The sequence below is a fragment of the Methylobacterium sp. 77 genome (assembly GCF_000372825.1).
In the GTDB taxonomy this organism is placed as follows: Bacteria; Pseudomonadota; Alphaproteobacteria; order Rhizobiales; family Beijerinckiaceae; genus Methylobacterium.
The window spans coordinates 2654111-2711070 of record NZ_KB910516.1 but is presented as its reverse complement, the minus strand read 5'-3'; the positions used below and the strand labels follow the sequence as shown (position 1 = coordinate 2711070).

Annotated in this window: 51 protein-coding genes and 2 pseudogenes (2 of these 53 running past the window's edge); 22 read left to right on the top strand and 31 right to left on the bottom strand. The window is 64.7% G+C overall.

The annotated features are described in order from the left end of the window. A protein-coding gene (locus A3OK_RS0112815; RefSeq protein ID WP_026597220.1) for a lysylphosphatidylglycerol synthase domain-containing protein crosses the window boundary here: on the top strand, positions 1 to 716 show its 3' portion. Its footprint begins 343 nt before the window's first position; the window shows 716 of its 1059 coding nt (coding positions 344-1059); the start codon falls outside the window, past its left edge; its stop codon occupies positions 714 to 716. 87 nt (positions 717 to 803) lie between these two features. Then, positions 804 to 2021 (top strand): ATP-binding protein, encoded by a 1218-nt coding sequence (locus A3OK_RS0112810; protein ID WP_245259429.1) that lies wholly within the window; start codon positions 804 to 806, stop codon positions 2019 to 2021. A gap of 10 nt (positions 2022 to 2031) precedes the next feature. On the opposite strand, the gene A3OK_RS0112805 is transcribed toward A3OK_RS0112810, so the two are convergent. Next, positions 2032 to 2286 (bottom strand): hypothetical protein, encoded by a 255-nt coding sequence (locus A3OK_RS0112805; RefSeq protein ID WP_155912016.1) that lies wholly within the window; start codon positions 2284 to 2286, stop codon positions 2032 to 2034. 108 nt (positions 2287 to 2394) lie between these two features. On the opposite strand from A3OK_RS0112805, the gene A3OK_RS0112800 reads away from it, so the two are divergent. The 3 genes from A3OK_RS0112800 to A3OK_RS0112790 all read left to right on the top strand — a co-directional run bounded on the left by A3OK_RS0112800 (position 2395) and on the right by A3OK_RS0112790 (position 6631). Next, on the top strand, positions 2395 to 4875 hold the full coding sequence (locus tag A3OK_RS0112800; protein WP_019905275.1) for a heavy metal translocating P-type ATPase: 2481 nt from the start codon (positions 2395 to 2397) through the stop codon (positions 4873 to 4875). Further along, on the top strand, positions 4872 to 5318 hold the full coding sequence (gene cueR, locus A3OK_RS0112795; protein WP_019905274.1) for a Cu(I)-responsive transcriptional regulator: 447 nt from the start codon (positions 4872 to 4874) through the stop codon (positions 5316 to 5318). The genes A3OK_RS0112800 and cueR overlap by 4 nt, the downstream gene beginning before the upstream one ends. A 143-nt stretch (positions 5319 to 5461) precedes the next feature. Beyond that, positions 5462 to 6631, top strand: coding sequence for a M20 aminoacylase family protein (locus A3OK_RS0112790; RefSeq protein WP_019905273.1), 1170 nt, complete (start codon positions 5462 to 5464; stop codon positions 6629 to 6631). Positions 6632 to 6714: 83 nt separating this feature from the next. Here A3OK_RS0112790 and A3OK_RS0112785 read toward each other — a convergent pair whose 3' ends face one another. The 14 genes and pseudogenes from A3OK_RS0112785 to A3OK_RS0112725 all read right to left on the bottom strand — a co-directional run bounded on the left by A3OK_RS0112785 (position 6715) and on the right by A3OK_RS0112725 (position 22611). After that, positions 6715 to 7308 carry a TadE/TadG family type IV pilus assembly protein gene (locus tag A3OK_RS0112785; protein ID WP_245259352.1) on the bottom strand — a complete coding sequence of 198 codons (594 nt, stop codon included), beginning with the start codon at positions 7306 to 7308 and terminating at the stop codon, positions 6715 to 6717. Beyond that, the gene (locus A3OK_RS0112780) at positions 7293 to 7877 is read right to left on the bottom strand and encodes a TadE/TadG family type IV pilus assembly protein (RefSeq protein WP_019905271.1); all 585 of its coding nucleotides are present in this window, start codon (positions 7875 to 7877) and stop codon (positions 7293 to 7295) included. The genes A3OK_RS0112785 and A3OK_RS0112780 overlap by 16 nt, the downstream gene beginning before the upstream one ends. Beyond that, on the bottom strand, positions 7874 to 9424 hold the full coding sequence (locus A3OK_RS0112775) for a TadE/TadG family type IV pilus assembly protein (protein WP_019905270.1): 1551 nt from the start codon (positions 9422 to 9424) through the stop codon (positions 7874 to 7876). The genes A3OK_RS0112780 and A3OK_RS0112775 overlap by 4 nt, the downstream gene beginning before the upstream one ends. A 97-nt stretch (positions 9425 to 9521) precedes the next feature. Then, positions 9522 to 10550 carry a tRNA pseudouridine(55) synthase TruB gene (truB, locus tag A3OK_RS0112770; RefSeq protein ID WP_019905269.1) on the bottom strand — a complete coding sequence of 343 codons (1029 nt, stop codon included), beginning with the start codon at positions 10548 to 10550 and terminating at the stop codon, positions 9522 to 9524. Positions 10551 to 10682: 132 nt separating this feature from the next. Further along, positions 10683 to 11114, bottom strand: coding sequence for a 30S ribosome-binding factor RbfA (gene rbfA, locus A3OK_RS0112765; protein WP_019905268.1), 432 nt, complete (start codon positions 11112 to 11114; stop codon positions 10683 to 10685). Between the two features lie 142 nt (positions 11115 to 11256). Further along, positions 11257 to 14160 carry a translation initiation factor IF-2 gene (gene infB, locus A3OK_RS0112760; RefSeq protein ID WP_019905267.1) on the bottom strand — a complete coding sequence of 968 codons (2904 nt, stop codon included), beginning with the start codon at positions 14158 to 14160 and terminating at the stop codon, positions 11257 to 11259. Next, complete coding sequence (locus A3OK_RS0112755; RefSeq protein WP_019905266.1) at positions 14161 to 14979, bottom strand: RNA-binding protein; 819 nt, start codon at positions 14977 to 14979, stop codon at positions 14161 to 14163. Between the two features lie 200 nt (positions 14980 to 15179). After that, positions 15180 to 16781: a transcription termination factor NusA gene (nusA, locus tag A3OK_RS0112750; RefSeq protein ID WP_019905265.1), complete on the bottom strand. Its 1602-nt coding sequence runs from the start codon at positions 16779 to 16781 to the stop codon at positions 15180 to 15182. A gap of 336 nt (positions 16782 to 17117) precedes the next feature. After that, positions 17118 to 17696, bottom strand: a pseudogene (gene rimP, locus A3OK_RS0112745) (ribosome maturation factor RimP); the annotation flags it as partial. Positions 17697 to 17946: 250 nt separating this feature from the next. Beyond that, entirely contained in the window at positions 17947 to 18120 is a 174-nt protein-coding gene (locus A3OK_RS24030) for a hypothetical protein (RefSeq protein ID WP_019905263.1), read from the bottom strand. Positions 18121 to 18264: 144 nt separating this feature from the next. Next, positions 18265 to 19398, bottom strand: coding sequence for a GSCFA domain-containing protein (locus A3OK_RS0112735; protein ID WP_019905262.1), 1134 nt, complete (start codon positions 19396 to 19398; stop codon positions 18265 to 18267). A 199-nt stretch (positions 19399 to 19597) separates the two neighbouring features. Further along, complete coding sequence (locus tag A3OK_RS0112730; RefSeq protein ID WP_155912015.1) at positions 19598 to 20131, bottom strand: hypothetical protein; 534 nt, start codon at positions 20129 to 20131, stop codon at positions 19598 to 19600. Between the two features lie 155 nt (positions 20132 to 20286). Next, positions 20287 to 21324 (bottom strand): hypothetical protein, encoded by a 1038-nt coding sequence (locus A3OK_RS24025; RefSeq protein ID WP_155912014.1) that lies wholly within the window; start codon positions 21322 to 21324, stop codon positions 20287 to 20289. 252 nt (positions 21325 to 21576) lie between these two features. Further along, on the bottom strand, positions 21577 to 22611 hold the full coding sequence (locus A3OK_RS0112725; protein WP_019905260.1) for an aspartate-semialdehyde dehydrogenase: 1035 nt from the start codon (positions 22609 to 22611) through the stop codon (positions 21577 to 21579). Between the two features lie 578 nt (positions 22612 to 23189). Here A3OK_RS0112725 and A3OK_RS0112720 point away from each other — a divergent pair. Both A3OK_RS0112720 and A3OK_RS0112715 read left to right on the top strand, forming a co-directional pair. Then, positions 23190 to 23933, top strand: coding sequence for a hypothetical protein (locus tag A3OK_RS0112720; RefSeq protein ID WP_019905259.1), 744 nt, complete (start codon positions 23190 to 23192; stop codon positions 23931 to 23933). 101 nt (positions 23934 to 24034) lie between these two features. Continuing rightward, on the top strand, positions 24035 to 24439 hold the full coding sequence (locus tag A3OK_RS0112715) for a hypothetical protein (RefSeq protein WP_019905258.1): 405 nt from the start codon (positions 24035 to 24037) through the stop codon (positions 24437 to 24439). 88 nt (positions 24440 to 24527) lie between these two features. On the opposite strand, the gene leuB is transcribed toward A3OK_RS0112715, so the two are convergent. The 3 genes and pseudogenes from leuB to A3OK_RS0112700 all read right to left on the bottom strand — a co-directional run bounded on the left by leuB (position 24528) and on the right by A3OK_RS0112700 (position 26433). Further along, positions 24528 to 25637, bottom strand: coding sequence for a 3-isopropylmalate dehydrogenase (gene leuB, locus A3OK_RS0112710; protein WP_019905257.1), 1110 nt, complete (start codon positions 25635 to 25637; stop codon positions 24528 to 24530). Positions 25638 to 25758: 121 nt separating this feature from the next. Next, positions 25759 to 26069 (bottom strand): annotated as a pseudogene (locus A3OK_RS23605) (ArsC/Spx/MgsR family protein); the annotation flags it as partial. Positions 26070 to 26073: 4 nt separating this feature from the next. After that, positions 26074 to 26433, bottom strand: coding sequence for a metalloregulator ArsR/SmtB family transcription factor (locus A3OK_RS0112700; RefSeq protein ID WP_019905255.1), 360 nt, complete (start codon positions 26431 to 26433; stop codon positions 26074 to 26076). A 50-nt stretch (positions 26434 to 26483) separates the two neighbouring features. Here A3OK_RS0112700 and arsH point away from each other — a divergent pair, with 50 nt between their 5' ends. Further along, positions 26484 to 27230, top strand: coding sequence for an arsenical resistance protein ArsH (gene arsH, locus A3OK_RS0112695; RefSeq protein WP_026597218.1), 747 nt, complete (start codon positions 26484 to 26486; stop codon positions 27228 to 27230). Between the two features lie 105 nt (positions 27231 to 27335). Here arsH and A3OK_RS0112690 read toward each other — a convergent pair whose 3' ends face one another. Both A3OK_RS0112690 and A3OK_RS0112685 read right to left on the bottom strand, forming a co-directional pair. After that, complete coding sequence (locus tag A3OK_RS0112690) at positions 27336 to 28820, bottom strand: SulP family inorganic anion transporter (RefSeq protein ID WP_019905253.1); 1485 nt, start codon at positions 28818 to 28820, stop codon at positions 27336 to 27338. Between the two features lie 228 nt (positions 28821 to 29048). Further along, entirely contained in the window at positions 29049 to 30008 is a 960-nt protein-coding gene (locus A3OK_RS0112685) for a polyprenyl synthetase family protein (RefSeq protein ID WP_026597217.1), read from the bottom strand. Between the two features lie 176 nt (positions 30009 to 30184). Between A3OK_RS0112685 and mtgA the strand changes: the two genes are divergently transcribed. Further along, positions 30185 to 30820 carry a monofunctional biosynthetic peptidoglycan transglycosylase gene (gene mtgA, locus A3OK_RS0112680; protein ID WP_019905251.1) on the top strand — a complete coding sequence of 212 codons (636 nt, stop codon included), beginning with the start codon at positions 30185 to 30187 and terminating at the stop codon, positions 30818 to 30820. Between the two features lie 129 nt (positions 30821 to 30949). Then, positions 30950 to 31519, top strand: coding sequence for a hypothetical protein (locus A3OK_RS0112675; protein WP_019905250.1), 570 nt, complete (start codon positions 30950 to 30952; stop codon positions 31517 to 31519). Between the two features lie 51 nt (positions 31520 to 31570). Here A3OK_RS0112675 and A3OK_RS0112670 read toward each other — a convergent pair whose 3' ends face one another. Beyond that, complete coding sequence (locus A3OK_RS0112670) at positions 31571 to 32812, bottom strand: argininosuccinate synthase (protein WP_019905249.1); 1242 nt, start codon at positions 32810 to 32812, stop codon at positions 31571 to 31573. Between the two features lie 205 nt (positions 32813 to 33017). On the opposite strand from A3OK_RS0112670, the gene A3OK_RS0112665 reads away from it, so the two are divergent. After that, on the top strand, positions 33018 to 33644 hold the full coding sequence (locus A3OK_RS0112665) for a 2-hydroxychromene-2-carboxylate isomerase (protein ID WP_019905248.1): 627 nt from the start codon (positions 33018 to 33020) through the stop codon (positions 33642 to 33644). A 148-nt stretch (positions 33645 to 33792) separates the two neighbouring features. On the opposite strand, the gene A3OK_RS0112660 is transcribed toward A3OK_RS0112665, so the two are convergent. Continuing rightward, positions 33793 to 35268: a PAS domain-containing methyl-accepting chemotaxis protein gene (locus A3OK_RS0112660; RefSeq protein ID WP_019905247.1), complete on the bottom strand. Its 1476-nt coding sequence runs from the start codon at positions 35266 to 35268 to the stop codon at positions 33793 to 33795. Positions 35269 to 35756: 488 nt separating this feature from the next. On the opposite strand from A3OK_RS0112660, the gene A3OK_RS0112655 reads away from it, so the two are divergent. From A3OK_RS0112655 to atpC, 7 genes are all read left to right on the top strand, one after another. Continuing rightward, on the top strand, positions 35757 to 36452 hold the full coding sequence (locus tag A3OK_RS0112655) for a DsbA family protein (RefSeq protein ID WP_019905246.1): 696 nt from the start codon (positions 35757 to 35759) through the stop codon (positions 36450 to 36452). Positions 36453 to 36710: 258 nt separating this feature from the next. Further along, positions 36711 to 37280 (top strand): F0F1 ATP synthase subunit delta, encoded by a 570-nt coding sequence (locus tag A3OK_RS0112650; RefSeq protein ID WP_019905245.1) that lies wholly within the window; start codon positions 36711 to 36713, stop codon positions 37278 to 37280. Positions 37281 to 37351: 71 nt separating this feature from the next. Continuing rightward, on the top strand, positions 37352 to 38881 hold the full coding sequence (gene atpA, locus A3OK_RS0112645; protein ID WP_019905244.1) for a F0F1 ATP synthase subunit alpha: 1530 nt from the start codon (positions 37352 to 37354) through the stop codon (positions 38879 to 38881). 161 nt (positions 38882 to 39042) lie between these two features. Further along, positions 39043 to 39918: a F0F1 ATP synthase subunit gamma gene (locus A3OK_RS0112640; protein WP_019905243.1), complete on the top strand. Its 876-nt coding sequence runs from the start codon at positions 39043 to 39045 to the stop codon at positions 39916 to 39918. Positions 39919 to 39938: 20 nt separating this feature from the next. Beyond that, positions 39939 to 41399, top strand: a complete 1461-nt coding sequence (gene atpD, locus A3OK_RS0112635; protein WP_019905242.1) for a F0F1 ATP synthase subunit beta — start codon at positions 39939 to 39941, stop codon at positions 41397 to 41399. A gap of 4 nt (positions 41400 to 41403) precedes the next feature. Beyond that, positions 41404 to 41652: a hypothetical protein gene (locus tag A3OK_RS0112630; protein ID WP_019905241.1), complete on the top strand. Its 249-nt coding sequence runs from the start codon at positions 41404 to 41406 to the stop codon at positions 41650 to 41652. Between the two features lie 78 nt (positions 41653 to 41730). Next, positions 41731 to 42132, top strand: a complete 402-nt coding sequence (atpC, locus tag A3OK_RS0112625; protein ID WP_019905240.1) for an ATP synthase F1 subunit epsilon — start codon at positions 41731 to 41733, stop codon at positions 42130 to 42132. A gap of 16 nt (positions 42133 to 42148) precedes the next feature. On the opposite strand, the gene A3OK_RS0112620 is transcribed toward atpC, so the two are convergent. From A3OK_RS0112620 to A3OK_RS0112605, 4 genes are read right to left on the bottom strand one after another with little or no spacing between them, the layout of a single operon-like run. Further along, positions 42149 to 43417, bottom strand: a complete 1269-nt coding sequence (locus tag A3OK_RS0112620) for a CCA tRNA nucleotidyltransferase (protein ID WP_019905239.1) — start codon at positions 43415 to 43417, stop codon at positions 42149 to 42151. Further along, positions 43414 to 43671, bottom strand: a complete 258-nt coding sequence (locus tag A3OK_RS0112615) for a DUF6111 family protein (protein ID WP_019905238.1) — start codon at positions 43669 to 43671, stop codon at positions 43414 to 43416. Before A3OK_RS0112615 ends, A3OK_RS0112620 begins: the two co-directional genes overlap by 4 nt. A gap of 33 nt (positions 43672 to 43704) precedes the next feature. Continuing rightward, complete coding sequence (locus A3OK_RS0112610; protein WP_019905237.1) at positions 43705 to 44343, bottom strand: CoA pyrophosphatase; 639 nt, start codon at positions 44341 to 44343, stop codon at positions 43705 to 43707. Continuing rightward, positions 44340 to 44930: a DUF1285 domain-containing protein gene (locus A3OK_RS0112605; protein ID WP_026597216.1), complete on the bottom strand. Its 591-nt coding sequence runs from the start codon at positions 44928 to 44930 to the stop codon at positions 44340 to 44342. The genes A3OK_RS0112610 and A3OK_RS0112605 overlap by 4 nt, the downstream gene beginning before the upstream one ends. Positions 44931 to 45273: 343 nt before the next feature. Here A3OK_RS0112605 and A3OK_RS0112600 point away from each other — a divergent pair, with 343 nt between their 5' ends. Then, on the top strand, positions 45274 to 47421 hold the full coding sequence (locus A3OK_RS0112600; RefSeq protein ID WP_019905235.1) for a sodium-translocating pyrophosphatase: 2148 nt from the start codon (positions 45274 to 45276) through the stop codon (positions 47419 to 47421). Between the two features lie 410 nt (positions 47422 to 47831). Here A3OK_RS0112600 and A3OK_RS0112595 read toward each other — a convergent pair whose 3' ends face one another. The 5 genes from A3OK_RS0112595 to A3OK_RS0112575 form a co-directional block, all read right to left on the bottom strand. After that, the gene (locus tag A3OK_RS0112595) at positions 47832 to 48113 is read right to left on the bottom strand and encodes a hypothetical protein (RefSeq protein WP_019905234.1); all 282 of its coding nucleotides are present in this window, start codon (positions 48111 to 48113) and stop codon (positions 47832 to 47834) included. A 485-nt stretch (positions 48114 to 48598) separates the two neighbouring features. Then, positions 48599 to 49906, bottom strand: coding sequence for a glycosyltransferase (locus A3OK_RS24020; protein WP_155912013.1), 1308 nt, complete (start codon positions 49904 to 49906; stop codon positions 48599 to 48601). 611 nt (positions 49907 to 50517) lie between these two features. Beyond that, positions 50518 to 51489, bottom strand: a complete 972-nt coding sequence (locus A3OK_RS0112585) for a TIM44-like domain-containing protein (protein ID WP_019905232.1) — start codon at positions 51487 to 51489, stop codon at positions 50518 to 50520. A 138-nt stretch (positions 51490 to 51627) separates the two neighbouring features. Beyond that, complete coding sequence (locus tag A3OK_RS0112580; protein WP_019905231.1) at positions 51628 to 52740, bottom strand: ATP-binding protein; 1113 nt, start codon at positions 52738 to 52740, stop codon at positions 51628 to 51630. Positions 52741 to 52836: 96 nt separating this feature from the next. Further along, positions 52837 to 53469: a helix-turn-helix transcriptional regulator gene (locus tag A3OK_RS0112575; RefSeq protein WP_019905230.1), complete on the bottom strand. Its 633-nt coding sequence runs from the start codon at positions 53467 to 53469 to the stop codon at positions 52837 to 52839. 203 nt (positions 53470 to 53672) lie between these two features. Here A3OK_RS0112575 and A3OK_RS0112570 point away from each other — a divergent pair, with 203 nt between their 5' ends. The 3 genes from A3OK_RS0112570 to A3OK_RS0112555 all read left to right on the top strand — a co-directional run. Further along, a complete protein-coding gene (locus tag A3OK_RS0112570) occupies positions 53673 to 54035 on the top strand; it encodes a DUF952 domain-containing protein (protein WP_019905229.1) in 363 nt (120 codons plus the stop codon). After that, on the top strand, positions 54032 to 55120 hold the full coding sequence (locus A3OK_RS0112565) for a quinone-dependent dihydroorotate dehydrogenase (RefSeq protein ID WP_019905228.1): 1089 nt from the start codon (positions 54032 to 54034) through the stop codon (positions 55118 to 55120). The genes A3OK_RS0112570 and A3OK_RS0112565 overlap by 4 nt, the downstream gene beginning before the upstream one ends. 342 nt (positions 55121 to 55462) lie before the next feature. Continuing rightward, on the top strand, positions 55463 to 56960 hold the 5' portion of the coding sequence (locus A3OK_RS0112555) for an FdhF/YdeP family oxidoreductase (RefSeq protein WP_019905226.1). The gene runs 803 nt beyond the window's last position; only the first 1498 of its 2301 coding nucleotides appear in the window; it begins with the start codon at positions 55463 to 55465; the stop codon falls past the right edge of the window.

Sequence of the window (56960 nt, the reverse complement as noted above, 5' to 3'; positions counted from 1 at the left end):
GGACGACGGCGCTCGCCTCTTTCACCAGCTACGCCGTCAGTTTCACCCTGGGCTTCCCGCTCCTGACGGCGGGGACGATCCGCTATTGGATCTACTCGAAGAAGGGCCTCAGCGCGGCCAAGATCGCGGCTCTGACGGTCATTGCCGGCTTCACCTTCTGGCTCGGCATGGGCGTGGTCCTCGGCCTCAGTCTCGTGGTCGAGGCCGGGCAATTGGCTGCACTCACCTTCACCAGTATCCGCCTGAACCAGGGCGTGGGGTTCGCCGCCCTGCTCATGGTGTTCGGCTATCTCGGCTGGGTCTCGCTCAAGCGCCGCCATGTCAGGGTCAAGGGCTGGTCGCTGGAACTGCCCGGCGCCACGGTGTCCATGAGCCAGATGGTAGTCGGCATCGGCGACGTCTGCGCGGCCGCGGCCACGCTCTATGTCCTGCTGCCGGCCGGCACGACCATCGGTTTCACCACCTTCGTCGGCGTCTACGTGCTGGCGGCGATGCTCGGTATCGCCTCCAACGCGCCGGGAGGTCTCGGGGTGTTCGAGGCCACCATCCTCCTCGCTCTGTCGAGCCTGCCGCGGGACCAGGTTCTCGGCTCGCTGCTGCTGTTCCGGGTCTGCTACTACCTCGTGCCCTTCATCGTCGCCCTGGCGATGCTCGGGGTCTATGAAATCGTCCGGCGCCTGCGCCGGCCCTCGCCATCCGCGTCCAGCGGTTCCTGACGGATGGTTCAGGCCACGGAGCGTTAGGCGATGGCCCGCGGTGCGCGCAGATCGGCCTGGACCGGCGCCGGTTTCGCCGCTGCTTCCATGATCTCGGTCGCCGGCGTGAGAGGCGATCTCGACGTCCTGACCATCGCGGCGGGCGCGGGGGCGATGATTGCCGGCGGTCTCGTCGGCAGCCTGAGCCGGCCGCGCATGGTCGCATTGCCCGAGGCGACCACCCGCGAGCGCCATTCCATCGCCGAGGCGCTCCTCGCCAACATTCCCGATCCGGTGATCCTGGTGGACCGGCGCAGCGTGGTGATCGAGGTCAATCCCGCCGCTCGCACGCTGCTGCCCGCACTGAAACTCAAGCACCCGCTCTCCTTCGCTCTCAGGACGCCGGACGTGCTCGACGGGATCGAGGAGGTGCTGCGTACCGGCGCGGCGCTGAAGACGCTCTACACCACGCGGGTTCCCACCGAGCGGGCGTTCGAGGTCCAGATCGGCGCGCTGCCGATGCCGGACGGACCGGGGGGCGGGCAGCCCAACGTCGTCCTGTTCCTGCGCGATCTCACGGCAGCCCGCCGCCTCGAAGCAATGCGGGTCGATTTCGTCGCCAATGCCAGCCACGAGCTGCGCACGCCGCTGGCCTCTCTGCTCGGTTTCATCGAGACCCTGCAGGGGCCGGCCAGGGGCGATGCGCCGGCCCGGGAAAAGTTCCTGGGCATCATGAAGGCGCAGGCGCAGCGCATGACGCGCCTCATCGACGACCTGCTCTCTCTCTCCCGGATAGAACTACGCGAGCATGTGCCGCCGACGCAGATCGTCGATCTCGGACAGATCGCGCGGCAAATGGTGGACATGCAGGGGCCGCTGGCTCGCGAGCGCGGCGTCAACATCACCCTCGACGCGCCGGATGCATCCTATCCGGTTCTCGGCGAGCGCGACGAACTCGTCCGCGTGGTCGAGAATCTCGTGGAGAATGCGGTGAAATACGGTGGCAGCGGCGGCATCGTCGTCGTCGGCCTGGAGCGCAGCATCCGGTCGGCATCCGGAAAGCCGCAGATCGCCCTCAGCGTGCGGGACGAGGGGCCGGGCATCGCTCCGGAGCATATTCCCCGGCTGACCGAGCGGTTCTACCGGGTCGACGTGGCATCGAGCCGCCAGCAGGGCGGAACCGGCCTCGGGCTCGCCATCGTCAAGCACATCGTCAACCGTCACCGCGGCAAGCTCGTCATCGAGAGCGAGCCCGACCGGGGCACCATCGTCCGCGCGTTGTTGCCGGAACATCGGCCGAACAACGACGTGGCCCCAAGCGCCTGACGCGGTCCGGTTAGTTCCGGCTGGTGCCGAGGCGCTTGTACTGAGCTTCGATGATCCCCTTGAGCACGGGCAGGAACGGCGAAGGGCTCAGGCGCTGGTCGACGGCGTGATCGAGCATGCTCAAAGCCGCGACCTGCTTCGGCAGACCCGGAAACGTCGCGAGATAGGTCTCGATACAGGCGTTCGCCGCAGCCTCCCCCGCCGGGATGTCGGAGGTGATCAGCGCGCTCAAGGTTCGCATGCAGGTGTCGAGGGGCTGTATCATCGCCTCCATATGACGCGGAAACGCGTCGGACGCCATGCGCGCGTGACGCGATGAGCCATGCGTCGCAGCCTTGACCTTCCCACCATGGGAAGCCCCACATAGCGGTGTATGAACATCGCTCTCTCCTCTCCCAACCGGCGTCCCGGCATGGGGCGTCGTCTCAGCATCCCGGTCGTCGGCATGAGCTGCGCCTCCTGCGTCGGCCGCGTCGAGCGCGCCCTCGCCGCGCTGCCCGGTGCGTCCGACGTCGCGGTCAACCTCGCAACAGGGCGTGCCGACCTGATTCTGGACGGCGATCCCGCGAACGTCGTCGCGGCGATCGCCGGGGCCGGCTATGACGTGCCCGAGGCCGTGACGGAATTGTCCGTCACCGGATTGTCCTGTGCCTCCTGCGTCGGCCGAGTCGAGCGCGCGCTCGGTGCCGTCCAGGGTATCACGTCGGCGAACGTCAACCTCGCGACCGGGCGAGCGACCGTGCGGCATGCGGAGGGCACGGTCGATCCGGCAGGCCTCGTCGAGGCCGTCCGTGCCGCCGGCTATGAGGCATCTCCCATCGAGAATGGAGTGAGCGAGGCGCAGGCCGACCGCCAGGAGCGCGAAGCGTCCGGTCTTCGGAGCGACGTCATCGTCGCTGCCTCTCTGTCGGCGCCGATCGTGATCCTCGACATGGGGGCTCACCTCATCCCCGGCTTCGGCGATCTCGTCCATGCCCAACTCGGCATGGCACAGGCCGCCCTGGTCCAGGCCGTCCTGGCGACCCTCGTCCTGGCCTGGCCCGGACGACGTTTCTTCCGCCAGGGAATCCCGGCCCTGTTCAGGGGCCATCCCGACATGAACGCTCTCGTCGCCCTCGGGGCGGGGGCCGCCTATTCCTATTCCCTGGTCTCGATCCTCGCCCCGTGGGCGTTGCCGCCTGGAACGGCGCATCTCTACTTCGAGGCCTCCGTTCTCATCATCACCCTGATCCTGCTCGGCCGAACCCTGGAGGCGCGCGCCAAGGGGCGCACCGGAGCGGCCATCGCCCGGCTCGTCGGGCTCGCGCCGACGACGGCGCGGGTCGTCCGCGACGGAGCGGAGGACAACGTCGCCCTGGCTTCCCTGCGGATCGGCGACATCGTCCGTGTCCGCCCCGGCGAGCGCATCGCTGCCGACGGAATAGTCGTGGCGGGCAGGAGCTTCGTCGATGAAAGCATGGTCACCGGTGAGGCGGTGCCGGTGGAGAAAGGCGAAGGCGACCGCACGGTCGGCGGCACGCTGAACACAAACGGCAGCCTCGATCTGCGCGTCGACACGATTGGCGCGCGGACGGTGCTGGCGCAGATCGTGGCGATGGTCCAGGCGGCGCAGGGCGCCAAACTGCCGATCCAGGCGCTCGTCGACCGGGTGACCGGCTGGTTCGTCCCGGCCGTCATCGCCGCGTCGGTCGTGACCTTCGTCGGATGGCTCGCGCTCGGTCCGAGCCCGGCCCTCGGCTTCGCCCTCGTCAACGCCATCGCCGTCCTCATCATCGCCTGCCCCTGCGCCATGGGGCTGGCGACGCCGACATCGATCATGGTGGGCACCGGGCGGGCGGCGAGACTCGGCGTGCTGTTCCGCAATGGGACCGCCCTGCAGGCCCTGCGTGACGCGAAGGTCGTCGCTTTCGACAAGACCGGGACCCTGACCGAGGGCAGGCCCGCCCTGACCGATCTCGTTGCTGCACAGGGCTTCGAGGCGGATGCTGTGCTGCGGCTTGCCGCGTCTCTCGAATCGCGGTCGGAGCATCCGATCGCGCGCAGCATCGTCGAGGCGGCGCGGGAGCGCGGCCTCACCCTCCTTTCGCCCGACCGCTTCGAGGCGGTGCCGGGCTACGGTATCGAGGGAGAGATCGGAGGACAGTCGATCGGTGTCGGCGCACGGCGGCACATGCAGAAGCTGGGAATCGCCGTCACCGATCTCGCCGAGGCGGCGGACCGCATGGAGGCAGAAGGCAAGAGCCCGCTCCACATCGCCATCGACGGCCGGCTTGCAGGCCTCGTCGCCGTATCGGACCCGATCAAGCCGGGCGCGGCCGAAGCCGTGTCCGCATTGAGGGAGCAGGGTCTCGTCGTCGCCATGGTGACGGGCGATGCCCAGGGCGTGGCCTCCGCCGTGGCGGCCCGGCTCGGCATCGCCGAGATCGCCGCCGAGGTTCTTCCCGGTGGCAAGGTCGAGGCGGTGAAGGCATTGCGCGCACGCTTTGGTCCTGTCGCCTTCGTCGGGGACGGCATCAACGATGCGCCGGCCCTCGCCGAGGCGGAGATCGGCCTCGCCATCGGGACCGGCACGGATATCGCCGTCGAGAGCGCCGACGTCGTGCTGATGTCCGGCGCCTTGTCCGGCATCGTCTCCGCCATCGGCCTGTCGCGCGCGGTGATGCGCAACATCGCGCAGAACCTGTTCTGGGCCTTCGCCTATAACGTCGCTCTCATCCCCGTGGCGGCGGGCCTGCTCCACGTCGTCGGCGGGCCGTCGCTGTCGCCGATCCTGGCGGCCGGCGCGATGGCGCTCTCGAGTGTGTTCGTGCTCGCCAACGCCCTCCGCCTCCGCCGGGCAGGGGCGGATGCATGAACGGCTCCGTCACCATCGGCGAGGCGGCCAGGGCCACCGGGGTCTCGGCCAAGATGATCCGTTACTACGAAGAGACCGGCCTGCTGCCACCGGCGCGCAGGACGGAAGCGGGCTATCGCGTCTATGGCGAAGAGGATCTGCACACCCTGCGCTTCGTGCGCCGCGCGCGCGATCTCGGCTTCTCCGTGGAGGACATCGCCGGCCTCCTCGCGCTCTGGCAGGATCGCGGACGTGCCAGCGCTCAGGTAAAGGCGATGGCCCTGCAGCATGTCGGGGATCTGCGCCTCCGCATCGCCGAACTGGAGGCCATGGCCCGCACCCTGACGACCCTCGCGGACCATTGCAGCGGCGATTCCAGGCCGGATTGTCCGATTCTCGACGACCTCGCCGCCGACCGCGTGCCGATTGCACGACGCTCAAAGCGGGCGACGCCGCTGTCTTGATCGCGACCCTCCGACACGTTCTGCACATGATCCGCCGGCCGTGCCGTTTGAAATCGATCTAAATGGCCTCGCCTTTGCTGAGATGGGCTATGATCGAGCGGCTCGAACCACGATGAGCCAAGGCCCGCGAAAGACTCGAAACCATGCCCATCGTCGACCGGATCGCAGCCCTGGCGGACGAGATCACCGCTTGGCGGCACGACCTCCACGCCCATCCGGAACTCCAATACGACGTCCATCGCACCGCCGGTTTCGTCGCGGACAAGCTGCGGGAATTCGGCTGCGACGAGGTCGCCACCGGGATCGGCCGGACGGGGGTCGTCGGACTCATTCGCGGGCGCTCGCACGGTTCCAACCGCGCCGTCGGCCTGCGCGCCGACATGGACGCGCTGCCGATCCAGGAAGTGCGCGACCTCGCCTACCGCTCCACCGTGCCGGGAAAGATGCATGCCTGCGGCCATGACGGCCATACCGCCATGCTACTCGGTGCCGCCAAGTACCTGGCCGAGACCCGCGATTTCGATGGGACGGCGGTGATGATCTTCCAGCCGGCAGAGGAGGGCGGCGGCGGCGGAGAGGCGATGGTGCGCGACGGGATGATGGAGCGCTTCGGCGTCGAGGCGGTCTACGGCCTGCACAACGTTCCCGGGCTGGAGCTCGGTCGCTTCGCGATCCGTCCCGGCCCGATCATGGCCTCCACCGATCGCTTCACCATCACCATCGAGGGGCGCGGTGGTCACGCGGCGCAACCGCATCTCGCCATCGACAGCGTGCTCGTGGCGAGCCACATCGTCATTGCGCTCCAGTCGGTGGTGGCGCGCGGTATCGATCCCCTCGAGAGCGCGGTGGTGTCGGTCTGTGCCCTGGAGGCCGGCGACGCCTTCAACGTGCTACCCCAGCAGGTGACGATGCGCGGCACCATGCGCGCCCTCTCGAAGCAGGTCCGCGCCACCATGCAGGAGCGCATCGGCGCCATCGTGACGAACACCGCTGCGGCCTTCGGTGCCATTGCCCGCGTCGATTACAGCGGCGGATACCCGGTGACGGAGAACCACCCGGCCGAAGCGGATTTCATCGCCGATGTCGCGGCCGGGATCGTCGGCGACGAACGGGTCGCGCGCGACGTGGCGCCGATGATGGCGGCGGAGGATTTCTCCTACATGCTGGCCCACCGGCCTGGCGCCTACATCTTCCTCGGCAATGGCCCGAGTGCCGGACTTCACCACCCGCATTACGATTTCAACGATGCCGCGATCCCCTACGGCGCTTCGCTCTGGGCACGGGTGATCGAGACGGCATTGCCGGTTCGCTGAGCGGCCGCACGCTCGCTGACGACCGGCTTCCTCCCGTTCTCCATTGGAACATGGGGGCATCGCATCATCATACGCCGCGCCCCTCAGGTCGCCGGGCAGCCGACGCCGCCGGGAAGGATGATCTCCTTGCCGTTCGTCGCCCGGATGGGCCAGGTCACTTCCCTCTCGAACGAGAACGCGTTCAGCGCGGGAAGGATGTTGAAGATGGGTTTGTACTCGATCGTCAGTTTGGCGATGACGTAGCGGGCCTTGTCGACCGCCTCCGACGGGGGCGGCGCCCCGAGGTCGGTCGACGCCACGTATTTCACGGCGTTGACCGCGTTGCTGGAACAGACCTTGGCCTTGAACGAGCCGTCCCTCTGCAGATAGACACCGGCGGAGGTCAGAATGATCTTGGCATCGGTGGCATCGTAGGGAGCCACGATGCTCCGCCCGGTCTTGTAGACGCCGTCGACTTCCTGAGTGGTCAAGGTCCGTCGAGAGATCAGGTCCGCCATCGAACGGGCGGCGCGATGCGCATGCTGCCCCGTCGTGTAGGCGCGCGGCAGTTCGACCGTCCCCATGAAGAGCAGGATCATCACCGGCGCGACGAGCGCGAATTCGACCGCCGACACACCGGAACGCTCGGCGATGAGGCGTCGAAGGTGGGCCGCGACCTGCATCAGTTGGACTGACATTTGCCCTGCGCGTACGGTTCGGCGCGAAAGACGACCATCGAGCGGATCATCTGCTCGTTGTTCGGCAATGGCGGCAGGGTCAGTTTCGACGTCGGAAAGTACCGCGGTATGGCCGCCGTGGCGCAGATGCTGACGATGTCGTCGCCATTTGGACATTGGAACTTCTTGCCGAAACTGCTGGAGATCGTCTGGCTGGTGGCGTCGTAGGGCGAGCAGGCGACGGGTTCGTCATCCATGCCTGCGGCGGTGACCTCGATCTTGATCTTGTCGGCACTGCAATTGAAGTAGGTCGCGTCCTTGCACATTTCCTTGATGAGCCGGGCCGCCGGGTCCGTGCTGTCTGCGCCCTGCTGAAACGTCCCCGTGAACACCGCCCGACCGGCGCGATCGAGGGCGTTGTCGAAGGAGGTCTGGGCGATGGTGAACATGAAGGCTTCCAGCATCGCTCCGACGAGCAGGACGAAGGGAAGGCCCACCAGCCCGAACTCGACGGCCGTCGCGCCGCGACGGTCCGCCGAGAGTTTGCGTAGGCGAGCCGTCAACAGGCCTGCGCCCGATCTGATGGTCATCGGGAGATCCGCAATTCGCTGATCTGCGCTCCGATGGCCTTGAAGGCGTCGGTCAACGTCGCCGAATTCTGGACGTCGTAGAATTTGTCGGTGCTGGTGGCGCAGTTGCGAAGGATGTCGCTGGTGCCGTCGGTCACCTCGACGCGGACGGTGAAGATCGTGATGCCGGCATTCTTCATGTTGGAGCACAGCGTGGAAAGCCGCGTATCGATGGCGTTGGTCCGTGTCGCAGCATCGAACGAGGTGGTCCCGATCCGGTTCTGCCAAATGTAGCCGATGCCGGAATAGAAGGATTGGTTTGACGAGTAGGTCTGCGCCGAGGTGTTCTGCCCGTCGGTCATGAGGACGACGAACTTGCGCGTGTCCTTGTTATTGTAGGCGACACCCTCGGCGAAGGGTCCATTCGGCGACAGGAGGTGCCAACCCCAGACGAGCCCCATGGCGATGTTGGTATCGCCGATGACGGTCATCGCGTTGATGGCGCTGGTCAGGGTCGATTGAGACGTGGTGAGATGGGTGATCGGCTGCAGATCGCAGCCGGAATTGGGGCCGTACAGATAACTAAGCGAGCCGTTGGGGCGGTTCGTCTTCGAGACCTTGAAAGAGTTGGTCGAGTACTTGTTGATCTGCCCCTGTCTTGTACGATTGGCGCTCGATCCAGAGTTCTGGCTCGCATAATCGTTCATGTAGTCGTTGACGGCATAATCGTCACCGTCCGACTCGTCGGGCGCGAAATACGGCACGAACAGCGTATCCGGCGTGGCGATGGACGGAGCGGTATCCTGAACGTCGTAGGGATAAGGACGACTCTCGACACATCCGCCCCAGGCGATGCCCATCTTCCCGAACAGGGTCAGGCGGTTGGCGGCCGAGACGAAGATCTGCGAATGGTACGAGGCCTTTGCGTCCTTATCGAGCCAGTCCTGCTTGGAGTTGCCCGGGCCGACATTGACCGTCATCGAGAACGGGACGATTCCGATTTTGAGAGCATTCGGCTTGGCCGGATCGACCTCCTTGAACAGCGCCGTGACGAGATCGTTGGCAGCCGATTTCAGGTTGGTGATCTTCGCTCCGCTCATCGAGCCGGTATTGTCGAGGACGAGAGCGATTTCGAGGTTCCCCGATCCACGGGTGCCGACGCTGGTCACGGAAAGCGGAAAGGCATTGTAGCCGACGATCTTGGAGAGACTCGTCGGAGTCTTGCCGGTGACGGCCACCGTGATCGTGTTCTCGACGCGCGTGACGGTGATCTTGGTGTCCGCGTCAATGAGTTTCGGAACCGCCGCCCTGATCTGCCTGTCGGCCTTTGTCTGCAGGTCGGCATCCGTCGTGGACGTCGCGAGCTTGAGCAGGGACAGGACGGTGGAGTCGGAGGCGTCCTGGAAGCCCTGCTGGGCCATTGAATTCACACCGTAATCGATCGCCAGCCCCGCGAGGACGAGGAGGGGAATCGACAACAGGCCGAACAAGAGGGCGACCGCGCCGCCGGAATCCTTGCGGAAGCGCTTCAGAAGATTCGAGGGTGGAGGTTCGACATCGCTCGACATGTCTAGAGGCGTATGACGAACTGTCTAACGGATACCTAAACCCGACAGGGCACGGGTGCCCTGAGCCCTGGTTTGGTAAAACATCGCTGACGACATCTTACGCAGATCGAGCGGTTCCGCCGAGGTGGAATACCCGGTGAGGAACGAGTTCGCCGCGTTCGACATCGCCAACCGCCACGAGAATCCCGCCGCAGGTGGCGAAGGCCTTGCCTTCCATCGGCGCGTCTTGCCCCCGCAACAGAACGGACTGGCCGCGCATGAGGCGCAGGGCCATATCGCGGGACACCGGCACCGAGGGGACCGCATCGAGGGCCGTCTCGACCGGCTGGAGATGAGCGCCGTTGCCGTCGGGGCCGCCTTCCTCGAGGACGGCGACGACGCAGGAATCGGCCTCGGCGAAGGGGCCGACGCGTGTGCGGCGCAGGGCCGAGACGTGGCCGAAGCAGCCGAGCACCCGTCCGAGATCGCGGGCAATGGCGCGGACATAGGTGCCCTTGCCGCACTCGGCCGAGATGACGGTCCGATCGGGCGTATGCTCGACGACCGCCAGGTGGTCGATCTGGACCGGACGCGCCACGAGTTCCACCACTTCGCCGTCCCGAGCGAGGTCGTAGGCCCGCTCACCGGCGATCTTGATCGCCGAGTAGCGCGGCGGAACTTGTTCGATTGCGCCGATGAAGGCGGGGAGAGCGGCCTCGACGAGGGCGCGATCCGGCCGGGATTCACTCGTCGCGACCGGGCGGCCTTCCGCATCGTCGGTGTCGGTCTCGATGCCCCAGGTCACGGTGAAGATGTAGGCCTTGCGCCCGTCCATGACGAAGGGAACGGTCTTGGTCGCCTCGCCGAGAGCGATCGGCAGGATGCCGGAAGCCAACGGATCGAGCGTTCCGGCATGGCCCGCCTTCTTGGCGTTGAAAGCACGCTTCACCACCGCGACCGCATGGGTCGAGGTCATGCCGACGCCCTTGTCGAGGATGACCCAGCCGTTGACGTCCCGACGCTTCGGCCGATCGGATGCCTGGCCACCACGCTGCTGGCGACGCCCCTGCGAAGGCCTGTCCTCGCCGGTGCGCTGGGGCGGCGGAGCGGCGACGTCGGAACGCTCGATCGTCGGATCGTTGATCATGGTGTCCTCGTTGGCGGCGAGACGAAGGGGACGGCCGTGCGGCCGGACGATCCTGGTAACGCCGGGGTCGGTTCGTGATGGGGGTAACGCAGGGATCGGGCCCGTCGGGTCCGAAGAATGTCGAAGCGAGGGCTAGCTCTCCCGGCCGCCGTCTTGATCGTTCGTATCCTGAGGCTGCGATTCGAGATCGCGCCGGACCTTGTCGGTCCTGAGAAGAGCATCGATCCGATCCGCCTCGTCGAACGTCTCGTCACGAAGGAAGCGAAGATCGGGGGCGAATTTCAGATTCACGCGCCGAGCCACTTCCTGTCGCAGCGCCTTCTTGTTGCGTTCGAGAGCCGCGATGACCGGTTTCTCGTCAAGCCCGCCGAGCGGCATGATGTAGGCCGTGGCGATCTTGAGATCGGGGGACATCCGCACTTCCGGAACGGTGATCACGTGCGAATTCAGGACGGGGTCCTGGATATCGCCACGTTGAAGCACTTCCGCGATGGCGTGGCGGATGAGTTCGGCCACGCGCTGCTGACGCTGCGTAGGGCCGCTGGAATTGGGTTTCTGAGCCATGATCGCTTGGTCTCGGATCCGGGATCGCCTGGAGGAGGAGCACCCGCCTCGTGGGGGCGCACCGACGTGCCGGCCGTCTTCAAAACAAAACGGCGGCTGCAGCGCGCGCTGCAGCCGCCGGGTTCGTCAGGCCGCGTCGCTTTTACAGCGTGCGGCGGATCTCTTCGACCCGGTAGCACTCGATCGTGTCGCCGGCGCGCATGTCCTGGAAGTTCTCGAAGGACATACCGCACTCGTAGCCCGAGCCGACTTCCTTGGCGTCGTCCTTGAGGCGTTTCAGCTGGGACAGCTTCCCCTCGTGGATCACGACGCTGTCGCGGATCAGGCGGACATGGGCGCCACGCTGCACGACACCGTCGGTGACGCGGCAACCGGCGATCTTGCCGACCTTCGACACGTCGAAGATCTGAAGGATCTGCGCCTCGCCCAGACGCTCTTCGCGCAAGGTCGGCGGGAGCATGCCCGAAAGGGTCGCTTTGATGTCATCCACGAGGTCGTAGATGATGTTGTAGTAGCGGATCTCGACGCCCTTGTTCTCGGCCGACTCGCGCGCTTCCTTATGGGCACGCACGTTGAAGCCTATGACGACGGCCTTCGAGGCCTCCGCCAGCGTGACGTCCGACTCGGTGATGCCGCCGACGCCTGAGAGCAGGATGCGGGCCGACACTTCGTCGTTGCCGAGCTTGTCCAGCGCGCCGGTGATGGCTTCGACCGAACCCTGCACGTCGCCCTTGATGACGATGGCCAGTTCCTTGCGGCCCAGGCCTTCCTTGAGATCGCGCATCATGTCGACGAGCGAGCGATTGGCGCCACCGGTACGGGCAGCGATGCGCTCGCGCTTCTGGCGGGCACGATACTCGGTGACCTCGCGGGCACGGGCCTCGTTCGGCACCACGGCGACGCGGTCGCCCGCATCCGGGGTCCCGTTGAAGCCGAGCACCTCCACCGGCACCGACGGGCCGGCATAGGGGATGCTCTCGCCCTTGTCGTCGATGAGGGCGCGGACGCGGCCCCATTCGGCGCCGGCGACGACGATGTCGCCGGTGAAGAGCGTGCCGCGCTGCACGAGAACGGTGGCGACAGGGCCGCGACCGCGATCGAGCTTGGCCTCGATGACCGTGCCTTCACCATCGCGCGCTTCGTTGGCACGCAGGTTCAGGATTTCGGCCTGGAGCTGCAGACCTTCGAGGAGGTCCGGCAGACCGTCGCCGGTCTTGGCCGAGACTTCGAATTCCAGGGTTTCGCCGCCCATGGACTCGACCTGGATGTCATGCTGCAGCAGCTCGGTGCGCACCCGCTGGGGGTTCGCGTCGGGCTTGTCGATCTTGTTGATCGCCACGATGAGCGGCACGCCGGCCGCCTTCGCATGGCTGATCGCCTCCACCGTCTGGGGCATGACGCCATCGTCGGCCGCCACCACGAGCACGACGATATCCGTCACCTTGGCGCCGCGAGCGCGCATGGAGGTGAAGGCCGCGTGGCCGGGAGTGTCGATGAAGGTGACCATGTCGCCGGACGGCGACGCGACCTGATAGGCGCCGATATGCTGCGTGATGCCGCCGGCCTCGCCGGAGACCACGGCCGTCTTGCGGATGGCATCGAGCAGCGAGGTCTTGCCGTGATCGACGTGGCCCATGATGGTCACGACGGGCGGACGCGGATCGAGATCCTCTTCGAGATCCGGCTCGTCGTTGAACAGGCCTTCCTCGACGTCGGATTCGGCGACGCGGCGCACGGTGTGACCGAGCTCCTCGGCGATGAGCTGCGCAGAATCCGAGTCGATCACGTCGGTGATCTTGTGGATCTCGCCCTGCTTCATAAGCAGACGAATCACGTCCACGGCTCGCTCCGACATGCGGTTCGCGAGTTCCTGGATGGTGATCGTCTCGGGGATCGTCACCTCGCGGGAGAGCTTCTCCTTCTGCTCCACCTGCCGGTTGCCGCTCATGCGCTGCTGGCGGCGGCGGAACGAAGCGACGGAGCGTGTCCGCTCGTCCTCGCCCGACGTGGCGGTGGCGATGGTGAGACGGCCACGATTGCGGTCGCCGCCCGGCTGCTTCGGGGTCTTGGGCGGCGTGATGATCTTGAGCGGCATGCCCGGACGGCGGATCACGCGCTTCTGCTCGCTCTCCTCCTCGGCAGCCTGGGGCCGGCCAGGGGCACGGGCAGCCGGCGTCGCACCGGCCGGACGAGCGGCAGTGGCAGTCGTCGGCGCTGCTTCAGGCTCGGGCGCCGGAGCCGGGCGGGCCATGAAGTTCAGGTCGCGCGGCTTGCGCACGTCCGCAGTGATGGTCTTGCGCGGCTCGGCCGGGGTCGGACGTGCCGTGAGCGGCTGGCGAACGGCCGGAGCCGCAGGACGCGCGGGCGCCGCAGCCTGGGGAGCGGGAGCGGGAGCGGGCGCGGCGGGAGCCGGCTTCGGAGCAGCCGCGATGGGAGCGGAGACCGGTGCCATCGGTACGGTCTTCGAAACGGGCTTCGGCGGAGCAGCCGGGGCCGGAGCCTCAGCAGCGGCTTCCTTGGCGGCCGCCGCCGCAGCAGCGCGTGCTGCCTCTTCCTCGGCACGCAGGCGAGCCTGCTCCTCGGCGCGAAGACGCTCTTCTTCCTGGCGGCGACGCTCTTCAGCCTCGCGCTTGCGGGCTTCTTCAGCCTCGCGGGCGCGCTCTGCAGCCGCTTCTTCCTCGACCTTGCGGCGGGCTTCCTGCTCGCGACGCTGAGCATCGGCGAGAGCCGCGGTGCGCGCATCGCGCTCCTGCTCGCTCAACGTCCGCAGCACGACGCCGGAGGCGGCACGCTGGGCGGGACGCGGAGCCGCGGGTGCGGGAGGCGCCACGCGGGACGCGGGAGCGACCGGTTGCGTTTCGCGCACGGGAGCGGCCGGTGCCGCCCCGATGACGCGCCGCTTCACGGTCTCGACCACGACCTGCTTGGAGCGGCCATGGGAGAAGCTCTGACGCACAGTTCCCTGCTCGATCGGGCGCTTCAAGGACAGCGGCTTCGAGGGGGGTCGTGCCTGCGTCTTGTCGCCCGGATTGTTCGTATCGCTCATTCAGTCCAAACCCTGAGGGTTTCCATCGTCCCGTGAACCGGCAAACTGCTGTGCGCCGGGTAAATCCGTCTCGTCGTCGTCCTGCAGAGTCGAAGCGGTCCGCCCTGTGCGGGCATAACCGGCCTCCTCGGCCGTCGTAGGCCTGCCCTCGAAGGAGCGTAGCCGACGCCAACGCGCAAGGCAGCCGGAAGACCCGACTCCTGCGACAAGCGCCGCATGTATCACATGATCCCGACCCAAGGCCATGTCCAATTCTTCATTGGACAAATCATCGATGATCGGGACACGGGATATGGCATCGCCATGCCTCCGGTGCAATGCCGCAGCAATCTTCCGTCTGCCATCGGCACTACCGTCGGAGGCCTGAATTACGGCGGCGACGCCGGCCTTTTCGCCGATCGCGGCCTCGACCTTGGCAAAGCCCGCCACGAGGCAGCCCGCCTTGTTGGCGAGCGAGAGGGATTGGCGAAGATCGTCTCGCAGAACCATCGCGACCCGGTCGGCGAGGTCGGCAGGTGAGGCGGCGTCCTTGGTCTTGAACGCGCGCTGGAACAGCCGTTTCTTGAGCGCCGTCTCGACGGAGATGCGATCGGCGCTCAGCCATGCCCCACGGCCCGGCAGTTTCGCCTTGAGATCCGTCACGACCTCGCCATCCGGCGACAGGACGAACCGAATCATTCCATCGGGATTCTGCGAAACTCGGGTGACGAGGCATGTGCGCATTGCATTGCGACGGCCGCGCCCAAGGCCGGGATCGAGCAGCGTGCTCGGCTCCGGCTCGGCGGCATCGTCGGATGCGTCTACGTACTCGCCCGTCATGCGGCGGAGGTGTCCTTGTTACGGTGCTGAGACAGCTGCGATGGGCCGAGCGAAGCTCGTCCCCGATCGCATTGATGCCGTCGTTCTGATGCGCGGAAGCGGAAGCCTGGAAGGATATCTCCAGCCGGCTCCGTGGTCGTCGGACCGTGCCCCGAGGCGGGTGCCTCGGGGTCCAGTCGAATCGCCGGAGGCTCCGTTGCTCAGACCGCTTCGGCTTCTTCGCCGGTCGGCTCGGCCGCGTCCGTCTCGGGCGGCGCTTCGATCCAGCCGGCTTTGACGCGGGCTGCCATGATCATGGCCTCCGCCTCGGCGCGAGAGATCTCGAACCCGTCGAGATAGCCCGCATGTTTCGTGGCCTCGGGGCCGCGTCCCTCGGTGTAGCCGACGAGGTCGTCGGTGGCACAGCCGGCGAGATCCTCGATCGACTTCACGTCGTTCTCGCCGAGAGCCACCAGCATCGGGGTGGTCACTCCGTCGATCTCACGCAGTTCATCGGCGACGCCGAGTTCCTGGCGCTTGGCGTCGAATTCCGATTCGACGCGAGCGAGATGGTCCTGGGCGCGGGCCTGGATCTCGGTGCCGCTCTCCTCGTCGAGGCCTTGGATGTTGGCGAGTTCGCCGGGCTCGACATAGGCGATCTCCTCGACGTTCCGGAAACCTTCGGCGGCCAGCAACTGTCCGACGGTCTCGTCGACGTCGAGCGCTTCCATGAAGATGGCGGTGCGCTCGGCGAATTCCTTCTGGCGACGCTCCGATTCCTCGGCCTCGGTCAAGATGTCGATATCCCAGCCGGTGAGCTGCGAGGCGAGACGCACGTTCTGGCCGCGACGGCCGATGGCCAACGAGAGCTGGTCGTCGGGCACCACCACCTCGATGCGGTCGGCTTCCTCGTCGAGCACGACCTTCACCACCTCGGCGGGCTGTAGCGCATTGACGATGAAGGTCGCCTGGTCTTCCGACCACGGGATGATGTCGACCTTCTCACCCTGCAACTCGCCGACCACAGCCTGGACGCGGGAGCCGCGCATGCCGACGCAGGCGCCGACGGGATCGATCGAGCCGTCGCGGGAGATGACCGCGATCTTGGCGCGCGAGCCCGGATCGCGGGCGACGGCCTTCACCTCGACGATGCCGTCGTAGATCTCGGGCACTTCCTGGCCGAAGAGCTTGGCCATGAATTGCGGATGCGAGCGGGAGAGGAAGATCTGCGGGCCGCGCACTTCCCGGCGCACGTCGAACAGATAGGAGCGGATGCGGTCGCCGGGGCGGAAGGTCTCGCGCGGGATCATCTCGTCGCGGCGCACGATGCCCTCGCCACGGCCGAGATCGACGATGACGTTGCCGTATTCCACGCGCTTGACGAGGCCGTTGACGATCTCGCCGATGCGGTCCTTGTACTCGTCGAACTGACGGTCGCGCTCGGCGTCGCGAACCTTCTGGACGATGACCTGCTTGGCCGATTGGGCGGCGACGCGGCCGAAATCGAAGGGCGGCAGCGTGTCGGAGATGACGTCGCCGACCAGCGCGCCGGGATTGTAGCGCCGGGCCTGATCGAGGGTGACCTCCCGGGCATCGTTCTCGACCTGATCGACCACCACGAGATGGCGGGACAGGCGGAGCGCTCCGGTCTTCGGGTCGATCTCGGCATGGACGTCGGTCTCGGCGCCGTAGCGCGAGCGGGCGGCCTTGGCGATGGCCTCCTCCATGGCGTCGATGACGATGGAACGGTCGATCACTTTCTCACGGGCGACCGCCTCGGCGATCTGGAGGAGTTCGAGCCTGTTGGCGCTGACGACGGCCATCGGATTTCGTCCTTCTTGTTCGTCTGACGAGGGTGCTGGCTCCGGTCGCCATCGCGGGCAGCCGGGGCTCGAAACTCAGTGGAGGCTGCCGGATTCCTTGACCCGGACCGCCTTGGTCCGAACGGGCTTGGCCTTGTTCGCCTTGCTCTCGGCGGTCTCCGGCTTCTCGATCTTCGGCTTGGCTGTCTTGCCCTTGCCTGCCTTTTCCTTGGTCGCCGTGGGCTTGTCGCCCTTGGATTTGGCGTCCTTGGATTTGGCGTCCTTGGCCTTGTCACCCTTGGACTTGGGAGCCTTGGATTTCGGTGCCTTCGGGCGCTCGTCGGAGGGCTCGTCCTCCTCCTCGTCCAGCAGCTCATCCTCATCCTGAGGCGGGCCGCCGCGGCGCAGGGATTCCCGGACGAGTTCGTCGGTGAGAACCAGGTAGGCGTCGCCGAGGTCCCGCATGGGCAGGTCGATCCGGCTCGGCAGGCCTTCCTTCACGTCGGGCAGGTCGATCGGCACCGTCACGCCATCGGTATTGGGAGCGCCGATAATCCCACGAAACCGCTTGCGGCCGTCCAGGGGAACCGCCAGCTCGATCTTGGCCTCGTAACCGGCCCAGCGCTCGAAATCGCAGGCGCGGACGAGAGGCCGGTCGATGCCGGGGGACGAGATTTCGAGGTAATAAGCCTGACCCACCGGGTCGTCGAGATCGAGGAGCGGCGAGATCGCCCGGCTCACGATCTCGCAATCGCCCACCGTCATGGTGCCATCCGGCCGTTCGGCCATGATCTGCACCGTGCAGCCATTGGCATTCGACACCCGCACGCGAACCACGCGGTAGCCGAGCCCTTCGATCGATGCCTCGATCACCTGGACCACGCGTGCGGCGACGCCGGTCTCGGTGATCAGACGTTTCTCGGGAGTATCCACCATGCTGCGCTTGACGTTCCGGCCGTGCGGGAGGCGTCCTGGCGCAAAGGCGTTGCGGCAATAAAAAAGAGCGGACCCGGTGGGGCCCACTCCCGAACCGCAGCCTCAAGACTGCAACCAGAACTGATGAGTGATAGGTAGCTTCGTCTCACGGATATTTCAAGCGGTTTTCCAAGTGCCGATCCGCTCGCCGATCCGCTCGCCGATCCGCTCGCCGAGCCGAGCGATGGCGGGCCACGCGATCCCGAACGCGTCAGCGCGAAGCGAGGCGGAGTGTGGCGGGTGCTCGCTGCACGACGGAGGCCAGATCCGCCGCGAGACCGATCGCCAGGACCATGAGGTAGCCCGATACGATCGCCAGGAACACGGTCTCGCCAAGGGCCAGGAGCCTGCGCGACCGGGTCTGCGAGAGGTGGGAGGCCGGCATGGCGTCGATCCTTGAGCCGAGAACGGGCGCATGATTCGCACCGGATTGTTGCGCCAAGATGTGAGGATTGTTTCTCCCCGATATCTCACCCGGATCGCCGGCGCTCCGGCAGCCCTCGGCGCGTCACGCTCATCGAGGATTCGATCAGAATTTGAACCGACGTCTGAACCTGTTCATCAGCAGGGCCGCGATGTATCGCGGCGATCGCCGACGGCGTGCGACGAGACGGCGGCGCTCGGCCAATTGCGCGGCGAGGACCTCGGGATCGGCCTTGGCAACCGCCGCGTGACCATTGCGCCCGATCGACAGGTCGAGCAGCCGCGCCTTGCGGTAGGACGCGTGGAGGCGCGCTTTCGACAGCCCCGGTATGCAGTAATAATGCTCGAAGACCTTCATGTTGAAGTCGAGCACATGGCCATAGACATGGCGCCGATCGGCAGTCCATTGGTTGTCGAACCCGTACATCACCATGTCGTAGCTCGGAAAATAGAACAGCGTGCTGCCCTTGCCCTCCGCGTCCTCGTAGAACTCGTCCACGGCGCCGCGCAGGATCGCTTTCGACACGGCATTCGCCGAGATGCAGCCGACGTCGCGGAAGGTCGCGGTGAGCGGAATCGGCGAGATCGTCAGGACGACCTTGGCATTGGGCCGAAACCTCCGAATGAGAGCCCAGATCTCCGCCAGATTGCGCTTGGTCTCGTCGGAGCGCGAGAGCCGGAACTTGTGGCGCGAGGGATCGAAGACTTCTCGCGGAGGCGCGCGCCAGAACACCTCTCCCGTCACCTCGTCGTACCAGACCTCGCTGAGGCCGAGGGTGATGATGAACAGGTCCGCCCGGTCGAACAGAGCCTTAGTCGCTAGGCGCGCCTCCTCGTCGTAGCCGAAGCGCTCGGCCTTGTAGCCGTGCCAGAGGGCGACCTCGGGCTGCTCGTTGGTCCAGGCCCAGCGGAACTGCTGAAGGATGGCATGGGTATGGACCATGCCATCGCCCATTTTTGTCACGTAGGCCGCGCTTTCGCCATGGGAAATGACGGAATAACCGCGTTTGGAAAGGTAGTTGCTGACATTCGATGCGAAACACGACCCGAACGCGACGATCGGCGTGTCTTTGGTCACGAATCCGGTTTTCGGCATCCAGCCCCTGGCGAGATAGTCTCCGACCACGTCGGGCGTCTGCAGGGATTCGTCGGTCGGGTACCATTGCGGCGCCGTCCCGCGAAAATAGGACCCGCAGGTGGTGATGACCGCACCGTCCCGCACACCCTCGATGGTCGCCATTCGTTCGGTCGTCCCGGATTGCACGCTCGCAAACGGACGGTCACCCCTGTCCGGTGTTGCTCGCTCTATGGCTAGCAGGTCTTCGCTTAATGGAGTGTCCGTCAAGGCGTTGTAGACGATGAGGGAGAAGTTCGACCGAGAATGTCTTTATCGCGTGCCGGCCTTCTCGTGAAACGGGCAACGGTCACGCCGCCGCCGATCACGTCTCTTCCAGAGGAAATGGGCTCGGCGCCCAGTAGGGTTCGAGGGGACTGCCCACGAGGTACTCCGCTTCCCAGCGATGCAGGATCGCGGCAAGACCGGCCCGATCGTCGGCCATGAGCGGCTCGCCAATCAGGCAATACCGGTCATAGACAGGCTGAAGGTATGGGTCCTCGATATCGAAGCCCTTCCGGTAGGAACGGCCGATTTTGCTCCAGATCGTCCGGGCCTCATCGAGTTCACCCAGCGCAATGGCGGTGATGAGGTGCCATTGCGGGCCGAGGTATCCTTCCGTTTCCGGGCGAGTCCTCGCGAATTCGAGGCATTTGCGGGTGGAATCCAGCGGCCTCAGCATCGCGAGCGCGTCGGCTTCGACGCGTGTCACGATATCCTGGTAGATTGTCGGGTCCGACCAGAGCCAGCCCCATCCGCCTTTAAAACCCTTCGATCGACCGATCCGGTCGTTGCAGCGGCCAAGAAAAGGCCAGCGCAGTGCCTCCGGCATAAAGAACTCTGTCAGGTGCCAACTCACGACGCAGCAATCGGAGCCGCCCGTGCGATCGACCAAAATTAACCGCCCAACATGACCGATCGGCAGAAGCCAGAATAGATTTCTTCCGGCAGGTGCAAGATCGGTATTTCTCGCGATAAGAGGACTGACTAAAGCCCTAACCTGTCGTGCAGTCGTCATAGTTGCGGTTTCACTTGTATGATGACAATGCCGATCGATTGTGGATAGTACATTTTTGCAACCCTAGCTAGAGCCAGTGCTCTCGTCGGGCTAAGTCCCTTGTTGCCGGTTTTATAATCGTAAACGCAAACCATTCGGTCAGGTGTAAGCTCGAAAAGGTCGAGGCGGGACGAATTTTGTGTTCCATATTTTGCTGGAATTCCAGAGATATCCAAAGAAAACTCGACTTGAAGATCGGGATATCCCAATGCTTTGATGGTCGTCGCTATGTCATAATGAATGAGATTTCCGAGCTGTTGTTTTGACAATTGGGGATTCAAAGCGGTCAGCCGCTTCGTAGCCTCATCGGTAATGGCTTGGACTTCATTGTTGCGTGGACACGCTTGGTTGAGTTGGCTCTGATGAATTTGCCCAACCCAAATTAGGGGAAATTTCTTATTTGGATCTGGATCAAAGTCATAGCGAAATGCCGTCCTCCCAGGAGCTTTGCCGTAACCCGTGTCCCGAGCGGCAAGGTAGGTGAAGAGGAGCGCAGCCGCCTCGATCGTGGCAGCAGTCGCTGCAGAGGCGGCGGCCGATAAGACCGGCAAGAATGCCGACTGGATGGTGGCATCTGATTGCGATTCTGACGTTGAGAACGTGCTGCTCGATAGGACTTCGCCGGAATGCCCATCTCGGATGGTCTGCGTTTCACCCGAGTTTTCGAAAATGCGGCTCTCGCCATCAGACGTGATGACGGTGTGTTGGTCCTCCCATTCGCCACGGCGTGAGCGGATCCGCAGGGAGAGAACACGGGCCCCCTCGTCGCCGACAATTGTTTCCTGAACAGCTGCCCCCGGAGCGCTCTCACCGTTAAGAGAGGACCAGCGTCCAGCATTCTGAGCGAATCGGTTGATTGCGTTGTCCGCAGCGCCTCCGCCACCCGAGATCCACTGCCCTCCGTCACTTTGGCCTGACGGCGCGCGAGGCTGGCCCGGGTCGTACTTTCGGTTCAGGCTCTGGCGGAGACGGATCAGTTTCGTCTCGGCGTCCATCACGGCGAGCAGGCAACGGAGAGTTTCGGTCTCTCGTCTGCGTTCTGAAGCGTCCCGCATCACGGCCACCTGAGTTCATGATTTGTTCCATGCCTGACTATCTCAGAATAAGTTTATTTTCAACATAAATAGGTTTTATATCCTTAAATTAGAGTAGCGCGGTCATGAAAAAACGCCGCCCCGCGAATGGGACGGCGTCGATGGCTTGCGACGAGTTCGAGTTCCGATCCTGAGGATCGGTAAGGCGCCCGATCAGGCTGCGGCGGCGCGGCCCTTCAGCAGCTTCCGGTTGATCAGCATCTCGGCAATCTGAACCGTGTTGAGAGCCGCGCCCTTGCGCAGGTTATCGGCGACGCACCAGAACGACAGGCCGTTATCGACCGTCGAATCTGCGCGGATACGCGAGATGTAGGTCGCGTCCTCGCCGGCCGCCTCGTGCGGGGTCATGTAGCCGCCGGGCTCGCGCTTATCGACCACGAGGATGCCCGGTGCCGAGCGCAGGATGGCCGTGGCCTCCTCCGGCGAGATCGGGTTCTCGAATTCGACATTGACCGCCTCGGCATGGCCGATGAACACCGGCACGCGCACGCAAGTCGCCGTCAGCTTGATCTTGGGATCCAGCATCTTCTTGGTCTCGGCGACCATCTTCCACTCTTCCTTGGTGGAGCCGTCGTCGAGGAACACGTCGATCTGCGGGATGACGTTGAAGGCGATGCGCTTGGGGAACTTCTCCATCGTCATCTGACCGGCGGTGAAGACGGAACGGGTCTGCTGGAACAGCTCGTCCATGGCCTCCTTGCCGGCGCCCGAGACCGACTGGTAGGTCGCCACGACCACGCGGGTGATCTTGGCGACGTCGTGCAGGGGCTTCAGCGCGACGACGAGCTGCGCCGTGGAGCAGTTCGGGTTGGCGATGATGTTCATCTTCGAGAAGCCATCGATCGCCTCCGGATTCACTTCCGGCACGATCAGCGGCACGTCGGCGTGGTAGCGGAAGGCCGACGAGTTATCGATGACGACGCAGCCGGACTGGCCGATGCGCGGCGACCATTCCTTCGAGATCTCTCCGCCGGCGGACATCAGGCAGATGTCCGTATCGGAGAAATCGTAGGTGTCGAGCGCCTTCACCTTCAGGATCTTGTCGCCGAAGGAGACTTCCTGTCCGGCGCTGCGGCGCGACGCGATAGCCACGACCTCGTCGGCGGGAAAAGCCCGCTCCGACAGGATGTCCAGCATCTCGCGTCCGACATTGCCCGTCGCACCGACGACGGCGACCTTGTAACCCATCTCTCCAACTCCGCTTCGTGGTGCCCTGGCTCCCGGCCGTGGCCGGGCGTCTCGCCCCGGCGCTGCCGGCAGGATCTCCGGGCAGGTCTCAGTGCACCGATGCCAGTGGGATCCGCAGCGGTTTCCGGTCTGGTCCAGACTCTCGAGGAGTAGCCGAACCCGTCTCAAGCGGCGGAGCAAGACGCCTCGTCTTCGCGACTGTCAAGGGTTGCGCTGCACCCGGGACCTTCGCGGCAGCACAAACCGACCGGTCGGAACGCGAGGGCGGAACGACGGGGAAGGATTGATTCACCGCGAATTCCGAAACGCCCGCTCCGGGCCTCGGCGGGAAACCCAATCTGCGCATCCCGGACGCCATGGTCGCCGCCGGAGCGGCGCGAGCCGCGAGCAGGGGCGCGGGTCGGGGTTTGGTTCAGGGTTTCATGCATCGCATCACTTATCAGGACGAGATCGGCGATCCGCCAGGCAGGGTTAAGAGCGGACCGCTGTTTCGAATGGTCCTGCCATGCCTCGTCGCGATGGTCTGTTTCGGCGCTATCGGGCGTTTCTCCTGGGGGGAGACGACCTCACGCGGGACAATGCCCGGAGGTGCAGCCAGCGGCCTGGCGGACGCGAACTCTCCGCCCTTCGTCCCATCCGCTGCCGTCGCCGTTCGCCCGGCGCTCCCGGTGGCGGCGTCGGCACCACGTTACCGTCTCGATGATCCGGACGCGCTCGACGAGGCGAGGATCGAGCCTGCGCGCATCAATCCGAGCAGCGGTCAACGCGAGGACGGCCTCTCCCAGGGTCGCTTCGATGCGAGCGAGGCCCCTTATCTGCGGATCACCATCGGCGAGGGGCCGAACCCGCCCGCGAGCCTCTTCGTCACCATCGCACGCCGTGCCGCCGACGGGCAGGGCCTCGCTGTGTTGAGGACCGGCGAGCGGGGTCTGATCCAGACCAAGTTCGGTCCGGTGGAAATCCTGGAAGCCACGTTGAGCGGTCCCGTGACCCGGGTCTGCACCGGCTTCTCCAATGCCGGACAGAGCGGGCTCTCGCCCCTGGCCCCGCGTTTCGACGGTTGGCTCTGCGCGCCGTTGAGCCAACCACCGGAGCCGCGCGCCATCGCTTGCACCTTGAACAAGCTCGTGCTCAATGGCCAAGCTTCCGCCAACCTCGAAGCGGCGTATCGCGTTTTCGAGAACAGACGGATGGAAGGGTGTGCGCCGGCGGTCGCCGATGCCCCCCGACGCGAGGCGGCCGGCGAAACCGGCTCGATCTCGAAGCGCCAAATTCGACATAATGAGGCAAAACTGCGGCGAACCGTCCAAGCGCGGCCATAAGCCGGGAACAACGGCGCCGCTGGCACGTCTTCTCACCATGAATGGCCGAGTTTCTTAAGGAAGCCAGGCCTACCCTCACACAGGTTCAACGAAGGTCCGTCATGCGCACTGCCACGATTGCCCTGATGGGCGCGCTCACCCTCACCGCCGTCGGCGCGAACACCGCCGCCGAGGCGCAGGGTCGCTACGCTCCCGGTATCCGCGTCAGCCAGCCGCTGCCGATCCGCATCCGCCCGCGCAGCTGGCTCGATGCCGGCAACGTTGTCGAGGCGAATAACGGCTCGATCAGCAACCCAGCGACCAACCCGCACTTCATCACCGCGAGCTACCTGAATTCGCCGCCCTACGGCCGCAACGAGCGCTTCGGTGGCGGCATCCTGCCCGATCCGATCACCAACGGGCCGTTCATCGGCGCCCGTTCCAGCGCGATCCACAACGTCGACTTCTCGGCAGTCGATGCGATCGACCCGACATCGTACGTGTCGCGCAACGGCAACCCCTACTGATTTCCGTCCCCAGCGGAGAAAGAGAAAGGCGTCGACCCTGCCGGGTCGGCGCCTTTTTCATGTCTCGACCCCTATGGCGAGCGGCGCCCTACCGAACCCGCGACTTGAGGGCGGCAACCACGGCCTCGCCCATCCCGACCGTTCCAAGCAGGCTTGCACCCTCTCCGGCGATATCCCTGGTGCGGGCGCCGGCCGCCAGGGCATCGGTGATGGCGCCGTCGAGGAGGTCCGCCGCCTCGCCGAGGCCGAACGAGTAGCGCAGGGCCATGGCGAGCGAGCCGATCATCGCGAGCGGGTTGGCGAGATCCTGGCCGGCGATGTCGGGTGCCGAGCCGTGAACGGGCTCGTACAGCGCCTTTCGGCTGCCCTTCGCGTCCACCGCGCCGAGTGAGGCCGAGGGCAACATGCCGAGCGACCCGGTCAGCATCGCCGCGACGTCAGACAGCACGTCGCCGAACAGGTTGTCGGTGACGAGCACGTCGAATTGCTTCGGGCGGCGCACCAGCTGCATGGCGCAATTGTCGGCGAGCACGTGCTCGAGCTCGACATCGGTGTAATGCTCGGCATGGACCTTGGTCACGACCTCCTTCCACAGGACACCGGACTTCATCACGTTGTGCTTCTCGGCCGAGGCGACGCGGCCCGAGCGCTTGCGCGCCAGGTCGAAGGCGACATGGGCGATGCGCTCGATCTCGCCCGTGGTGTAGACCTGCGTGTCCACCGCGCGCTTCGTCCCGTCGGGTAGGGTGGTGATCTCCTTCGGCTCACCGAAATAGACGCCGCCGGTGAGTTCGCGCACGATCATGATGTCGAGCCCCTCCACCAGCTCGCGCTTGAGCGCGGAGGCGTCGGCCAGCGCCGGGTAGCAGATCGCCGGGCGCAGGTTGGCGAACAGGCCGAGATCCTTGCGAAGACGAAGCAGCCCCGCCTCCGGCCGGATCTCGTAGGCGACATCGGACCATTTCGGGCCGCCGACCGCGCCCAGCAGGATCGCGTCCGCGGCATCCGCCCGCGCCAGAGCCGCGTCGGTAAGCGGCACGCCATGGGCGTCGATGGACGACCCGCCGACGAGGTCGGTCTCGGTCTCGAAAGTGGCGATACCGGTCTCGGCGAGCACGCCGATCACGGTCTTCACCTGGGCCATCACCTCCGGGCCGATGCCGTCGCCGGGAAGGAGGAGGAGCTTGTAGGCATTCATGGGAGCACTCGCGGCCAAGGGTGATGCGTCGGGCGGCTGTAGCGACGGGTTCGGGCGCTTGGCAAGTCTCGGTGGAGTCGAGTCTCGGTTTAGCTCAGGCTCGGTGCCGGTAAGCCTCGGCGAGACGCACGCCCGTCGGCGCGACGACGACCGGACGGTTCAACAGGATTGGGTGGGACGCGACCGCATCCGGAAGCCGCGCGTCGTCCAGGGCGGCGTCGACGAGGCTCGGTTCCGCGCAGCGCGTGCCCTTCTCGCGCAGGAGACCGCGATCGTGATGCCGGCCTGCCGGGCGAGTTCACGCAACATGGCACGGCTCGGCGGTGTCTTCAGCTCCTCCACCGGATGCCGCCCGATCCCGGCATTCCGCATCAGTGCCAAGGTCTTCCTGGACGTGCCGCAGGCGGTGTTGTGATCGATGACGACGTCGATGGAATCAGGCACGGGCGGGCTCCTCGGGAGGCGTGCAGCAGGCGAACAATGCGGCTACCGCCGGGTCACAGACTTCCGGGCGGCCCTGGCAGCAATCGCGCATCAGGAATTCGATCAGACCGGAAAGCGCCGGATAAACCGCGCTGTAGATGATCGAGCGACCCTCCCGTTTGGACTGGATCAACCCGGCATGTTCGAGTTCCTTCAGATGGAAGGAGAGGTTCGAAGTCGAGACCCCAACATCCTTCGCGAGTGAGCCCGCGGCGAGGCCGTCAGGACCCGCAATCACCAGATGACGCACGATCCGCAGCCGGTTCTCCTGGGCCATGGCCGCGAAGGCCAAGAGGGCTTGCCGTTCGTCCATCTTCTATCCAATATATCCATGAATATTGAAACGTAGGGGAACGACGACGCGTGGACAAGCCCCGACCGCCCTTCGACGATGGAATGCCGAACCTCGGCGAAGCCCATTTCGTGGTGCCGTCCGATGACCATCTCGACCGACGGAAACGCATCACGCACGCCCCGCGGTTTCTGATCCTGTACGGCTCGCTTCGCGAGCGCTCGTTCAGCCGGTTCCTCGCTTACGAGGCGGCGCGGTTGCTGGAGCGCATGGGCGGTAAAGTCAGGATCTACGACGCGCATGGGTTGCCGTTGCCCGACGACACCACCGTCGACCACCCGAAGGTTCAGGAACTTCGCGACCTATCGATCTGGTCGGAGGGACACGTCTGGGTCAGCCCGGAACGTCACGGCACCATGACCGGGGTCATGAAGAGCCAGATCGATTGGCTGCCCCTGTCCGAGGGTTCGGTGCGACCGACGCAGGGACGAACCCTGGCCGTCATGCAGGTCTCGGGAGGGTCGCAGTCGTTCAATGCCGTGAACGCCCTGCGCATTCTCGGGCGTTGGATGCGGATGATCACCATCCCGAACCAGTCCTCGGTGCCGATGGCCTACAAGGAGTTCGACGAGGCCGGCCGAATGAAGCCGGGGCCGCTCTACGACCGGGTGGTCGACGTCTGCGAGGAGCTGATGAAGTTCACGCTTTTGACCCGTGAACGAGCCGATTATCTGGTGGATCGCTACAGCGAGCGGAAGGAGCGCGAGTCGGAGGTGTTCAAAGCCGTCGCAGCCGATATCGGCATCGTGAAACGGTAGCGCCGCCGATCTGCCGATGGACGTGCATCCAAGGCCGGCGCCGTGATGGAGCGCGTCATTTCGAGCCCCATCCGAGCGGTTGGAAACGGACAGGCGGCCACCTGATCAGTGATCCGACCCGGCCAGCACCGCGCCCGGCTTCTGGTGGGTGCCGACGCGGTCGACGAGCGTCGCCGTCGCGGCGTTCATGCCGATGATCTCCACCGGGATGCCGTGGTGCCGGAACTTCAGCACCACGCGGTCGAGGGCGTTGATGCTGGTGATGTCCCAGAAATGCGAGGCGGAGCAATCGATCGCCACGCCCTTCAGGTCGTCCTCGCGGAAGTCGAAGGCGGAATGGAACGCCTCCGCCGTGGCGAAGAAGATCTGGCCTGTCACCCGATAGGTGCGGATACGGCGCGCTTCGTCGCGCACCGACGAGATGCCGAAGAACCGCGTCACCTTGTGGGCGAAGAACAGCCCCGAGAGGATCACGCCGAACAGCACGCCCTTGGCGAGGTCGTGCGTGGTCACGACGACGGCCACCGTCCCGAGCATCACCGCGCTCGAACTCTTCGGATGCGTCAGCAGGGTGCGGACGGAGTTCCACTGGAAGGTGTTGATCGAGACCATGATCATCACCGCCACCAGGGCCGCCATCGGGATCCGCGCCACATAGGGGCCGAGGACGACGATGAGGAACAGCAGAAACGCGCCGGCCCAGAGCGTCGAGAGCCGGCCTCGCCCACCGGACGAGACGTTGATCACCGATTGCCCGATCATGGCGCAGCCGGCCATGCCGCCGAACAATCCGGCGGTGACGTTGGCGAGGCCTTGGCCGGCGCATTCGCGATTCTTGTCCGAGGTCGTGTCGGTCATCTCGTCGAGGATGGCCGCCGTCATCATGCTTTCCAGCAGCCCGACCATCGCTAGCGTGAGCGCGTAGGGCAGGATGATCCGCAGGGTCTCCAGGGTGAACGGCACCTGGGGCAGCGCGAAGACCGGCAGTTCGCCGGGCAGGGCGCCCATGTCGCCGACATTCCTGATGTCGAACCCGAACCACATCGCGGCTCCGGTGAGGACGAGGATGGTGACGAGCGGGGAGGGGACGGCCTTCGTCAGGTAGGGCAAGCCGTAGATCATCGCGAGGCCGATGGCGGTCATGGCGTAGACGATCGGCCCGCGGCCGATCAGTTCGGGCATCTGCGCGAGGAAGATCAGGATCGCCAATGCGTTGACGAAGCCGGTGACCACCGAGCGCGAGACGAAGCGCATGAGGTTGCCGAGGCGCACCGCGCTCGCGACGATCTGGAACAGGCCGGTGAGGATGGTCGCCGCGAACAGGTAGCCGAGCCCGTGCTCCTTCACCAGCGTTACCATGACGAGGGACATCGCGCCGGTGGCCGCCGAGATCATGGCAGGCCGCCCGCCGGCGAAGGCGGATATGACGGCGATGCAGAACGAGGCGTAGAGCCCGACCTTCGGGTCGACGCCCGCGATGATCGAGAAGGCGATGGCTTCCGGGATCAGCGCCAGGGCGACGACCGTTCCGGCCAGGAGTTCACGCGTGATGTCCGGAGCCCACTCGCTCCGAAAGGACTGACGGTTCATGGGACATGGCTCTCAATCGTCCCCGCGCGCGAAGCGTCGACAGGGACAGGCATCGACAGCCCCGTGCGCAACACGCGCCATCGGGGCCGGTTCAAACGAATCATCTCGGAGCGCCGGCTACGGCGGCGTCAGCCCGAGGAAATCGATGAACCGCTTGAGATGCATGGAAGCCTGATAGCACGCCCCTGCCGCAACGCAACATGCGGCAGGAGCTCTCGAACGGTCGCGTCAGACCTTGCGGGCCACCGTGAACCGCGCGGCCTCACGCAGGGTGCGGGCCTTGTCACCCCAGGCGGACACGGCCTCTTCGCAAAGTCCGACGAGGCGATCGCATTCGGCGCGGGCACCGTCGATGCCGAGGCGGTCGACGAGGGTCGCCTTGCCGGCATCCTTGTCCTTGCCGGTGGCCTTGCCCATCGCTTCCGGCGAGGCTTCGCGATCGAGGATGTCGTCGGCGATCTGGAAGGCCTGGCCCAATGCGAGGCCGTAGCGCCACAAAGCGGCGCGCTGGTCCGGCGTCGCGCCACCCACGAGGGCACCCGCATCCACCGAGAAGGCGAGGATGGCGCCGGTCTTCATCGCCTGGAGCTGGAGCGTGTCCTCGACATCGAGGGACACGGCGCCGAAGCGGCCTTCCGCGCCGAGGTCGAGAATCTGGCCGCCGACCATGCCGCCGAGGCCCGACGCCTTGGCGAGGCCGAGGACGAGGTCGGCGCGGATCGACGGGTTCGGCTGCCAGGTCGCATCGGCCAGGATTTCGAAGGCCAGAGTCTGCAGCGCGTCGCCGACCAGGATGGCGGTCGCCTCGTCATAAGCCTTGTGGACCGTGGGCTTGCCCCGGCGCATGTCGTCGTCGTCCATGGCCGGCATGTCGTCATGGACCAGCGAATAGCAGTGGACGAGCTCAATGGCCGATCCGGCGGCCAGTGCTCCGGCCTCGGCGCCGCCGAGCATCCGCGCGGTTTCCACCGCCAGGAACGGGCGCAGACGCTTGCCGCCGCCGAGAACCGAATGGCGCATCGCCTCCATCAGCCGTACCGGTCGGGTGATCTCACCCGTCTGGGTCTCGGGGCCGAGGCGCTCGGCGAGAAACGTCTCGACGGCGTCGGCCACGCTAGAAAGCTTGTGGGAAAACGCGTCCGATTCGTCCGCCGTGACCGAAGCGTGGGATGATGGCGTTGAGGTCATCGTAAGAAGGGCCTTGGTCGAGGGGTGGGCGCGTCGTGGTGCGGGTGGGGCGAAGTCAGGATCGAGGCGACGATGCGGCGGAGGTCAGCGAACCGCAATCCCGCCATGAACGGCACCTCAATCCGGTTCGAAGGAGACGGCAATCGTCCCTGGCGAGGCGGATCGTCGGCCTCGCCATGCTGCTCCCCGTCGTGGTGCTGGCCCTGATTCTTGTTCTCGGGCTCGTCTATAGTGCGTTGACCCCGCCCTCAACCCTGATGCTGGCGCGATGGTTGACGCTCAAGCCCGTCAGCCGCGAGGTCGTCGCCCTCGAAGCGATCTCGCCGCTCCTGGTCCAGGCGATCATCGCCTCGGAGGACCAGCGTTTCTGCCTGCATAACGGCGTCGATTGGGGCGCGCTTCGCGACGTAGTCGACGATGACGAGGGGCCGAGCCGCGGCGCCTCGACGATTTCCATGCAGACCGTGAAGAACGTGTTCCTCTGGCCTGGCCGCTCCTTCATCCGCAAAGGGCTGGAGATCCCCCTCGCGGTCATCGCCGACACGCTGTGGGGCAAGCGGCGGATGATGGAAATCTATCTGAACGTGGCCGAATGGGGGGAGGGCGTCTACGGCGCCGAGGCGGCGTCGCAGCGCTGGTTCGGCAAGAGCGCACGCACTCTCAACCGCAGCGAGGCGAGCCTGCTCGCCGCCGTCCTGCCGAACCCGATCCAGCGCAACCCCGCACTGCCGTCGCGTGGCGTGCGCGCCGTCGCCGCCCGGATCCAGGGGCGGATGAATGCAGTCGGCGGGCTGATGGGGTGCCTTCGCTGAGGCCGGAGGCGTGGAGGCTTGCCGCGACTCATGCCATAGAGCCGTCCATCCTCCGACAGACGGTCGGGGCCGACCCGTGATGGGGCGGATACGAGACACGACGAGCACCACATCGGTGGCGGAAACGACATGGCCGACAGCACAACCTTCGACCTCACCCTGGAGCGGATCGCCCTGCTCCGCCGGATGGTGGTGGCCTGGAATCCGGCCGGGCAGGGCGCGCCCATCGTCCATCCCGACGCGCCCTACGGCAGCACCGACCGCGACGGCGACATCTTCAACGTGACCGGGGACGATGACGGGGCCGACGAGGAGCACCGGGCGCTGGGGGATGCACTCGCGGTGTTTCTCCACAATGCCGTTCTGAAGCCGGGCCGCTATGCCTATCACAACACCCTGGCCAAGCTCTCCTCGGACGATGTCGGAGACGTCTTTCGTGACGAGGCGACGGGTGAGACGCCCGAGCACGTCACCTTTGACGTCACGGCCGAGCATCTGGCTCTGATTCCGAAACTCAACCTGCTCTGGGACGAGGGCCGCGACGTTCCCGCCTTCGATACGGCCGAGCCGTACGGAACGGGGACCGAGCGTCCGGCTTTGCATCACGAAATGCAGCCGGCCCTGCAGATTTTCCTGCGCTACGGCGATCTCGGGCCGGGACCGTTCGGCAAGACGGGCGACCGCTGGGTCGCCGTCTGAGTTTGACGTTCTGCCCTCTCCCGTGATGGGGAGAGGGCCAAGACGCGCGGATTACGCCCCGAGCTTCTTCTTGCGTTGGGCAAGCGTCCGCAGGCGCAGGGCATTGAGCTTGATGAAGCCCGCCGCGTCGCGGTGGTCGTAGGCGACGGCCCCCTCTTCGAAGGTCACGAGGTCCTGATCGTAGAGCGAGTTCGGGCTGGTGCGGCCGATGACGTGGATGCCGCCCTTGTAGAGCTTCAGACGGACTTCGCCGGTGACCATCTCCTGGCTCTTGTCGATGAGGGCCTGGAGCATCTCGCGCTCCGGCGAGAACCAGAAGCCGTTATAGATCAGCTCCGCATATTGCGGCATGATCTGGTCCTTGAGATGGGCCGCCCCGCGATCCAGCGTGATCGACTCGATGGCGCGGTGGGCCGGCAGCAGGATCGTGCCGCCCGGCGTCTCGTACATGCCCCGGCTCTTCATGCCGACGAAGCGGTTCTCGACGAGATCGAGCCGGCCGATGCCGTTGTCGTGGCCGAATTGGTTGAGCTTGGCGAGCAGGGAGGCCGGCGACAGCATCTCGCCGTCGATGGAGACCGCATCGCCCTTCTCGAAGCCGATGGTGACGATGGTGGGGGTATCGGGCGCTTCTTCCGGCGAGAGGGTCCGCGAGTAGACGTAATCCGGCACCTCGTCGGCCGGATCCTCGAGGACCTTGCCCTCCGAGGAGGCGTGCAGGAGGTTGGCGTCGACGGAAAACGGGCTCTCGCCGCGCTTGTCCTTCGAGATCGGAATCTGATGCTGCTCGGCGAAGGCGATGAGCTGCTCGCGGCTCTTGAGGTCCCATTCGCGCCAGGGGGCGATGACGGTCACGTCGGGCTTCAGGGCGTAGTAGCCGAGCTCGAAACGAACCTGATCGTTGCCCTTGCCGGTGGCGCCGTGACACACCGCGTCGGCACCGAGCCGCTCGGCGATCTCGATCTGCTTCTTGGCGATCAGCGGGCGGGCGATCGAGGTGCCGAGCAGATAGACGCCCTCGTAGACCGCGTTGGCGCGGAACATCGGGAACACGTAATCGCGTACGAATTCCTCGCGCAGGTCCTCGATGAAGATGTTCTCGGGCTTGATGCCGAGCAACTCGGCTTTTCTGCGTGCCGGCTCGAGCTCTTCGCCCTGGCCCAGATCGGCCGTGAAGGTGATGACCTCGCAGCCATAGGTGGTCTGTAGCCATTTCAGGATGATCGAGGTGTCGAGGCCACCGGAATAGGCGAGCACGACCTTGTTGACGGGCTTCGGATTCGCGTCTGACATCGGGTTCGCTTCGGTTCTCGTGGAGTGGTGGCGGCTTATCAGCGGAGAGCGGCGTCGTGCAACCGGCATGCCGCCGGAGACGTTGCGTCGGTGTGCGGCCACGCTGTCCACGGCCGCGTCAGCGCATCATGTTGTCGCTTGGCCAGGAACAGCGGAAGCTGCGTATTCTGACCTCATCCTTAATTCCATACCGGAGATTCGACGAATGCCGCGACGGCCGACCCTCGAATTCTGGTACGAATTCGCCTCGACCTACTCGTACCTGGCGGCCATGCGGATCGATGGGATGGCGGAAGCCGCCGGCGTCGAGGTGCGCTGGCGGCCGTTCCTGGTCGGACCGATTTTTGCCGGCCAGGGCTGGAATTCTTCGCCATTCAATCTCTTCCCGGCGAAGGGACGGCATATGTGGCGAGACGTGGAGCGTGAGGTGGCGCGACAGGGCCTGCCGCCTCTGACGCGACCCGATCCGTTTCCGCAGAACAGCCTCAGCGCGACCCGCGCAGCCACCTACGGCATGGATTACGACTGGCTCGTTCCATTCTCGAAGGCCGTCTACGAGACCGAATTCTCCGCCGGACAATCCATCGCCGAGCCCCAGGCGGTGGTCGGAATCCTGAACGGACTCGGTCTCGATGGGACGGTGATCCTCAAGGCGGCGGCGTCGGAGGGCAACAGGGGACGCCTGCGCGTCAATGGCGAGGAGGCGCGGTCGCGTGGCATCTTCGGTGCACCGACGTTCCTGACCGGGGATGGAGAATTGTTCTGGGGGAATGACCGTCTGGAACAGGCACTCGCCTGGGCGATCGGAGACCGCCCCGGAGCGATGCGTTAGCTCATTTCAGCATTGGGGTACGGCCCGCCATTGCGACGGCGACGGGTCGCCGTGGAACGCGTAAGGCGCGCGACCCTCGCGGGTCGCGCGCCTTACAGATCCGCGATGGCGCGTAAGCGAGAAGGTGGACGTCGAAAGACCGCTCCCCTCAGGCGGCGCTCGACGCGATCCTGACTTTCTGGGTTGCGGTGTCGACCTCTTCGGTGGATCGGGCGATCTCGTCGAGACTTTCGGTGATGAGGGTGACGCCGTTGGAGGCGGTCTGCATGCTGGAGGACATCTCGCGGGTGACGGCGCTCTGTTCCTCCACCGCCGCCGAGATGGCGCTGGCGACCTCGTTGAGGGTCATGATCGTGCTCTGGATCGAGGAGATCGCGCCCACCGCCTCGCGGGTCGCCTGCTGGGTCGACAGGATCTGGGCGCTGATCTGCTCGGTGGCCTTGGAGGTCTGGGCGGCGAGCGCCTTGACTTCGGTGGCGACCACCGCGAAGCCGCGGCCCGCCTCGCCGGCGCGCGCCGCCTCGATCGTGGCGTTGAGCGCCAGCAGGTTGGTCTGGGCGGCGATGCCCTGGATCAGGGCGACGACCTCGCCGATGCGGGTCGCGGCGCCCGAGAGGCCGGTGATGATGGCGCTGGTCTCCTGGGCCTGCTTGACCGCCTGGCCGGAGATCTCGGAGGCGTGGGTGACCTGCATGCTGATCTCGGAGACCGAGGCGGCCAGTTCCTCGGCGCCGGAGGCGACGGTCTGGATGTCGGACGAGACCTGGGTCGAGGCCTGGGCGGCCTGACCGGCCTGGCGCGAGGCGCCCGAGGCGGCGCCGGCGATGGCGTTGAGATCGCTGGCGATGGAGACCTGGAGGGCGGCGCGGCTCTGGCGCTCGAGCACCTGGCGGGTGACGTCGATGGCGAACTTGACCACCTTGAGCGGACGGCCCTCGCGATCGAAGATCGGGTTGTAGCTGCCCTGGATGAAGATCTCGCGGTCGCCCTTGGCCATGCGCCTGTACTCGCCGGACTGGTACTCGCCCTGGCCGAGGTTGTCCCAGAAGCTCCTGTACTCCGCGCTCGCCCGGAAGTCCGGATCGACGAACAGGCTATGGTGGCGGCCCTGGATCTCGTCGAGGCGGTATCCCGTCACGTCGAGGAAGTTCTTGTTGGCGGTGAGGATCGTGCCGTCGAGGGTGAACTCGATCACCGCCTGCGAGCGGTCGAGGGCCTTGACCTTACCTTCCTGGTCGGTGCTCCGGTTGACCTGCTCGGTGACGTCGGAGGCGAACTTGACGATCCGGGTGGGCCGGCCGTCGCGGCCGAGGATGGGATTGTAGGTGGCCTGCAGCCAGATCTCGCGGCCGTCCTTGCCGATGCGCTTGAACTCGCCGGACTGGAAGGTGCCGCCGGCGAGCGCGACCCAGAAGGCGCGATAGGTCGGGCTCTCCCTGAAGGCCGGGTCGACGAACAGGCTGTGGTGTTTGCCCTGGATCTCGGCGAGCTCGTAGCCGACCGCGTCGAGGAAGTTCTTGTTCGCCGTCAGGATGGTCCCGTCGGTCTTGAACTCGATGACCGCCTGCGAGCGATCCAGTGCATCGATCCGGGATTGCCGATGGCTATCAGCGAAAAAGTTCATCACCCTGTCGGACGCGTAAGGGTTATTCGGGGTCGCCGCGCTCGACCCTGCAATCTCAGATGCGCAAATTTCCCTATCGTTCACTTAACTTCGGCTTCGATAGTGTGGAAATAGCAAGAATAATGAATCAAATTTCCGTCAGACCAATTCTAAGAGAAGGATCTAGACCACACAGATCCCCATAATACGGAATTATAAACCGAAGTATCCATGATATATTGGAATTACCATAAATACGATCCGTGCGTATTCGCCAGTAATATGTAATAAATCCTATCAAAGATGACATTAGTGCGGCGGTATATGTATCACGAAGTTCTCGGATGAATGGGGCGGGCCCGCAGCGTCTCCGCGTCCGCGACCACTCGCACGCCTTGCCGCTGATGGCCCCTGGAGCCTGCGTCTGGCGACCCTGGCAAAGCAGGGCTAGAACGCGTGTCGCCGATATCGTCCGTTCGCAAACACGCAGATCCAGGGCTTCGTCATCCATGAACATCACCCGCCGGAGCCTCCTCGCCACATCCGCCGGATTGTCCTGTCTCGTCGCGTCTCCGGGTGCCGTGCGTGCCCAGGGCTACGGCCAGACCTTCAAGGTCGATAACGACGATGGTCGACCGGTCGCCAACACGCGGCTTCCCGGAGAGATCGTCGGCGAAATTCCAGCCTTGAAGGGCGTCACCTATGTCGGTCCGCGCGAGGCGGAGATCACGCTCTACGAGTTTTTCGACTACAATTGTCCGTATTGCCGGAAGGCGGCGGTGGACATGGTGTCCCTCTCTTCCAGCGATCCCATGCTGCGCATAGGGCTCGTCAACAATCCGATCCTGTCACCGCAATCGGCGCAGGCGGCCAAGGTGGCCCTCGCAGTTCAACGCAGGCTCGGGTCCGCAGCTGCCTGGACGCTGTATCAAAAGCTCCTCGGCAAGCCCGGTCGGGTCGACGGCACGGCCGCGTTGCAGGCCGCGTCGTCATTGGGTGTGCCCGCCGCGGAGATCGAGGCGATCGGCGACAGCGAAGAGATTCGCCTCGCCTTGAAGGCGCAGATGCGGATGGCCGCCGATCTCGGTCTTGCGGCGACACCCTCCTATGTTCTCGGCAATATCGGCCTTCTCGGGCATCCGGGTCCCAGGTCGCTGGCAAAGATGATCGGGGCGATGCGCCGCTGCGATCAGATCTCCTGCTGAGGCTTTCCCGGAACGCCTCACCTTCGCCACCGTTGTCGCGGATTGGCGAAGGTCGAGCACCTTCGGTGCGTGCAAGCTGTGCACGGCCGTCTTCGTCTTGCGCCTCCCCAACACGCATGCTAGGCCCTCGCCGCGCCGGGAGAACGGGTTTCAGACCTGTATTCCGAGGCGGTTCCCACTCCTGACGGTTTCAGAGCCGACGCCGAGAACGGTGTCACGGGCCGGAGCCTCGGGCCGGATTAAGAGAGAGAGTGGCGCGTGGCGCAGACCAGTTCCGAGGCGGGTTCCCCGGTTGCAGGCGTAGCAGGTCGCTATGCGTCCGCACTGTTCGAGCTGGCCCGCGACGAGCGTCAGATCGATGCCGTGGCCGGGAGCCTGCAGAACTTCGATGAGCTTCTGAAGGAAAGCGCCGACCTGACGCGCCTCGTGCGCAGCCCGGTCTTCACCGGCGAGCAGCAGGAAGCTGCGATCGGTGCGATCCTCGACAAGGCCGGCATCACCGGCCTCGGTGCCAATTTCATCCGCCTGGCAGCCGCCAATCGCCGCCTGTTCGCATTGCCGGACATGATCCGTGCCTTCCGCAGGCTGGTGGCCGAATCGAAGGGCATCGTGCGTGCCGAGGTGACCGTGGCCGAGCGTCCCTCGGACGCCGTCCTCGAAGAGATCAAGACCTCGCTGCGCGACGTCGCCGGCTCCGAGATCGATCTCGACCTGCGCGTCGACCCTGCTCTGATCGGCGGGCTCATCGTCAAGATCGGCAGCCGGATGGTCGATGCATCCCTGCGGACCAAGCTCAACGGTATCCGACTCGCGATGCGGGAAGCCTGAGGTCTGCGCTCCGGCGCAGGTCCGCTCCCGTTTCTCCACAGCAACTTCGTTCGATTTAAAGAGGCCAGACGATGGACATCCGCGCTGCCGAGATCTCCGCGATCCTGAAAGAGCAGATCAAGAATTTCGGCCAGGAAGCCGAAGTGACCGAGGTGGGCCAGGTGCTCTCCGTCGGTGACGGTATCGCCCGTGCCTACGGCCTCGACAGCGTCCAGGCCGGCGAGATGGTCGAGTTCGAGTCCGGCGTGCGCGGCATGGCCCTCAACCTCGAGCAGGACAACGTCGGCATCGTGATCTTCGGGTCCGATCGCGACATCAAGGAAGGCCAGACCGTCAAGCGCACCGGCGCCATCGTCGACGTTCCCGTCGGCAAGGCGCTGCTCGGCCGCGTCGTCGACGCGCTGGGCAACCCGATCGACGGCAAGGGCCCCATCGCCACGACCGAGCGTCGCCGCGTCGACGTGAAGGCGCCGGGCATCATTCCGCGCAAGTCGGTTCATGAGCCGATGGCCACCGGCCTCAAGGCCATCGACGCGCTGATCCCCGTCGGCCGCGGCCAGCGCGAGCTGATCATCGGCGATCGCCAGACCGGCAAGACCGCCATCGCTCTCGACACGATCCTCAACCAGAAGCCGGCCCATGCGGGCACCGACGAGAACGCCAAGCTCTATTGCGTCTACGTCGCCATCGGCCAGAAGCGCTCCACGGTCGCCCAGTTCGTGAAGTCCCTGGAGGACAACGGCGCGCTCGAATATTCCATCGTCATCGCCGCCACCGCTTCGGACGCCGCGCCGATGCAGTTCATCGCCCCCTTCGCCGGTTGCGCCATGGGCGAGTATTTCCGCGATAACGGCATGCACGCCGTGATCGTTTACGACGATCTCTCCAAGCAGGCCGTGGCCTACCGCCAGATGTCGCTTCTGCTGCGCCGCCCGCCGGGCCGCGAAGCTTACCCGGGCGACGTGTTCTATCTCCACTCGCGCCTGCTCGAGCGCGCCGCCAAGATGGGCGACGCTGCCGGCAACGGATCGCTGACCGCGCTGCCGGTCATCGAGACCCAGGCCAACGACGTCTCGGCCTACATCCCGACCAACGTGATCTCGATCACCGACGGCCAGATCTTCCTCGAGACCGACCTGTTCTACCAGGGCATCCGTCCGGCGGTGAATGTCGGCCTTTCGGTCTCCCGCGTGGGCTCCTCGGCCCAGACGAAGGCGATGAAGAAGGTCGCCGGCAAGATCAAGGGCGAGCTCGCCCAGTACCGCGAGATGGCGGCGTTCGCGCAGTTCGGCTCGGATCTCGACGCCTCGACTCAGAAGCTTCTGAATCGTGGCTCGCGTCTGACGGAGCTCCTGAAGCAGCCGCAATTCTCGCCGCTGAAGATGGAAGAGCAGGTCGCCGTGATCTATGCCGGCGTGAACGGCTACCTCGACGCCCTGCCGGTCTCGAAGGTCCGTCCCTTCGAGGACGCTCTGCTCTCGACCCTGCGCACCAAGCACGCCGATCTGCTCACCAAGATCCGCGACTCGAAGGACCTGTCCGACGACAGCGCGAAGACGCTGAAGGGCGTCGTCGAAAGCGTCGCCAAGTCGCTGGCATAAGGCTCGTCGACTTGTCCCTCTCCCATTGCGGAGAGGGGCTGGGGTGGAGGTTCTGCCGGATAGGCCGAGACCTCTTCGACACCGCCCCACCTCCGGCTCCTCCCCGCTAGGGGGAGGAGAGATGGCGTCGAACCGCACCGTACGGATCTGGAAGTCACCCCATGGCGAGTTTGAAGGATCTGCGTAACCGCATCGCTTCGGTGAAGGGCACGCAGAAGATCACCAAGGCGATGCAGATGGTCGCCGCCGCCAAGTTGCGGCGTGCGCAGAATGCTGCCGAGAATGCACGTCCCTACGCCGAGAAAATGTCGCAGGTGCTGGGCAATCTCGCCGCGAACCTCATCGGAGGCGTCCAGGGTCCGAAGCTCCTGTCCGGCACCGGCTCGGACAAGGTCCACCTGCTCGTGGTCTGCACCGCCGATCGCGGCCTGTGCGGCGGCTTCAATTCGTCGATCGTGCGTCTTGCCCGCGAGCACATCCGCAAGCTGACGGCCGAAGGCAAGACGGTGAAGATCGTCACCGTCGGCAAGAAGGGCTACGACCTTCTCCGCCGACAGTACCGTGACCAGATCATCGAGAATCGCGATCTGCGCGGCAACAAGCCGGTGGATTACGAGTTCGCCGCCGAGATCGCGGACAGCATCATCTCGCGCTTCGAGGATGGCGAGTTCGACGTGGCGACGTTGTTCTACTCACGCTTCCGCTCGGTCATCGCCCAGGTGCCGACTGCGCAGAAACTCATCCCGGCCGAACTTCCCGAGGCTGGCGATACCGTTACCGATGCCGCACTGGAATTCGAGCCGAGCGAGGAAGCGATCCTCGACACGCTTCTCCCGCGCAACCTCACCGTCCAGGTGTTCCGCGCGCTCCTCGAGAACGCGGCTTCCGAGCAGGGCGCACGCACGGGTGCCATGGATTCCGCCACGCGCAACGCGGGCGAGATGATCAAGAAGCAGACGCAGATCTACAACCGTACGCGTCAGGCCATGATCACCAAGGAACTCATCGAAATCATCTCGGGCGCTGAAGCGCTCTGACCGTATCGAAGGACCGTATCATGGCGAATACCGCTCTCCCCGGCGCCGGCTCCACCAAGGTCGGCAAGATTACCCAGGTCATCGGCCCCGTGGTCGACGTTCATTTCGACGGCCACCTGCCCGAGATCCTGAACGCCCTCGAGACCAAGAACAACGGCAACCGCCTCGTCCTCGAAGTGGCCATGCAGCTCGGTGAGAGCACCGTGCGCTGCGTCGCCATGGACACGTCGGAAGGCCTCGTGCGTGGTCAGGAAGTGACCGATACCGGCGAGGCCATCAAGGTCCCGGTCGGTTTCAACACCCTCGGCCGCATCATGAACGTCATCGGCGAGCCGATCGACGAAGCCGGTCCGATCGTGTCGGAGACGCTCCGCGCCATCCACCAGCCGGCCCCGTCCTATGCCGAGCAATCCACCGAGTCGCAGATCCTCGTCACCGGCATCAAGGTCGTCGATCTCCTCGCTCCTTACGCGAAGGGCGGCAAGATCGGTCTCTTCGGTGGCGCCGGCGTCGGCAAGACCGTGCTGATCATGGAGCTCATCAACAACATCGCCAAGGTGCACTCGGGCTACTCGGTCTTCGCCGGCGTCGGCGAGCGCACCCGCGAGGGCAACGATCTCTATCACGAGATGATCGAGTCCAAGGTCAACATGGACCCCAAGGAGAACAACGGTTCGGCCGAAGGCTCCAAATGCGCTCTGGTCTATGGCCAGATGAACGAGTCGCCCGGCGCCCGTTCGCGCGTGGCTCTCACCGGCCTGACCATCGCCGAGGATTTCCGCGACCAGGGCCAGGACGTTCTGTTCTTCGTGGACAACATCTTCCGCTTCACCCAGGCCGGTTCGGAAGTGTCGGCTCTTCTCGGCCGTATTCCCTCGGCCGTGGGCTACCAGCCGACGCTCGCCACCGACATGGGTGCCCTGCAGGAGCGCATCACGACCACCAACAAGGGCTCGATCACCTCGGTGCAGGCCATCTACGTGCCGGCCGACGATCTGACCGACCCGGCGCCCGCCGCCTCGTTCGCCCACTTGGACGCCACCACCGTGCTGTCCCGCTCGATCGCCGAGAAGGGCATCTACCCGGCCGTCGATCCGCTGGATTCGACCTCGCGCATGCTCAACCCCGCCGTTCTCGGCGAGGAGCACTACGCCGTCGCGCGTCAGGTCCAGCAGACCCTGCAGCGCTACAAGGCGCTCCAGGACATCATCGCGATCCTGGGCATGGATGAGCTGTCCGAGGAGGACAAGCTCACCGTCGCCCGCGCCCGCAAGATCGAGCGCTTCTTCTCGCAGCCCTTCTCGGTGGCCGAGATCTTCACCGGCTCGCCGGGCATTCAGGTTCCGCTCGCCGACACCATCAAGGGCTTCAAGGGCCTCGTGAACGGCGATTACGACGACCTGCCTGAGGCGGCGTTCTACATGGTCGGCACGATCGAGGACGCCAAGGAGAAGGCGAAGAAGATCGCGGCTGCGGCCTGATCCTTTGAACGCCAAAATCGTCCTGCTGATCGTCGGCCTCGTGGCCGGCGGTCTCACCGGCTATCTCACCCGGCCCGAAGCCGCCGAGATCAAGATCGGCTCGTTCAGTCTCGAAGTTCAGGGAGATTCGCCGGCAGGTACGCGCGGCGGCTCCCTGACCACCGGTCAGATGCAGCATGTCGGCCTTTTTGCCGTGATCGGCGCGGTGCTTGGTTTTGGGATCGGTTTCGTTGCCGATCGGCGTAAGGCCTGAGCTGATAATCACGGTGCGGCTCTCAAATGTCCGCGCCGCTTTTTCACCACGACAACTCGAAGCGGGACTACCCTCGCCATGGCCACCTTCCAGTTCGATTTCGTCGGCCCCGAGCGGACGGTCTATTCAGGCCAGATCGAGGCCGTGCAACTCCCCGGTGTCGAGGGCGAAATGACCGTCCTTCCCGGTCACGCTCCCGTCCTGACCGCTCTCAAGGTCGGCGTCATCGTGATCAACGAGGCCGGTCATGCCGGCAAGCGCGTGCTGGTGCGTGGCGGTTTCGCCGATATCGGTCCGACCATGGTCACGGTCATCGCCGAGCGGGCCAACCCGTTCGAGGAGATCACCCCGGAATCCTTGGACAAGGACATCGCGGCCCTCGAGATGCAGCGCGACGCGACCGAGGACTTCGCCAAGAAGGATGAGATCAACGGTCAGATCGTCCAGCTTCAGGATGCCAAAGTCGCCCTGAACTTCTGATCGTCCGGCGCTGCGGTCAGCCTTTCGTCCCGGCCGCAGCGACGGCAAAGTCGAGGAGAAGGGTGTGCTCCTCCTCCCCCGAGAGACATCCCCGTTCAAGCCACAGGGAACGGGCCGCTTCGAGACCCTTCCCGACCGAGCGGCCTGGCGAAACGCCCGCCGTAACGAGGTCGCTCCCTCTCAAGGGAAATCGCGGTACTGGCCGCGTCCCGTCGAGGAAGGCCGCCAGCTCGGCGTGAGCCTCGGGGCCTATCTGTTGCGTCCGGGCTGGGCTCAGCACATCGACAGCCAGAGCTAAACCCGGCAGGTCATGCGTGGCTGCCAGCCGACGCATGTCGATGGCTCGGATCGTCGGCAGACTCTCGATCGCGCGCCGCGCGGTCGCATAGGCTTCGAGCAGGTCGTGCTCCTCGTTGGACAGGCGCAGCGCCTGCCTCAACCATGTGGCGTCAGTGACGGTATCGACCGCGAGCGCGGCAAGTCGCGTCGCGGCCCTCATCTGATTAGCATCCATCGTTTCTGCCGCGATGGCGCGCGTCAAGCGATCGAGGTGTCCGTCCGTCCCGATGATACGCTCCAGCAGCCCGGCCTTGCGCATGGTGGCGATCACCTCGACGGCGCCAGGGCCTTCGAGGAGTTTCAGTAGTTCCGATCGGACGCGTTCTCGCGACAGGCCGTCGAGAGCTTGCGCCGCTTCCATCGCGGCACGGAATCCCTCCTGGTCCGGGGCGCCGATGCCGTAGCGTGCATGGAAGCGGAAGAAGCGGAGGATACGCAGAGCATCCTCGCGAATTCGGGTCGCTGCGTCGCCTATGAAGCGGACGCGGCCCGTTTCGAGATCGGCGACGCCCTCGGTGGTGTCGTGCAGCTCGCCTTTCTCGTCGATGGAGAGAGCGTTGATGGTAAAGTCGCGCCGCGCGGCATCACGGGCGAAATCCCGCCCGAACCTCACTACCGCATGCCGGCCGTCGGTCTCGATATCCTCGCGCAGGGTCGTGATCTCGAATGCCCGGTCTCCGCGAAGAACCGTCACTGTCCCATGCTCGATACCAGTGGGAATGGCCCTGAGGGACGTGGCGGTTGCACGCCGCATCACCTCCTTCGGCAGCAGGGTGGTGGCGAGATCGACATCCGAACTGACATATCCGAGCAGGGCGTCTCGGACGGCGCCGCCGACGATGCGTGTTTCCTCGGTCTCCGCCTTCAGCACTGAGAGCAGATGCGAAATGTCCGGATCCGCGAGAAGGTCTGCGAGCCCATCGCGATGCAAGGTCCGGATCGTCATTGGAAATGTCCGGGAACGACCTGTCCGTTCTCGAGCCTCGGGGGAACGTAGCCGCCGCGGTGCGTCTCGCCGACCAACCCGGTAAGGACGAGAGACAGGATTACCAGCACGAGCCCTCCCATGGTCAGGCGGAACACGAACCCTTCCCAGTGGGCGCTGTGGCGCGGGTTGCGTCCCCTGATCGCGAGATAGAGGCCGAACAGCGCGAACGGCAGCAGGAAAATGAGGACTTCTTCGACGAGGCGACGGATCATGGGGCTTTCAGGCGGCGGCGGGAGACCGTCATGTCACGGAAACAGGCGTTCGTGCAGATTGTTCACGATTCCCGCGGTGACGCCCCAGATCATGCGCTCTCCGAATGGGATCGCGTAGTAGCGGCGCGGACGATCCTGCCACACGCCGACACCGAGCCTGCGGCGGACCGGGTCCATGAGGCGTGCCAGCGGAACCTCGAATACCTCCTCCACCTCGCCGGGATCGAGTTCGAGCCTCGCATCGGCATCACAAAGGCCGACCACGGGCATGACCAGGAAGCCTGTGGCGGAGAGATAGGCGTCGAGATAGCCGAGAATGCGGATGTCGGTGGCCCGAAGTCCGATCTCTTCTTCGGCTTCGCGTAGAGCGGCGTCGGCGGGGCTCCTGTCGTCGGGTTCGATCTTCCCGCCGGGAAAGGCGATCTGGCCGGAATGGTCGCGCAGGTGCGAGGCCCTGACCGTGAACAGCACCGAGAGTTCCGAGTCCCTGACGAAGACAGGGACGAGAACCGCCGCCGGCCGGTGTGGCTTGCCAGGGCGAAGCGCGATGCCGACGGGATCGAGGTCGTGATCGCCCCGCGGGTTCGAGATCGGGTCGTCGGGCTCGGGCGGGGTAGGGGAGAGGCCGCGCCCCGCCCTGTCGAGCAGGTCGGCGAGTGCGTCGAAACTCATACGCCGTCGCTGGGCGCGACGGCGTGGAAACGACCGCCACCAGCGATCCCGAACCATGGCCGACCGTCGACCATGCGGTCCTCGCCGAGTGACAGGAGGTCGTAGGTCAAGGCCCTGGTCAGGAGCGCCCAAAGGCCCCGCCGCACATGCACATAGGGCCGCAAGCCTCCATCCTCGCCTTCCTCGAATCGCAGGCCATGGTCGGCATCCACGGTGACGAGGTCGTCGACATTGGTCCGGAACGCGAGGCGTCGCGCCTCGCCTGTCCCCTCCGCCGCCATCTCCACGGCAACGAACGGCGCATCGTCCACGACGATTCCGACACTCTCCACCGGTGTCACCAGCACGATGCGCCCATCGGGTTCCCGCCTGAGAATGGAGGAGAACAGCTTGACCATCGCCGGGCGTTGAATCGGCGAGCCGTTGTGGAACCAGGTTCCATCCGCGGCGATCCGCATGTCGATTTCTCCGCAATAGGGCGGGTTCCAGCGCTCCACCGGCGGCGGTCCGCGCTGGGGCATTCCGTCGAGCGCCAGACTGAGCCGGGCGATGGCCGGGTCCGGTGCGGGCTGTACTGTCTGTGTCATGGGTTCAGGAGATAACGCGTTCTCGCGCGTTTGAAACCGTCCCCTGAGTTGGGAAACGATGCCGAGGCAGATGCCGGCGCGTCTCGTTTCGCTGCGCTGCATCCTGAATCGAACAACGCAGGATAACGTGCGAATACGAATGATTTCAATCAAACTCTTAGCGATTTGTGCGATGCAAAAATATTCGCTGCTGAAAAAGCTAGGCAGCATTTGCGCTCGCCCCAGAAGTTTGGCACTCAGAGCGTGCATCCCAGGGAGGGAATGCCGAAATCACACCGAGCGCTTCGTCCCGCGGCCGGCCAGCCAAGCTCGACAATCATGATAACAACGCAAGGACGGTAGAATGACCGCATTGTTGCTTATTATCCTGGGCGGGCTGTGCGCCGTCGCCTACGGCATCGTCACGATCAACGACGTCATGAAGCGCGACGCCGGCACTCAGCGGATGCAGGAGATCGCCGGGGCGATCGCGGAAGGCGCGCAGGCCTATCTGCGTCGGCAATACGCCACCATCGGTATCGTCGGATTGGTTCTATTCGTGGCTTTGGCCTACTTCCTCGGGCTCAAGGTCGCCATCGGCTTCCTCATCGGTGCCGTGCTCTCGGGCGCTGCCGGCTTCATCGGCATGAACGTATCGGTGCGCGCGAACGTCCGTACGGCACAGGCGGCCTCGACATCGCTCGGAGCAGGCCTCGACGTGGCCTTCAAGTCGGGTGCCGTCACCGGCATGTTCGTCGCCGGTCTCGCGCTCCTGGGCGTCGCGCTCTACTACACGTTCCTCACGCGAGTATCGGGCCTCGCCCCGGCCAGCCGTGAAGTCATCGACTCGCTGGTGGCACTCGGCTTCGGCGCCTCGTTGATCTCGATTTTCGCCCGCCTCGGCGGCGGCATCTTCACCAAGGGTGCCGATGTCGGCGGCGATCTCGTCGGCAAGGTCGAGGCCGGTATTCCCGAAGACGATCCGCGCAACCCCGCCACTATCGCCGATAACGTGGGCGACAATGTCGGTGACTGCGCCGGCATGGCGGCCGACCTGTTCGAGACCTACGCGGTGACGGTCGTCGCCACCATGGTGCTCGCCGCGATCTTCTTCGCCGGCCAGACCGATATCGGCGGCCGCAACATCCTCGAGGCGATGCTGCTCTATCCGCTCGCCATCGGCTCGTCCTGCATCCTGACCTCGATCGCCGGCACCTATGCCGTGCGGCTCGGCGCCAACCAGTCGATCATGGGAGCGCTCTACAAGGGGCTGGTCACGGCTGGCGCGCTCTCCATCGTCGCCATCGCCCTCGTCAATGTCGCGCTGTTCGGCGGCTTCGCCACCGAGTTCAAGACCAATGCCGGCGTCACCTTCACGTCGGGCGGCCTGTTCGGCTGTGCGGTGATCGGCCTCGTCATCACCGCACTCATCGTGGTGATCACCGAGTACTATACCGGCACCAACTTCCGTCCGGTGAAGTCGATCGCGGACGCTTCCGTCACCGGTCACGGGACCAACGTGATTCAGGGCCTGGCGATCTCACTGGAATCGACGGCGCTGCCGGCCTTGGTCATCGTGGCGGGCATCATCGCCACCTATTCGCTGGCGGGCCTGTTCGGCATCGCCATCGCGGTGACCGCCATGCTGGCGCTCGCGGGCTTCATCGTCGCCCTGGACGCATTCGGCCCGGTCACCGACAATGCCGGCGGCATCGCGGAGATGGCCGGCCTGCCACCGGAGGTGCGCAAGTCCACCGATGCGCTCGATGCCGTCGGCAACACCACCAAGGCCGTCACCAAGGGTTATGCCATCGGGTCGGCCGGCCTCGGCGCCCTGGTGCTCTTCGCCGCCTACACCAGCGACCTGAACTACTTCATCGCCAATGCGAGCCCGACCCAGTACCGCTTCTTCCAGGGCGTGACCGTCGATTTCTCCTTGTCGAACCCCTACGTCGTCGTCGGTCTGCTCCTCGGCGGCCTGATCCCGTTCCTGTTCGGCGGCATGGCGATGACGGCGGTCGGACGCGCCGCCGGTGCGGTGGTCGAGGAGGTGAGGCGTCAGTTCCGTGAAAAGCCCGGCATCATGGCGGGAACGGACCGGCCGGATTACGGACGAGCCGTCGATATGCTCACCCGCGCGGCGATCAAGGAGATGATCCTGCCCTCGCTCCTGCCGGTTCTGTCGCCGATCGTGCTGTTCTTCGTGATCCAGGCGATCGCCGGCAAGAACCAAGCCTTCGCCACCGTGGGCGCGTCCCTGCTCGGCGTGATCCTGACCGGCCTCTACGTCGCGATCTCGATGACCTCCGGCGGCGGCGCGTGGGACAACGCCAAGAAGTACATCGAGGACGGACACCACGGCGGCAAGGGTTCCGACGCACACAAGGCGGCGGTGACCGGCGACACCGTCGGTGACCCCTACAAGGACACGGCGGGACCCGCCGTGAACCCCGCCATCAAGATCACCAACATCATCGCTCTTCTGCTTCTGGCGGTGCTGGCCCACCTTTAGGTGGCAACGAAATCAAAGGTCTCGGCTTAATCGATCTAGAGTAAAGCAGGGCTGCCGCTTCTAATGGAGCTGTGGCCCTGCATGTTCTGGCTTGGAGCAACAGCGCTAGCCTCAAAAGGGTTAGTCATTGCTTGGTTATCTAGAATTTGGATTACCTTGTTTTAAGTCGCAGCTTCGCGGACAGTGACCCTCGCTATCATGAGGGTATGTCGGTGAGTCACGCTGTGACCGCCTCGCCATTACTGACTGCCAATGACCAACATCGTCCTGTTCTACCAAGGATCAGCCTTCGGCGCGTAGCCAATCAGCCAATACGCCTTAGGGCAGCTTTTACCTCGGCCGGCGCTGCCGAGCTGTCCCAGATCGTAAATACATTCATCGAATGCATCGAGACCGAGGGACGAAAGCCTTCATTGCGCCAGGAACCGCGTCACATCCATGAATGGATATCCTGCTTTCCCGTACGACGCGGCGAAGACATTAATTTGCGCTTGTATACGGTCGTGCTCGATCTGTGGTGAGTTCACTTCGACAGAACATGAAAGACCTGCCTCGAAAACCAATCGCAAGTACGCCTCCGCTTCCCTACATACGAGCTCGACCTGATCGCCGCGAATGACCCTCACCTCTCCAAATCGCCCGGTATCGATGATCACCTCCAAATCAGCTGTCCATTCGGTTTCAGCGCCCATACGTCCACCTTTCATGCCCGATTAAGGGGTCAGCCGTGACCGAAATCCTAGATCGCATGTCTGTTGGCCGGTTCGCCCACAGCGACCCGATGAGTGTCATTCGTTTTCGACGTAATTGGTTATTTAAGACACTAAATGCGAGCTATAGAATTCAGGTGTAGCGTCGGGCAAATCGGTGTTTCGAAGAATTGGTTTGATTTAATTTGGGTGTGTTCAGGCAGACTTAGAGCGACGCGTTATATAAAGTATTTTCTTGAAGGCTTGGCTCGGTTTAATAGACCTGCCGTGCCTGAGATCCAACAAGATGTGAGCAATTTCAAGCCGACACTCTAGTCGAAGGCGCGCCTTCGACCGAGGGCTGTCGAGATGACTGATGTATCGACTTATGTGCGTGAATGTAGAAAGGTGAATATTTTGTCTTAAATAGGGGCCTACTTTTGTAAAATAATTGAGTGCCGCCTGTTAGATAATAAAAATTATCGCGGTTACCAAAACTTAACACTATAAAACAATTTGAGCTTATTTCCGGATTCAAGCTGTTTTATCCTTTGATCAATTATATCCATATCGTAAATTCTTGAACTTGTTGCCATGTGCGCGCGCGAAATGACGTTGGTTGTTGATAATAACGCGGCAGTCAAGAGGCATCCGCCGACTGTCCACCATGCTGGGGCATCGGGTAACGCGGCAGCTGACGGAGTCATTCCTTCAATATATCTACGCATTACGGGATGTTGGGCTGTTGACCCCATAACGTTATTTGTAAGAAACAGAGCCCCCAATCCGAGCTGACGATAATGTCCGGCTGGAAGCCCGACTAGTCCGTTCATACTCAGAAGTTCGTGGTACGAAGCCCCGACATCGACTGGAAACATGTCCATATCGACATACAGGCCGCCGATATCATGCAGTATTTCAGCTCGTATTACATCGACAACCCCAGCGTAAAGCTTACGCTTCAAATAAATGGTGTAAGCAGGACTCTCGTAGCAGCGAAGCTTTTCTACTTCCTCTTGAGTCCATAAATGGTATTCATAGCCGTACTTTGCACACCATTTCCGCCAGTAATCTGGTGACCCTACAGGGCATGGCTTGGTGCCTATCCATACCTGATGGATTATCTTTGGAATTTCTCTCCGTCCATGCTCACTTGAAAGCTTGAGATCTTCTAGACTTGCTGTTGAGACTTTCAATGCTTCTGGGTTTGGGGTCTGATTTTCTGCTAATCCAATGGCTTCGAATTTGTTGCCAGCCTTTTTTGCCAGCAATCTGCGCAAAGTTTGCTCTTTTGTATTCATTCCGGCAAAAGTTAAGGTTTCGTCTTTTGACGGCATTGAACTCAATACATCGATGGCACTACGAGCTTGATCAAGCTTATTATTGTCAATAAAAGATAATATCAAGTTGGATAAATGGCGCCTGTTTGCGAATTTTGGCAGTGAAAAATCTGAGTTATATTCATGCAATGTTTCCGCGTCGGGAGCTTTCATTGCTTTTTCTGCGGAAACACTATTTTTTCTAACCAAGATTTTTCTCCCTCTTGAATAAAGGAAGCCGCACAATTTCGGGGCTTGAGTACCACCTCTAGTAGCAATGACGAGATTTTGCGAGTGGGAACGTGCTCGTTCTCGGACAATAATACTCGGCGCCAGCCGGTCGCTGGCAAACTTCCCACGATCGAGAGAAGCGACCTGGCCGCCAGCCTGGATCACGCGGCGTTTTTCACCAGCGTGCACACCCACCGCGTTCGGAGGAGCCCTTGAGAAGGGGCGGGTTTCCGGCGCAGGTGCCATCCCTGCCGCGTGTCCGCCCGATCTCGGACGCAACGCCCTGGAGAACCGCCTCGCAACCGCATTCCATAATGTATTGAATCACCTCAGCAGGGCTGTGTCAGGTTGCCCGCAGCTTGGCGCTGGCAAAAGCGCGTCGCAGAGAAGGCCCTACTTGGCCATCAGGCCCCCCCGCCCGCCGCCCGTCGCATTCCACGCGAACGGTGGGGGGAGTACGAGCGCTCGTCTGTTCGGAGCTGCCGCATGAGGTCGACCAATGGAACGGGCGCGTCGTGTCCAAACGCAATAGGATCTTAATGCGCTTCCCTGCAACGGATCGAGGAAGCGCACGGCTTGCGCCCACATCGGATCCGCATTGTCAGGCTCTCACAAGACCGCGCCTTCGCCCAAAAAATCGAGGTTGTGCTGGACCAAGGCCCGGATCCCGGCGCCTACGCCGCGCTACTGTCCAGCGATGCAAAGTGCCGGGTCCGGGCTCTTGAGCAGACCGCCTCGACCGGACACCCGGGTCCCGAGCTCCCCAGCCGCCCGGATGCACGCCTAGAAATGAAAGGGCCGCGCAGTTTTCGCTGCGCGGCCCTTTTTGTCTGGGAAGAGAGTCGGGAAGAGGACGATTAGCGACCCTGCTGGATCGCCGAAAGGATCCAACGGCCGCCGCGCTCGCGCACGAAAGTCCAGAGCTCCAGGGCCTCCGGCTCGCCGGTTTCGACGGTCTGGTTGCTGCGACGGTCGATCGTCACATCGGTGATGGCGTAGCGCATCGCCAGGGTGGCGTATTCCATCCGGCCCTCGCTCCAGGCTTCCGACAGGTCGCCCTGCAGCAACTTCACATTCGAGATCCGGTTGACCACGCCACGGGATTCGTTGGCGCCCAGTTCCTCGATGAAGTAGCTCGCCATTTCCGGTGTCGCGAGGTTGCGCAACGCCTGGACGTCCTCGCGGCCATAGGCCGTCTGAACGTCGTTGAGCGCGATCTCGAAGCTCTGGAAATCGCCGGGGCCAATATCGACCTTGCCGATGGTCGGCTGCGGGGCACCGCGCGGAGCAGCACCCATCGCCGGTCCGGCTCCCATGCCAGGAGCGGAGCCATATCCGCCCTGGTTGGAATTGCCGGACATTTCCGAACGGGCATAGCCGGCGGGGGCCGGGCTGCCCTGGCGGCGGCGGAACCAGCGCACGGCGAAGGCCACGACCATCACGATGAGGCCGACCTGCAAGAGGAGGCCGATCATCGATGCGATACCGCCGAGGCCGCCGAAGAAGCCACCGCCCAGAAGCGCGCCGAGCAGGCCCGCGCCGAGCAGGCCGGCCATGAACCCGCCGCCGAAGCGGGGGCGCTGCGTGGCGGCACTGTTCATGCCGGGATTACCCATGGCCGGTCCGGGCTGCGTCTGCGAGCGCTGGATCGGCGCCGCGCTCGGGGCCGTAGTCGTGGAAGAGGGTGCATTGAACGTCTTCGAGCCGCGCGAGCCCATGCCGCCGCCGCCGCCCGGACGGGCCTCGGCAACGGGCGCAGCGACGGCCAGCACCGCGGCAAGCGCGAAGATGGTCGCGGCGCGCGTGCGACGCGTGGAGGAGGTGAACATGAATACGCCTCTGAACGAAGTCTGAGATGGTCGCGGCGGGAATGCCGAACCTCATATGGTGACGTTGGAAGAAGAGTTTTAGTCCATTCCCATCGCCGCTTTTGTCCGGCGGACCATGCGAAAGAAAGCGTGACGCACTCAGCCGGCGGCCGGAAAAATCATTCGCACCGTCGTTCCCTCACCGGGCTTGCTGTCGAGGGAGACAGTGCCGTTCTGGCGCTTCACCAGCCCATGGACGATGGCGAGCCCGGTGCCGCGCCCGGCCTCCCGCGTGGTGATGAAGGGAGCGAGTGCGCGGGCCGCCATCTCCGGCGACATCCCGTGTCCGGTATCACGTACCAGAATCCCGATTGCGCCGTCCCCCGGCCGGCGGATGGCGGGATCGCCCGGAGGCACCGGGAAGCTCGCGATCTCGACGGTGCCACCGCGCGGCATCGCCTCGCAGGCATTCGCCAGGATGTGGGAGAGCGCCAGATCCACTTGGGTCGGGTTGCTCAATCCATTGGGAAGATTCGGTGCCGTCCGGATCGTCAGCGTTACGCCGGGGGGGAGGGTCCCGCGGCGGTGTGTCCCGAAGGCGGTGATGAGCGCATTCATGTCGACGGGCCGGACGTCCGGTGCGATCCGCCGCGAGAAGGTGAGAAGCTGGCGAGTCAGGATCGTCGCCCGTTCGGCGGCGTCGGTGGACCGGGTCACCGCCCGCTGGATGAAGGGCTCTTCTCGGTCGGACAGGCGCCGCTTCAGCCCGTCGATATAGCCGATGAGGATCTGCAGGAAGTTGTTGAACTCGTGGGCGACGCTGTTGGTGAGCAGCCCCAGCGCTTCACGCTGTCGCGACAAAGCGAGGGCTCCCTCCGCATCCCTCCGGCGCGTCACGTCGACGACCTGAGCGAGGAGGAGATCCGTATCGGGAAGACTCACCGCGAAGATTTCCGCCCAGAAGGTCGAGCCGTTCCTCCGCCATGCCAGAACCTCGATTCCTTCGGGCCGCTTCCCGGCGAGGGCGGCGGCGAAGGCGGTGCGGGCTTCCTTGTCGGTATTGGCGCCGAGGAGAAGGTGGATGTCGCGCCCATCGAGATCGCCGGCCTCGTGGCCGGTGAGACGGGCAAAGGCAGGATTCGCGGAGACGATGGTCGCCTTTCCCGGATCGATCAGCACGGCCGGAACGGCACTGGCATCGAAGGCCGGACGGAAAGCGATGTCCCTGTTCGAATCCTCGTCTCGTTCGCCGTCCTCGTCAGGCAACGCCATGCTGTGTCCAGGCTCGTCGGGGCGGATAGCGACCCAGCGATAAGCGCATCCGGTGCCGGCGCCAAGTTGCCTCGCACCGGCCTGTCCTGACGATCGCTACTGCCGCACCCACATCACCCGCGCGATCCAGGCGATCTCGCCCATCTGGACGACGCGTTCGGGGTGGCTCGGATTCAGCGAGAGCAACTCGATCGTCCGCGCTGTCTTACGGCGCAATTCCTTGGCCAGCACCTCGCCATTGACCAGCCGCACCACCACGCGGTCGCCCTTGCGCACGCTGGCGGTGGGGGAGACGATGAGCACGTCGCCGTCGCGGTAGAGCGGCTCCATGGAATCGCCCTGTACTTCCAGGGCGAAGGCCCGGTCCTCGCCGAGATCGGGAAACTCGATCTCCTCCCAGCCGGGGCCACCGGTAGGCATGCCCTCTTCGGTGAAGAGCCGGCCCGCGCCGGCCTGCGTCAGGCCGATCAGCGGGACCATCGCGCGCGGCATGCCGTCCCGCGGCTCGATGAGGCGAAGGAAATCGTCGAGCGTCGCGTTGGTGGCCGCGAGAACCTTCGACACTGATTCTGTGGAGGGCCAGCGCTTGCGACCGTCCGGCCCGATCCGCTTCGACCGGTTGAAACTCGTCGCATCGAGGCCGGCGCGGCGTGCGAGACCGGAGGCGGAAAATCCGTGGCGTTCCGCGAGTCGGTCGATCGCGGTCCAGATCTGCTCGTGAGACAGCATGGCAAGGCTCGATCAAGGCGGCTAAGACAGACAGCCTAGCTCTAGGAAAGTAGAACTAAAACACGCCGGAAGCAACGGCACATGGACATTATCCTGAAGGTGTAGAACCTTCGGACTAACGACCTGGGATAGAAGTCGTTCACGGTTGCGATGGAGGCGGCACCGTTCTATCGCGGGGGCCTTCGAACCGGAAGCAACGCGCGATGCCCCTGATCTACAAGATTTGTCCGCGCACCTTGTGGCGGCAGGCCGAATCGCTCGGGCGATTTGTCGGTGCCCCTGTGGATCTGGCCGATGGCTTCATCCATTTTTCCGCCGCGGATCAAGTCGCGGAGACGGCGTCACGCCATTTCTCCGGCATCTCCGATCTTCTTCTCATCGGCATCGAGGCCGATGCGCTGGGCGAGGCGCTACGCTACGAACCGTCCCGAGGCGGTGCGCTGTTCCCCCATCTCTACGGCGACCTGCCGCTCGATTCGGTGAGGTCCGTCGCCGAGCTTCCGATTGGGCCGGACGGCCGGCATGCCTTTCCTGCAGGCGTGACGGCGTCGGGTGAACCGGCATGATCGGCGCGCTCTTTCCCCTGGCGAAGCCGATCCTGCATGGTCTCGACGCCGAGACGGCACACAATCTCACTTTGCGCGGTCTCTCGCTGTTGCCGCCACGTCGGCCGGCACAGGATGACGCCAGGCTCGCCGTCACGGCTTTCGGCCGCCGGTTTCCCAACCCCGTCGGTCTGGCTGCGGGTTTCGACAAGGGCGCGCAGGTGCCTGACGCGCTGCTCGGCCTCGGATTCGGCTTCGTCGAGGTCGGTGGGGTGGTGCCGAAGCCGCAGCCCGGCAACCCGCGTCCCCGCGTGTTTCGCCTGAGCGCCGACGGCGCCGTCATCAACCGCTTCGGCCTCAACAGCGAAGGGCTCGACGTCGTGCGTGGACGCCTCGCCGACCGGTCCGGCAGAGCCGGATTGGTGGGCATCAATATCGGCGCCAACAAGGATTCGAACGACCGGATCGCCGATTACGTAGCCTGCACCACGGCGCTGGCGCCGCACGTCGCCTTTGTGACGGTCAACGTCTCCTCGCCGAATACACCCGGTCTGCGCGATCTCCAGGGTGAGGCGTTCCTCGACGATCTACTCGGCCGCGTCGTCGAAGCTCGCGACAAGGCGTCAGAGCAGACCGCGATCCTGCTGAAGATCGCCCCGGACATTTCGCTCGAAGCCTTGGATTCCATCGTCGCCACCGCCTTGCGCCGCAAAGTCCAGGGCCTCGTCATCTCAAACACTACCGTTGCCCGGCCGGCCCACCTCGCCGAGACGTCCCTGGCGAAGGAAACTGGCGGCCTGTCCGGCCGGCCGCTCTTCGCGCCGGCGACCCGGCTTCTCGCCGAGACCTATCTCCGCGTCGGCGGCACTATCCCGCTCGTCGGCGTCGGCGGCATCGATTCCGCCGAGGCCGCCTGGACGAAGATCCGTGCGGGAGCGAGCCTGCTGCAACTCTATTCGGCCTTGGTCTATGCCGGTCCCGGTTTGGTCGGCTCGATCAAGGCTGGCCTGCTACGCCGGCTTGCCGCCGAGGGCGAACGAGACCTTTCCGCAATCGTCGGACGGGATGCCTCGGCGCTGGCGACCCTCGGGATGGATGCGGCGTAGACGAGTGGGAGTCTGAATTTCCCGCAAGGCCGGCCGTGGCACGTCGAACGCCGCTGCCCTGCCGTGCATGGAAGCCCGCCCGACGAAGCACTTTCGAGCGCTGTGTCAGAGCGCTGCCCCCGCGTTGATCGCATGCGATTCATGTGTTTGAAGCGGGGCTCAGTTTAGAACTCGGAAAGACTGCTCGATTTCCTGTCAATGAGACGTTGCAAGCGCATGACTGTCCTGCGTTTTCTCCCGATTGAGTGACCCTTGTGCGGTGCGATATCGCTGCTGGCATCCACGATGACATCGATCTGCGATGGCACCGTCCAGGCCATATCTGCCGAACCAGGATCGTTCATGGATCACCCGGTCGCGTCCCCGAAGCGCTCGTCCGCAGCCGGCGGCTGGGGTGCACTGAAGAGTTGCGGCAAGCATCTCCTCGGAAGTCGGGCTCCGCTCTCCGGCGCGCGGGCCATGCTGAAGGCGAACCAGCCCGACGGATTCGATTGTCCCGGCTGCGCCTGGGGTGATCCGGCTCACGGTTCGTCGTTCGAGTTCTGCGAGAACGGCGTCAAGGCGGTCTCCTGGGAGGCGACGGACAAGCGCACACCGCCGAAATTCTTCGCCAAGCATACCGTTTCGGACCTGCGCGGATGGACGGATTACGCCTTGGAAGGCGAGGGCCGTCTGACCCACCCGATGCGCTACGACGCGGCCAGCGACCGCTACCTGCCGACAAGTTGGGATGCCGCTTTCGCGGAGATCGGCGCCACTCTGCGGGGCCTCGACAGCCCCGACCGGGCCGAGTTCTACACGTCCGGCCGCGCCTCCAACGAGGCGGCCTATGTCTACCAGCTGTTCGCCCGGCTCTACGGCACCAACAATTTCCCCGACTGTTCCAACATGTGCCACGAGGCCAGCGGCATCGCCCTGCAGGCGGCCATCGGCATCGGCAAGGGCACGGTCCTGCTCGAGGATTTCGAAAAGGCGGACGCGATCTTCGTGGTCGGTCAGAACCCCGGCACCAACCATCCGCGCATGCTCGGCGACCTGCGCAAGGCGGCCGTGCGCGGCGCGCGCGTCGTGGTCTACAACCCCGTGCGAGAGCGCGGCCTGGAGCGTTTCGCCGATCCGCAGAATACGGTGGAGATGCTGCGCGGTTCCAGCGCTCCGGTGGCGAGCCATTATTACCAGCCGCGTCCGGGCGGCGACATGGCGGTGTTCCGCGGTATCGCCAAGGCGGTCTTCGCAGCCGACGACGCGGCGCTCGCCTCCGGCAGACCGTCCGTCCTCGACCTCGCCTTCCTCAGTCACCATGCCGCCGGCCATGAGGCCTACCGCGCTGTGGTCGAGGCGACCGGTTGGGATGCGATCGAGGATCAGTCCGGCTTGTCCCGCGCCGATATCGAGGTCGCGGCCGAGGTCTATCTCGGCGCCGACAAGGTCATCTGCACCTGGGCCATGGGTGTCACCCAGCACAAGCATTCGGTGGCGACGATCCGCGAGATGACCAACGTCATGCTCCTGCGCGGCAATGTCGGTCGGCCCGGCGCCGGTCTGTGCCCCGTGCGCGGCCATTCCAACGTGCAGGGCGACCGCACGGTGGGCATCAACGAGAAGCCCCCCGCCGCTCTCCTCGATGCTCTGGAGCGCGAAGTGGGCTTCGTCGCGCCGCGCAAGCACGGCCACAACGTGATCGGCGCCATCGGTGCGATGCTCGACGGGTCCTCGAAGGCCTTCATCGGCCTCGGCGGCAACTTCGCCCGGGCCACACCGGATACCGCGCTCGTGGCCAAGGCGCTCGCCTCGTGCGAGCTCACCGTCCACATCGCCACGAAGCTCAACCACTCGCACC

Coding starts and splice junctions, on each gene's coding strand:
- A3OK_RS0112810 (WP_245259429.1), top strand. CDS start 804: ATGATCTCGGTCGCCGGCGTGAGAGGCGATCTCGACGTCCTGACCATC.
- A3OK_RS0112805 (WP_155912016.1), bottom strand. CDS start 2,286: ATGATACAGCCCCTCGACACCTGCATGCGAACCTTGAGCGCGCTGATC.
- A3OK_RS0112800 (WP_019905275.1), top strand. CDS start 2,395: ATGAACATCGCTCTCTCCTCTCCCAACCGGCGTCCCGGCATGGGGCGT.
- cueR (WP_019905274.1), top strand. CDS start 4,872: ATGAACGGCTCCGTCACCATCGGCGAGGCGGCCAGGGCCACCGGGGTC.
- A3OK_RS0112790 (WP_019905273.1), top strand. CDS start 5,462: ATGCCCATCGTCGACCGGATCGCAGCCCTGGCGGACGAGATCACCGCT.
- A3OK_RS0112785 (WP_245259352.1), bottom strand. CDS start 7,308: ATGTCAGTCCAACTGATGCAGGTCGCGGCCCACCTTCGACGCCTCATC.
- A3OK_RS0112780 (WP_019905271.1), bottom strand. CDS start 7,877: ATGACCATCAGATCGGGCGCAGGCCTGTTGACGGCTCGCCTACGCAAA.
- A3OK_RS0112775 (WP_019905270.1), bottom strand. CDS start 9,424: ATGTCGAGCGATGTCGAACCTCCACCCTCGAATCTTCTGAAGCGCTTC.
- truB (WP_019905269.1), bottom strand. CDS start 10,550: ATGATCAACGATCCGACGATCGAGCGTTCCGACGTCGCCGCTCCGCCG.
- rbfA (WP_019905268.1), bottom strand. CDS start 11,114: ATGGCTCAGAAACCCAATTCCAGCGGCCCTACGCAGCGTCAGCAGCGC.
- infB (WP_019905267.1), bottom strand. CDS start 14,160: ATGAGCGATACGAACAATCCGGGCGACAAGACGCAGGCACGACCCCCC.
- A3OK_RS0112755 (WP_019905266.1), bottom strand. CDS start 14,979: ATGACGGGCGAGTACGTAGACGCATCCGACGATGCCGCCGAGCCGGAG.
- nusA (WP_019905265.1), bottom strand. CDS start 16,781: ATGGCCGTCGTCAGCGCCAACAGGCTCGAACTCCTCCAGATCGCCGAG.
- A3OK_RS24030 (WP_019905263.1), bottom strand. CDS start 18,120: ATGCCGGCCTCCCACCTCTCGCAGACCCGGTCGCGCAGGCTCCTGGCC.
- A3OK_RS0112735 (WP_019905262.1), bottom strand. CDS start 19,398: ATGGCGACCATCGAGGGTGTGCGGGACGGTGCGGTCATCACCACCTGC.
- A3OK_RS24025 (WP_155912014.1), bottom strand. CDS start 21,324: ATGGACGCCGAGACGAAACTGATCCGTCTCCGCCAGAGCCTGAACCGA.
- A3OK_RS0112725 (WP_019905260.1), bottom strand. CDS start 22,611: ATGGGTTACAAGGTCGCCGTCGTCGGTGCGACGGGCAATGTCGGACGC.
- A3OK_RS0112720 (WP_019905259.1), top strand. CDS start 23,190: ATGCCCGGAGGTGCAGCCAGCGGCCTGGCGGACGCGAACTCTCCGCCC.
- A3OK_RS0112715 (WP_019905258.1), top strand. CDS start 24,035: ATGCGCACTGCCACGATTGCCCTGATGGGCGCGCTCACCCTCACCGCC.
- leuB (WP_019905257.1), bottom strand. CDS start 25,637: ATGAATGCCTACAAGCTCCTCCTCCTTCCCGGCGACGGCATCGGCCCG.
- A3OK_RS0112700 (WP_019905255.1), bottom strand. CDS start 26,433: ATGGACGAACGGCAAGCCCTCTTGGCCTTCGCGGCCATGGCCCAGGAG.
- A3OK_RS0112690 (WP_019905253.1), bottom strand. CDS start 28,820: ATGAACCGTCAGTCCTTTCGGAGCGAGTGGGCTCCGGACATCACGCGT.
- A3OK_RS0112685 (WP_026597217.1), bottom strand. CDS start 30,008: ATGACCTCAACGCCATCATCCCACGCTTCGGTCACGGCGGACGAATCG.
- mtgA (WP_019905251.1), top strand. CDS start 30,185: ATGCTGCTCCCCGTCGTGGTGCTGGCCCTGATTCTTGTTCTCGGGCTC.
- A3OK_RS0112675 (WP_019905250.1), top strand. CDS start 30,950: ATGGCCGACAGCACAACCTTCGACCTCACCCTGGAGCGGATCGCCCTG.
- A3OK_RS0112670 (WP_019905249.1), bottom strand. CDS start 32,812: ATGTCAGACGCGAATCCGAAGCCCGTCAACAAGGTCGTGCTCGCCTAT.
- A3OK_RS0112665 (WP_019905248.1), top strand. CDS start 33,018: ATGCCGCGACGGCCGACCCTCGAATTCTGGTACGAATTCGCCTCGACC.
- A3OK_RS0112660 (WP_019905247.1), bottom strand. CDS start 35,268: ATGAACTTTTTCGCTGATAGCCATCGGCAATCCCGGATCGATGCACTG.
- A3OK_RS0112655 (WP_019905246.1), top strand. CDS start 35,757: ATGAACATCACCCGCCGGAGCCTCCTCGCCACATCCGCCGGATTGTCC.
- atpA (WP_019905244.1), top strand. CDS start 37,352: ATGGACATCCGCGCTGCCGAGATCTCCGCGATCCTGAAAGAGCAGATC.
- A3OK_RS0112640 (WP_019905243.1), top strand. CDS start 39,043: ATGGCGAGTTTGAAGGATCTGCGTAACCGCATCGCTTCGGTGAAGGGC.
- atpD (WP_019905242.1), top strand. CDS start 39,939: ATGGCGAATACCGCTCTCCCCGGCGCCGGCTCCACCAAGGTCGGCAAG.
- atpC (WP_019905240.1), top strand. CDS start 41,731: ATGGCCACCTTCCAGTTCGATTTCGTCGGCCCCGAGCGGACGGTCTAT.
- A3OK_RS0112620 (WP_019905239.1), bottom strand. CDS start 43,417: ATGACGATCCGGACCTTGCATCGCGATGGGCTCGCAGACCTTCTCGCG.
- A3OK_RS0112615 (WP_019905238.1), bottom strand. CDS start 43,671: ATGATCCGTCGCCTCGTCGAAGAAGTCCTCATTTTCCTGCTGCCGTTC.
- A3OK_RS0112610 (WP_019905237.1), bottom strand. CDS start 44,343: ATGAGTTTCGACGCACTCGCCGACCTGCTCGACAGGGCGGGGCGCGGC.
- A3OK_RS0112605 (WP_026597216.1), bottom strand. CDS start 44,930: ATGACACAGACAGTACAGCCCGCACCGGACCCGGCCATCGCCCGGCTC.
- A3OK_RS0112600 (WP_019905235.1), top strand. CDS start 45,274: ATGACCGCATTGTTGCTTATTATCCTGGGCGGGCTGTGCGCCGTCGCC.
- A3OK_RS0112595 (WP_019905234.1), bottom strand. CDS start 48,113: ATGGGCGCTGAAACCGAATGGACAGCTGATTTGGAGGTGATCATCGAT.
- A3OK_RS24020 (WP_155912013.1), bottom strand. CDS start 49,906: ATGGCACCTGCGCCGGAAACCCGCCCCTTCTCAAGGGCTCCTCCGAAC.
- A3OK_RS0112585 (WP_019905232.1), bottom strand. CDS start 51,489: ATGTTCACCTCCTCCACGCGTCGCACGCGCGCCGCGACCATCTTCGCG.
- A3OK_RS0112580 (WP_019905231.1), bottom strand. CDS start 52,740: ATGGCGTTGCCTGACGAGGACGGCGAACGAGACGAGGATTCGAACAGG.
- A3OK_RS0112575 (WP_019905230.1), bottom strand. CDS start 53,469: ATGCTGTCTCACGAGCAGATCTGGACCGCGATCGACCGACTCGCGGAA.
- A3OK_RS0112570 (WP_019905229.1), top strand. CDS start 53,673: ATGCCCCTGATCTACAAGATTTGTCCGCGCACCTTGTGGCGGCAGGCC.
- A3OK_RS0112565 (WP_019905228.1), top strand. CDS start 54,032: ATGATCGGCGCGCTCTTTCCCCTGGCGAAGCCGATCCTGCATGGTCTC.